The organism is Paenibacillus sp. GQ49, from assembly GCF_059759055.1.
On sequence record NZ_JCAXEL010000001.1, the window covers coordinates 922,744 to 967,751 of the forward strand.

The window sequence follows — 45,008 nt, forward strand, 5'->3', positions numbered from 1 at the left end:
ACCGTTCAATCAACTCCGGCAGGTTCAACCGGACAGGAGCCTGATCAAACCCGTTGGGGAAATAGATATGCCTGGTGGATGCTTTGCGTTCAAGCGCACTAATCTGTTTCTCCAGATAAGGGACCAGATCTTCCTCATTTTCCGGAATGTTACCGCCGTAGTAATATCCGAATGGCATCTGTACAGCAAATACACGACTGCCATCCGATCCTTCCCACGTAAACTCGGTATGTGGATTCGTATTATCCGAGACACCACGCCAGAACAGGAAACGTTCAATGCCGAACTCGCGATAGATCTGCGGCATCTGTGCCGATTGTCCAAACGCATCCGGGACATAACCAACCTTCATCGCATGTCCGTACTTTTGTGCTGTTTTCATACCATAATACAGGTTTCGGACCATGGATTCACTGGAAATCACCAATTGATCCGTCTGTGTATACCAGGGCCCAGTCATCAGTCGTTTGGCTGTAACCAGTTGGCGGATCCGTTCCTCATCCTCGGGACACCAGCGAATGTAATCATCCAGCAGCGAACCCTGTGCATCCAACAGGTAATAATGGAATCCATCGATATTCTCCAGTGCGTTCAATACTTCCTTGACGTGTTTGACAAGATACACTTTGGAACGGGAGGTCGTAAAATACCATTCCCGGTCCCAGTGTGTATGTGGAATCACATGTACTTTGGTACGATTTCTTTCACTCATATCTCTATATCCCTCCAGATGCCTTTTTTAGTCAAAAACGAGTTCGATTTCTTCCCCGTTTTTCTTCACTGAAGCTTCCTGAGTCTTGGCAGGTTGTTTCTCTTCTTCATCACGGAAGTTCACCAGCATGGTGCCCCCCGCTACGATCAGTGCGCCGACAATGCCTCCGGCAAGGTACGCGATTGGGGTACCTACTGACACAGCTCCATATAAGCCGCCAATTGGTGGCATGATGATATGTGCTCCCAGCAGTGCAGTCAAGGCAGCGCCCGTTGCACAGGCAAACATGTTGACCAGAATCATTTTGGCAGGGTTACGCAGTGTGAACGGAATTGCACCTTCCGTGATACCGATCACACCCATAATCACTGCACCTTTTCCCGCTTCCTGATAGGTTTTGGAAAAACGTTTCTTCATCAGCAATGTCGCCAAGCCATAACCAAGCGGTGGAATGCAGATGGCAATATTGATGAAAATATTCGGCAGATAGACACCGGACAGGAACAGGGCATTGCCTGCCATCCATGCCGCTTTGTTGACAGGTCCGCCGAGGTCAAATCCGATCATCGCTCCCAAAATAATCGCAAGTAGAACGGTATTCGTTCCGCTCTGGCTCATGTTTTGAACCCAAGCAATGAGATACTCATTCAGCGCGCCCAGCGGGCCACCCAGAATGACTGCCATCAGAAATCCGGTTAAACCTACGGTAATCAGCGGTAAAATGATTAACGGTACCGAGCCAGCGGCCGGACCTGTAATCTTAACTTTGTTTTTGACCCACAAGGTGATGTATCCGGCAAAGAAGCCTGAGATCAACGCGCCCAGGAAACCGGCGTTGGTCTGCTGTGCCAGCACCCCTCCGATCAGACCTGCGGCCAGCGCAGGTTTGTCAGCAATCGAGTAGGCAATATAACCGGACAGGACAATCGTTAATAGTCCGATGCCGCTCCATCCTACATTTTGCACGAGATATAAAATATGCAAGAATCCGCTTCCATCTTTGTACGGATCAAGATCAGTAATGCCCATTGATAGTGCGATAATTTTGCAAATGGCAACGACCAGGGAACCCGCGATAATGACCGGCAGCAGATAGGAGATACCTGTCATTAGATGTGTTTTTGCTTCACCAAACCATTTTCTCATCGTACTCTCTCCTCATGTGGAAGGTGGGGTTAAGCTTGTGCGTTCACAGCCTCGACGGCTTTGGTTAATACCGCTTCTGCCTGACTTACGGCATGACCGATTTTGACACGTACGACTTTTTTATCGCCAAACCGATCCATGTCCTTCACCGTTTGATCCGCTGCAATCAGTACAAAATTCGCTGCAGCAATATCTTCTTCCGTCAGCTTATTGACTTGTCCCATAGCTCCCTGCTGTTCCACTTTGATCTCATATCCCAGTTGCTGAGCTGCTTTCTCCAATGCTTTGGCGGCCATCGGGGTATGGGCGAGACCTGCGATACATGACGTTACACCTACGATTTTCATTATGACACCAGTCCTTCCGTATATTGATGAAGCAACGTATATACATCTTCCGGCTGCACCGCTTCTGCGATGGCCTCTTTGAATGAATCTTCCAGCAATAAGGTGGCAAGTGAAGAGATGATTTGCAGATGGGATACGTCTACATGACCTTTAGGCACAAGGATGGCAAAAATATATTTCACCGGCTTGCCGTCATGAGATTCCCAATCAATGGGCTCCCGCAACCGAATGACCATCACTGCCGGACGTGTTACAACTTCACTCTGGGTATGGGGAATCGCAAAGTGATCCTGAAGTCCGGTGGAGTAGACACGTTCGCGTTCCCACAGATCAGCCGCAAGTTGTGCACGGTTTGTAGTGATGCTGTAACGCTCTGCCTCCGCAGATATAAAATCAAATACATCCTCTTTGCTATGCAATGTCTGATCGAGATAAATCTGATTGGTTGTAATCATGATCTCTGTCTCTCCTCCTCTCTCTATCCAAAACGATAAGCGCTTACAACATCATTGTAACGGATTATTCCTTGACCTTGGATCTAGAAAATTTCCCCTTCGAAGCGGAAAAACATTAGCCATAGCAAAAAACCTGAGTCGAGTGGACTCAGGGCAGTTGTAAATGAGTTTCAATTGGTATGCTGCAAAGGCAGCGTAAGTAAGTACAGACATGGCCGGATAAAACATCAGGAATGCTGTGTCCAACGCTGCATTCCTGATCGAAGACCGTAATATGCTGCGGCGAGCAAAACAAATCCGGCAACAGCCATGATCATGGATGTTGTATCCCACCGAACAATAGTTCCAAAAGCAACCTTGGATTGCAGTGGGGTACCCGAAGAAGCGGTGTTCATGAGATCAGGTACGTAATTCATGGTCATGATCATGCCTTGAACGACATTCCAAGCTGCAAAACCAATGATGAATAACAGGGTAACCAAAACGGATTCCATCGCTAATCGTTTGTTCATGCTTGTCATTTTGCCCCCTCAATTATAGTTAGGAAGGATGCCTTTATACGAAGTCTCTTTCCATTTAATTGGACAAGATGTGCTGCATCTCCTGTTTCAAACGATCTTTATTTTCGTCCACATACTGATACAGCATGTCGAAGCTTTCTTCATTATCCGATTGCATGCTCAAATTCGCGGCTTCCAGTTCAATCTGCTGTAATACCTCATGAATCTGTTCCCCGTGTGTTTGCAGGCTTGTCGTGATGTCATCTTCGGACAGGCCATTCACATTATCTCGTAATTGCCCGTGCGTTACACCGCTTTCGGACAACATCTGCTCGATCTTCTTCAGGATCACGGCATCTGCATCATTGCCGATCCGCTCCATAGCTGTTATCGTCTCACCCAGATACTGTCCGCTGGCATTTTCAAGGAAACCGGTCATCCCGTTCATGGACAGCTCGGTATCCAGATCAATGATTAGAATGATATCTCGCAATACTTGTGGAAGTTCCGGCCCACTTTCTCGAATCGTCGAAAATTCAGCCCGATAAAGGTCCATGGCAACACTCCCCACCACTTCTTCACCTGACATCTCTTCAAGCTGATCAAGTGGTAACAACTCCTGCAATTCCTCTTGTAACTTGTTCATCTTTCTCTGCCTCCTGTATCTCTATCTATATATACGCCGACACGTTATTACATCATAGCAGAATACGCTATATAAGTTGAACTTATGGAAGTTGGTATAGTATATCCTTTATCAAATTTACAGGGAATATCGTCAAGTTAACGTGCACTTGACCTCTGGAAAATGTTCCGCTGTTATGATCTTGGCATCACGAGTCTTGGGAGGGGTAATGATGCGCCTGGCCTTGTTCACAGACACCTATCTTCCGGAAACCAATGGTGTTGCTGGCACGCTCCACCGCTTGAGTAACCATCTGAACCGCAGAAGAATTGAACATCTGCTGTTTACTCCGAACTCCGTCATTGAAGGAAGCCATGAGACTCAAGTCCGATCGGTTGCCAACATCCCTTTTTTTCTGTATCCCGAATGCCGCATTGCTCTACCCAACAGAGCAAACACACACAAACAGCTACAAGCCTTTCAGCCCGATCTGCTGCATATCGCTACACCTTTTAATATGGGATTGCTTGGTCTGAGGTATGCACTCAAACACCATCTTCCGCATGTTGTCTCCTACCATACCCACTTCGATCGTTATCTCGAATACTATCGGTTAAAAAGTATGATTCCGCTCTACTGGAAATATATCCAATGGTTCCACCGCGCCTGTGATGCAACCCTAACTCCATCGCAGGAAACATTAAACACCCTGCAAGCCCAGGGCATTCAGCGTCTGAAGCTCTGGTCCCGAGGGATTGATTGCAACCTGTACTCCCCTCATAAACGCAGCACGGATATCCGTGAACGATACCACATCACCGCTCCCCTTATTTTACTCTACGTTGGACGCATTGCCCCGGAAAAAGATATCGCTACACTCACGACTACCATGCAGCAGTTGCCCCAGGAAATGCAGTCCCGTGTACACTGGATCATCGTTGGCGACGGCCCATCTCTCCCGAAAATGCGTCTGCAATCCCCACCCAATGTCACCTTTACAGGTTATATGCATGGCGAAGAACTTGCTGTTATGTATGCTTCGGCAGATCTGTTTGTGTTTCCTTCCTCTACGGAGACATTTGGCAATGTGGTACTGGAAGCGATGGCTTCAGGACTCCCTGTGGTGGCGGCCAATGCTGGAGGTGTAAAGGATCTGATATCCCCTCACCGCAATGGTGTGTTATTCGAGCCAGGTCAGGCTGATGCACTGATTCGGGAGATATGTCTCTGGGGAAATCACGTGAACCAATTGAGGATAATGGGACTGGAAGGCAGAAAGCTGGCTGAGCAGCGGTCGTGGGAGCATATTTTTGATACACTAATCAGGGATTATGAGGAGGCTATAGAACATCGGAACAGACAAACAAAAGATCGAATTATTACAGCATAATTTGACGAAATGAGTTTCTTCCAACAACCCATAACAATCGCCTCTGCCCTATGCAAAGTTAAACTGGTTCGCCCGTTCAGGCCGACCGTAGTAGCATGTGCACGCTGCTACAGTCGGCCTGAAACATGTTTCCAATGCACTTCATAACAAAACCTGCATCTTGTAATGGGTTGAGCCATTTACACGGTATGTAGAAACATAGAAGCCGAAGTTATTGAAATTATTTAGAGTATTTTGAAAATTGTATATATAGAAAAAGACATGATCTCATTGAACTGGATCATGCCTATTATTGCATACGCTCTATTGGTTGAATTTACTGTACGGGACTTTGATATCTACAAACCCTTTAGCATAAGGGGCAACCTCATAAGGGTAGAATCGGATGACGATCCCTTTATCATATAAAAAGAATTCAGATGTTTGATCAAGCTGAAAATCATAAATATTTTCTTCAAAAATAGAAACTCCTGCATTGTACATGGCTAATAGACTGTTGGAGATTGATTTCTCTACCTTCTCCATCTGAGTATCGTCTTTAACATACTCGCTTAGCTTCAATTCTTTCCCCGTTCTTATGTCATAGTTATATGATTTTGTCGCATCCATTCCATGTGCTCCGCCAGTGTACACATGATCTTCATATACCACAGATAACTTTTCTTTTGCATTGTATTTTACACTGGCCATGGTAATGTAGAAATAATTTTTGTTTGATTTCTTTTCTTCTTTATCCAGGCGAGCTGCTTTCACTGCGTGGAGTTTAAATGTCTTGTTCAGCTTATCCGTCACAGATTTATTTCCACCTGTTAGATGTATGTATGGCTGTCCTTTGTAATATTGGACCTTCGTTTTCACTGTAATCGTGCTGCCTGCCTCTACATGACTACTCGGAAGAATGATAGCAATCAGTACAGTGATCAACAGGTAATTGATCCATCTCAATTTTTTTCTTTCAGTTCTATATTTCAACATTATCGATTAACCCCCTTTGGCTCAAATGATATCGTTTCTTGCATTCTGTTCCATATTACCTGTGGAGTGCCCTTTAGGTCTGTTCCGCTCTGAACGTTGCCAATCCAGATGTCTTCTGCTCCCGGATGTTGTAAATAGTGCCGAAGCGTTGCTTTGATCAGAATAGACGAATGTAAGTCCAACACCTCATCCAGCGGTATCCAGAATAACTCGCCTTCATCCGAGGGTACAAAATGTCGATGCGTGGTCTCTCCGAAATATACAAACTGCTGCCAAATCTCACCACCGTTAACCTCCAACAGAATATATCGAAGCCGAAAGTGTTTGACATTCTCTTGCTTGAACCCGGTCTCTTCTTCAATCTCCCGATAGCTGGCGCTCATGGGTACGTTCAGTTCCCCTTGTTCCAGATGCCCGCCGATACCACCCCAGAATTCAAAATCAAACAATCTGCTACCCGCCTTCTTCATCATCAGCATGTCTGAGCCATTGCTCAAAAACGCTGTTGCCATCTGTCTAATCTCCATATGTTCCTCGCTTTCCAGACTATGATTATAGTAATCTACTTGTTTATATAAACTGAACTAAAGAATATTTACACTAGTCACTCCGATGACAGAACAACCTTCCGATCGCTGTTATCCCCAGATTTTTTGATTCCTTTCCTAAGGGGAAAAATCCGGGGATAAAGGCGAACGCTTCGCTTCCTTAGGTTATTTCTGTCCTCTCCGTTTTGTGTAAATGTTATATTCAATTTATATAACCGTCTTCTACAGCAATTCCTTTAGCTCACTTAGATGTTTAATCGTATGTAAAGGCCCCGACGTAATGCGATCCTGCCACGGTTGGTTGACCTTCATCCAGATGGTGCTCATGCCTACGCTTGCTGCTCCTTCAATATCGTTCACCGGATGATCGCCAATGTAAATGCATTGCTCTGGTCTTAGACCGAAATGATCGAGCGCAAGCTGAAATATGCGTGGATCGGGCTTTTTGACTCCAGCCTCTTCTGAAACAATAATATGGTCGTAATCCTCCCGGATACCGAGTTGATCGATTTTTCCATACTGAATATCGGTCTGCCCATTGGTAATTAACCCGGTTTGATATTTCCCCCGAAGATGCTGAACGACTTCTCGCGCCTGTTCCATCAGAACTGAACTTCGCACATACTCTCTGCCATAAAACTCCATCAGTTCTGCATGTGGCGGATACTCTGCCCAAGGCAGTTCATTCAACAACTCGTTGAACAGAAGGGGTTTGTCTTTATAACCATCCTGGTCGAGTTCAATAATTCGCTTGCTTATATCTTCGGTTGACTCCAGGTGACCAAAATAGGTCTTGATTAAACGCTGCGTGAAGCCGCCAAAGGTCATCGTTCTGTTCAGAATCGTATTATCCAAATCAAAAATAACCGCTTTAATATGCTCCATCTTCCTTCTCCCCCAATTCCAGTACATGCGTTATCTTCTCCGTACTCGTCACTTCTCTAAATCCCAAGTCGCGATAAAAAGATCCAGCAACCGGTTGATCCGTGTACAGAACCAGTCGAGCGTAATGATTTCCCGCTTTTTGAATAACCGCATCCATCAGCCTGCGCCCAACCCCATGTCTTCGAAATTCCCTCATCACATAAAGCCTGCGAATTCTTCCGGTATCAGTCACTTCAGAATAAGGATCTCTGTTCAAACCGCAGATCCCAACAACCTTATCGTGCATTCTGCATTCAAAAAGCGCTTCATCTTCTTGCTCGAATGTATTGATTCCTGTCTCATATTCATGGATTAATCGCTCGATATGTCTGAACCCCTCACTGGAGCTTTCGACCAGCATCGCCACTAAATCGTCATGATTCCACACCGATATCTCCTGTATCCGCATGGTGTAACCGCCTCCATCATTTTAAATCAATGGTACACATACAAACCCAACCATACATTGAACGTGGCCGGGTTTATCTTGTAAAGCTCATTCTCATTTTTTCTTTTTGTGATAGTGATAACCCGTGCACAGACCCTTTTGTTTGGATTTGGCTGAACAATTATGTCCACCATTCTTATCCAGTCTGCCTGGATGAGCATAAGCGGACGAGGATACACCAACAAGTACGACAAGAGACAGGATTACGATAACAACCTTTTTCATAAGTCACCCTTCAATAAACACCCTATGCTTTAGGGCTTAATACATGCTATATCATTCTACATGAAAATCCACAATTTGGATATCCTTCATCTTTTTAGCCGGTTCATTCTCATAAAATCTTAAATTGCTTCAATGCATGGGTGACTCCATCTTCACTTGCCCGCAGGGTGACATAATCGGCGCTTTGTTTAATCCGTTCTCCGCCATTTCCCATCGCAATTCCGATTCCCGCATACACTAGCAGATCCACGTCATTCTCCCCATCGCCAAAGGCTATCGTATCTTCCCTGGATATCTTCAGGTAGTCGAGAACATTCTCTGCGGCTATAGATTTGCTAACTTCGCTCGCTTCCAGCACATTCACTACATACGGATGGAATCTCACGAATCGTAAGGAAGGAAATCTGGACTGGAATTTCTCCGTCTCCGCTTCATCCGCATATAAACAAATGCAATATACGTCCTGTTCCAACGTACCGATTTTCTGCGGCGCATCCATGAGTCCAAGCGTATCTCTTAAGGCGTCAGTAACACGACCATCTGCTGTACACAACCCGTTCGTATCCAATGACTCTGTAAAATATGAAATACTGTGCCCCTGCAACTCGGCAAACTCACTAAATGTTCTAACCATCTGTGCTGAAAGTACAGACTTATGTATCACTTCATCACCTGCTTTGATCAATGCTCCGTTAGCCGAAATGATCGTATCGATTCCGAGATTTCTGAATTCTTCGCATAAATTATAGGGCCTGCCTGTGACGAGTACGACTTGAACGCCTTTACGAATCAATTCCCTGATTGACTCAGTTGTACTCGGAGATAAACTCCGATCTATTTCGCTCAGCAATGTACCGTCCACATCAAAGAATACAGCTCTAATCAAAATGTTCTTCCTCCTCTGTCTTCAATTTAAAAAGAGCAAGTACAGAATAACCTTGTTTGGTCTTCCTGCACTTGCTCTTGCAATTAACGGGTCTGAACATCTTGGGTACGTTCCATGTACCATAATTGAAATGATGTCGCCGTATCCAGGGAAATGTCATGTGCCCGATGATGCAGTACTGGTTTGGCGCGGTTTACCGTATGAATGGAAGCCACACCGAACCAACGCTGTAACACATTACGGGTGATCTGCACTTCGATGACTTTCTCACGTTTGGAGATGAAGAGTGTTGAAGTGAGCGCACCGGTTCGAAGTTGAATGAAATTCTGATGCAGAATGTATCGGGTATGGAAAAAGTCCATCACTCTGCATGTTGCAATCCACACGAGCAGAGTCGCGGAAATCATCCACCAGGCATGCTTCTGCCCAAACACCAATGGTTTGAAATACCACAATAAACCCGTGATCATGATCCATCCCCAACTTGGTTTGAGCAGGCGCAGCCATAGTGATATTCGTGGAAGTTTTTCCATCTCTTGCGTAACCCGATAGGATGGCAGGATCTCCTCAATCAGGGTATAGGCTTGCTTCACAGGCAAGAAGGGATAGAGCGAGTTCACTTCCTGCTCGGATTCTCCCAGACTACCTGCAGTGGTCAGTTCTACTTCCGCCAGTCCAAGCAGCCTTTTCATCGGTGACTGTGTAATTTTCACGGCCTGGACTCGTTCTTTCAGGATTGAAAATGAGGTTTGCTCCATCATGCCCTTCGAGATATAGATGCGCTTGGCATCCGAGGTGATCTGGAAATTGCCATATTTTACGAAGGTTCTGACTATGCCCAAAGCAATAGAGATGATCAATAAAACTAAAATCATCAAACCGGCAATCCACCAGGAATCAAGCCAGGTTAATAACAAACTTTCCGTTACTTCTTCATCAGGGAAGAAGTCCTTCACCCAGGAATAGAGCGTAGCCAGGACCGGAATCAGTACGAGAAAACTAAGCGAGGTAAAGGATGCTTTGAATATGTCCTTGCGGGTGGAATGATAATGAACAACCCGTTCCTGTTTTTCTTTTGCAGGCAGAGACGTGACTTCATCCGTTATAACAGGTTCGGATTGCACCTCTCCTTCTTCCATAACCTGAACTACATCCAACGTATCATGTTCCTCTGTTGCTCCTGCTGTTTCTGCTTCTTCAGCCATATGACCTGCTACAATTTTCTCCAGCTGTTCCGCTTCGGAAAGTGAAACAACGTGTAACTGAAAGGTAGCATCTTCTCCCTTAATTCCGGTCTCGAATCGAATTGACGTCACCCTGAACAAACGATGAAACAGCGTTGTATGACGATTCACATTCTGGACCTTCGTATAAGGTATCGTTCTTCGGGTACGGTTAAACACACCACTATAGATATGAAAGGCTGTATCGTCTGCTGCATAACGCGAGGTGAACCACTTCAGGATCATGGACAGGATGCTAATGGAGACACCTACATAAAAAGCGATTCTTCCATAGAATATCCATTGGGACTCCGAGCCCTGACGGAAAACAAACAAAAAAAGGACGATAGCAAACCAATTCTTTACCCGTTTCCACAAGCTCCACAGCATGGTTAATGGATGATGTCGCTTCATATCGATCATTCATCCACCTCATTAATCCGCGCATAGGACGCAATCTGATGACGGAGTGCAAGCGCGACTTCCTCTGGCAAGGCCGGGATTTCATGCGATGAACCCATCGTGCCAACCGATACGGAATAGAGTCCATATTTTCGCATCAAAGGTCCCTGATTTGTTGTAACCGACTGCACTTTCGCCATGGGGATGATCTGATGTACCTTGGTTAGCGCACCACGCTTCAGTTGCAGGAACTCCTCATTCACATCATAGTACCAATGCTTGTATAACCATGAAGGCTGGATGAAAATATCCCACACCGCATAGAGCACAGATATGGCCGTAACGCCCCACAAAATCCAACCAATCCACGTCTTCCATCCATAGATGGAGTCGAGTATTAACAGTACGGCAAGGATCAGGAAACCTATTACATTCCATATGATGGCGCTGATTCTCCATAAGTTTACCGCATGAGGGGACAGCCGTTGCTCGGGTGTATTCCACTGTATTGACATATGTTCACTCCTTTTTCCTCGGGTACATAAAAACACACATGGTACACTGTACGAACAATCGTCCACGATCGATGCAAAAAGATAAAGAGATGACCCCTATACAATACAGGTCGTCATCTCTTTTGTTCATTTCATTTTACTATAAAATCCTGTACTTCACACAGCCAAACCATATGATCAGTTCCTTCGCCCCAATAGTTGTTCGCCACCACATAGGGTTCACCGAATTTGCGTTGCCACTTCTTCTGTGCGATCTGGTAACCGCTATCTAGGCAGAATTGCTGAATTCCCAGCCGTTGCAGTTCAGTAACCAGTGCGAGAATGAGCGCCGAACCAACCCCCTGTCCTTGAACCTCGGGCAACACATACAGGCTACCCAGTTCTCCGATATCGTTCAGCCGGCCCTCTGTACATTCTCGAATCTCCTTACCACACGGTCCATACGAGATTGTGCCTACAATAACATCTCCCATTTTGGCGACGAGGAAAAATACACTTGCTTCGATGTTGTCCTTTGCTTGCAATGTCTTGCGAATCATCGCTTTTTTGTGTGTTATTTCACCCTGAATATCATCCAGAAGCGAGCCTATGCCCTCCTGTTCGAATGCTGCTGGAATGGTTTTCTCAAACACCTGATACGCTCCATCTGCATCCAATCGTGTCATAGGTTCAATGGTAATTTTGTCATCCACAGGTTCTTCTCCGTTCCATATATCTTCTTAATCTGTACGTCGCTGAATCAGTCTTCTTAGTTGATTCGCATCCTCAAGGGATATGCTATATCCAGTATGCGTGTCTTCCTGGTTTACTAACAAGCCTTGCATCTTGGGATCCATTCCTAATGAAAAATCATACCTTGTTACCAAGCCGTCTGCATCTGTTATGCTCATGACATACTGTGTACCATAATCAAGAATACCCGGCATACGCACTGCCTTATGTATGGCCTCCATCATAATTTGAATCTCGTCAGGTCGATCAAACTTAACATCTTGGCATGGTTCCAAGCCGAGGTTGGGATTACACGTTAAAGTGATCAGTACAGGAAGCCCTTCTTTCGCGTTCGATTCATTCGGTTTGTTGCACCCTGCAATGAACGTGGCAATGACGACTATTAACAACACTCCTGCATATCTCACCATACTGCGTGCCCCCCTGACTTCGTGTTAAATAGACAAGTAATGAACAGAGAAGTAATAGATACAGTTTCTAATGACTCAACTGCACTAACTATCTATATTCATATCAAGTTACGTAACTCCGGGTCCCATGAAGACAACATAGAGATCAGTCGCTCTACGGTCTCTTCCACAAATACCTGAACTCTCTCACCCGTGATGAACTCAGGAGTAATTCCCGGTTCTTCCCCATTAAGAAAAGAAAACGTGTGGTCCCGCCAGCGTACAATCTCATCGGCAGTTAAACGATCCGTCATGTCATAACCCGGTGAACTGTTGAGCACCGGCCATACCTCTTCGCTCCAACTTGAACCTTGATAGAGATTGAAATCGATCTGGTCCGTCTCCTGGTAATATAAACGCGCTAGTTCATCCTTCAATCTGCTATTGCCTGTATGTTGATCTACCTTGTTGACCCGTTCGACGAATTCAGGATGCACACTCCGGAACCAATAATAGTCTGTTAGCACATGCATAAAGTATCCTCGCACAAACCACTTCCATCCTTCATCGGTAAGTTGTTGCATATAGCTTGAGTAGAGATCCTTCAGTTCACCAACGTAATCTCCATTATCTTTCGGGTTGAAATGGGTGTATTCCTTATCATCTCTGGTTGTACCTTCGCGCATATGTATGGAATCTGGGGCGATATTCCCCAGATAGAATGAACCTCGATCAGTCTGAATTTGCAGCGAGTCTGCAATCCGATTAGCAATATTGAGATGAACCATAGGTAACGGCATAGAGTTAATCTCCTTTTATTGGGAAGTATTCTACTATACTTAGAAAAAGAAACGATATAACCTACTGGTGCAACGCAGATCACTGGAATAGTGAGACTTCGCTAGGTTCCACCTTTTTTTCACCGTAGATGCGTGATTAACCCTGAGTTCTCTCCACTTGCATGCGGTCAAACAGCTGCTCCAGATCCGTATGGTACTCTGGATGCTCCTTCACAAGCAGACTAATATATTCCGACCCACACTCATAGAATACTAGACGATTAAACGGAGCTGTATCTCCAAAATGATTGCTTTCCTGCCCAAATTTTGCCCGAATCAGATTCTCAATATAACGCGCGTAACCCTCGTTCCACTCCAACCAGCTCCAATACTCGGCTTGTTCTTCATTTAATGAACGGAACAGCGCCTTTCTAGCTGTCTGTACTTGTGTCAGGTCTTTACTCTTCAAAGCAGACAATAATGAGTTAATCCGCTCTACAACGATTTCGTCTTCATACGGAAACTCATAATCCAGTTCCCATGTTACACGCTTCAGTTGGTCCATTTTATGCTTAATCTGAAGACGGTTGACGATCCGTTCATCATATTTCTCATATACATAACAATGAACATATTCGTGGAACAGATAAACTTTCTGCTCCAGATCTTTGAACGCTGTATCCGTTACAATAACACACATTCGTCCGTGCATATGGTGCACCGGCATCGCAGCAAGGCATTCATCTGGAATATATAAATCGTCCGGTACCGTCTTCACCCACTCATATTGCTGCGTTTTGGACGAATAATCATAGATATATAATAAAGCTTCATAGGCTACAACCACTGGATAATGTTCTGCAAATAAAGGATGTATACTAACCAAGTCTTTCTGAAGTTCGTTTAACTTGTTAATTTGTTCTAGAAAAGCATCCATGTCATGAACCTCTCTTTACTGGAATGATGCGTTAATCATACTAGATTAGTAAAGATAAAACACTGAGAGAAAAATGATAATTCTGTTCGAGTATGAGATGGTGAACGTTAGAAACGCTCTCCGCGTTTTTCATACAGGTAGATATCCAGTGCCTGAATCCCACGTCGGGCTAGCTTAATAAACAGGATCAGCGCATACACGCCCAGTCCGTACAACAACACATTAATCAACATTAGAAATATCGTAATCATGATTGTTATTCCTCCTATTTGACCCTTTTAAATGTTCACTCCCTATTCTAGCATATTTTTCCTCAGTTAATTTTTGGGGTAGATGTAAGGGGCATTTAAGGTGCTTATCAGTTAAAAATAAAAAAATCTTCCACACCCATTTGTGAAAGGTGGAAGATTTATAATCAGGTATACAGTTTCCTAAGTTCGTTCACCACTGACTACATGCCAATGTTGATGCTTCGAGTCTTGATAACTGCCCAAGTTAGTTATAATCTTCGACGAGCCTGTCTGTTCCACCATGTCAGCAGCAATCTTTTTAATGACACGCATCATTTCCAATAAAAGTTCATCATTATTCTCTGCTTCTTGGGAAATGAATGACTGGATATGAATCTTGGGAATTACCACGATATGGTGTTCGTAGTATGGTCGGGTATGGTGATAGGCTAGTACTTGATCTGTTTCCCAAACAATATTTACTTTTGTTTTACCACTGAGCACTTCATCACAATAAAAATCCTCCGTCATCATGCTCCTCCTTCTTCCAAATACATACGTTTGAACGTATCCTTATGATTTGGTCAAGATTCCCTGATCTACGGATTTCTGAATAAGCTGCTGCGCATACTCCCACAATGTTTCGGAACCGTTCGCAATCTCACGGTTTCTGTTTAATACCTGATCACTTGTAATGTTATATTTCTGCCACGTATCTCCCTCATTCTGATGATTATGGATCAGAGGCTGCAACCGATCGAGAGATGAGGCAAATTGTGCTTCAGGCGTCTGCTTTGCTTCAAACTCTAACCATAAATAGAGTAGTTCTTCCGCCTGTTCCTTAGGCAATATACCAAACAGCCGATGAGCTGCTTTGAGTTCACGATCATATTTATCCGTGTGTCCCACCGTATCGTAAGCGAATGTATCTCCGGTATCAATCTCAACCAGATCATGAACGAGAAGCATCTTAATGACTTTGAGGATATCCACATCCTTGTTGGCATGACTCTGCAAAACCAAGGCCATCATCGCCAGATGCCAGGAATGCTCCGCATCATTTTCAAGTCTCTCACCATGCATAATTCTCGTCTTTCGTTCAATCGTTTTGAGTTTATCAATCTCAATGAGAAATTGAATCTGATCCTGTAATGATTCGCTCACAGCACATCCTCCTTCATTTTTCCGATTCACAATCTATATAGAGAGGTCATACCAGTAGACTTTATAGTTAAAATTCAGTGACATGCCCACACCCTGCGCCAGACGAATTGAGCCCGCATTATCCGGTGAACAATCCCAATACGGATGTATACCTACACGACCGCATTCTTCTACAAAAGCTTTTGCCACCATCGCACCATAATTTCTTCTTCTGTATACTTCAACCGTTTCAATGTCCACCGCATGTGTCTGATCAGCAATAAATGCCGAAAGGCAAACACTCGCGATATCATCGTTATGCACCGCAATATAGCCAAAGCCATGTTGTAAAAAATCATCTATTGTCGTCCAAAAGTGAGAGATTTTATCTTTCAGGAATGGAGAATTGTTATATCTTTTCTCTCCTAATAGTACTTCATCTATCCTGAGAATTCTGACTTCCTCGTCCTGTGAAGCATTTATGTCGAGAGGTACTTGTTGACTTTTCGGATCTGGATTCAATTTGAACACATGCTGATTATCACTGGAGATATCTCTTTTCCCAGAGATATGCTGAAGAACATCTTCCCAAGTTTCATCCACCACACCAATTTCCACAGCATGAATATGTAAGTTCAATAACTCAGGTTCAATACTTTCCCGCATGTACTCTTTCAATTCATTCAGAAAGGGTTCACTTCGAGAGTCTCCGATCAACTGAAAACCAGATTGTCCATGTATCCAAATTAGAGCTGCTGTGATATTCTCTGCATCATCTACATAGATCCGTCCCGGGTTCAAGCCAGACGCCACCGCCTTGACTTCAATATTCTGACACGAGTCCGTGAGATGTTTTACTTTGTGGAAATCATGTTTATTAATCTCGGTAATCATAGGTTCATTCCTCCCGAATTCAAGACAAAGCCCTAAAACGTGTTTAACCTCTATTAAATCTTATATTCATAGATTCTCGTCTCTTCATCATCAAGCAGATATCCTTTACCGATATAGGCCCAGTGATTTTTTTCATAATAATCAGTCAGATCAGTACACAATATCAAAAATTTGCAAAAAGTTAATCTCCCTTCAATTGGATCTGATTCAACATATATTCCGCATACTCCCGAAGTAAGGCTTCACTCAAATTCACATTCTCCAAATCACCATTGTACTTTGCAAGACATTGTGAGATGACTTCCTTGTATTTAGTGGGAAGGTTTGTAAGTGCCCATGCTCCTGCTTCCCGCTTGGAACGAATGACTGAATCTTTCACATACAAAAGAACCCGAGACAGACTCAATACATAGTAGACTGGGTTGGCCACAATGTCTTCTATAGCTGAACTCGCGTCCGATGTGATTGAGGCAATCATATGTTCACGATTTTCCGGTTGGAACAGATTCTTAATGGGTTTGCCATCCAGCACAATACCTCGCTCGTAGATAACCGCCATATGTGCTACCAGATCCGGATCTTCATATCCACCACATAGATATTGCTCATCCGTTCGATATTTCTCCCGGTGATATGCAGAGTAATGAAATTCGAAAGGAGTAGGGTATGCCATGGCAACAATCGTAGATTCCAGTACAATACTGAGTTCAAAGCCTTTCGTAATGTGCATCTCATCTTCAATATGCATTAGCTTTTTTGCAATCCTTCGGTAGGTATCGGCAGATCGCTTTTCCCGGCTAACGACCAATATATCAATATCACTCTGATTCGGATGAAAGCATCCCATGGCCATAGAACCGTGTAAATAGATTCCCACCAAGGCATCCGTTAATTCTTCTTTCAAGACACGAGTAACGCTATCCAAAACAGTCTTTTCATTCAACAAGAGCAACTCCTTCATGTATATGATCAGATGTCCAATTCAACGTTCAGTTCACGCACAAAAACAGCTGTCCCCTTCATTCTGACATCCATATCCTCACCATCCCGAATCACACTCACTTGAACCTTTCCATCTCTTCCAATCTCATGCCCTTGCTCTACCACAAACTGTACCTCATCAATCTCCGGTTTCACATAGGTTAAATAATAAGCACCCATCACCCCGGAGGCTGTGCCAGTCACTGGATCTTCCGTCGTACCTGAGTAAGGTGAAGAGAAATGTCTGGCATGCATCATCGCATCGGAATCATGAGTTTCGAAACAAAAAGGATGTAGGGAAGCTTTGGGATTCTCAATTAAAATTCCGGGGAACAGGGAAGAATCCGGTTTCATTTTCATAAAGGAGTTCAGTTCACGAATCGGGATTAATAACGTCCAGGCTCCTGTACTTCCATAAACGATTGGCGTAGAAAGGTCAACCTCATCTAGAGTTAGATTGATGGCGCTTACCAGCTTCTCGATATCCCCCTGGAACGGTATAAACTGCGGCTGATCCTGTTTCATTTCCATGTAAATGGTGTCGGTATTGCACTCAAATCGTATGGGTAATGTACCTACATTGGTTTCAATCGTGATTAACTCTTTGTCACTCAACATCCCACGCGTCTTCAAACCATACAGTGATGCCATTGTGGCATGACCACACAGATTAATCTCATGGCCCGGTGTAAAATAACGTAATCGGACATCAGCTACTTCAGAGTTCAACACAAATACCGTCTCATTAAAACCAACTTGATAAGCGATCTGCTGCATCTCCGTCTCACTGAAATGATCAGCATCAAAAACCACTCCTGCCGGGTTACCTTGACCGGGAACGGTAGAGAAAGCATCATAATGATAGACCGTAACATCACTCATGACCAGACCCACCCTCTCTGTAACTTAAGAGACGCACATGTCCATATAACTCTACGCTTTCACCATCCATTACAAGCCCGCCACCATCTTGGCACACATAAACCGCAGTACGGTTAACGCGTGTATACTCTCTTAATGAATTCAGAGTGTCTTCCGAACCGTCCCAATGCGGTGCAAATTCTAAATCAACGAGTCCCAGTGCTTGCATATCTTTGAGATCTACATTGTTTTCATCAGCATCTTCCCCATACCCGGCTATCTCTATCGTAGGTGTAGTCAGAATACTGCCTGCACTGACCCCAATAAGAATGCCGCCACTCTTCACATAGGAATGCAACAAACCAAGCACATTTCTCTTCTGTAATAAACTTAGAAAATAAAACGTATTCCCTCCGGATAGATGAATCCCATCACATTCGAAAATAGAGCCAAATGTGCTCTCCTCATACTCCAGATCAAGATCGTAATATTGAATGTTATCGATTCCTATTTGATTATAGTAACGTCTAGTGTGTTCAAAATACTTCCGCTCCGGGTCGGAGCACGAAGGGATATATCCGATGGAAGGCTGTTCACTGTTGAATAAGCTTCGTATTCTCTGATCCAATTTATGGTTAGATTTGAATATCAAATCACTTAGCAGAACCAACGTAGTCATCTGACTTCCTCCCGTACCTATTAGACTGGGATAAACTCTCGATCCAAAATCGAGAAAAAATACTGGTCTGTCCACTGATTGTTCCACCATAGTTCTTCCTGGAAAACGGCCTCCCGTGTCATGCCCACATGCTGCATCAGTGCGGCTGAGCGAACGTTTTGTGAATTGCACATGCCGACGACCTTATGAGCTTGTAACTCTTGAAATGCAAATTGTAGCAAAAGTCGGGTAGCTTCACTCCCGTATCCTCTACTTGAACATTCCGAAAGTACTGCGAATCCAAGTTCCCAGCTTTTGCGGTAATCCACATAACTCCACATTTGAACGATACCGATGGGTGTGTCCTCCGGATCATTCAAGCGACGTATAACGAAATCATAGGCATACGGTTTCTCATCTTTGACAGCAAAATGGTTGCGATATTTCTCACGGACCTTTTCCTCATCCGTTTCAACAGTTTCCTCAAAGCTCCATATGTTTGTGTCACATTCAAGTTGACATATGAAGTCGAGGTCCTGCTCTGTGACTGTTGTTATTTTTACCTTCTCTCCCACGAATTCCATGTGGATTCATCTCCTTTGGATTAAGATCATTGTTCCCATAGACTACTGCATCTGCCCATTAATATATCTTCTGTGACTTGCAGATGCTTCCTGAACCCACAAATCCAACTCCACTCTACTAACAAAAAAATTATCCTGAATCTTAATGAACGGAAACATTCTCCCATCAAAGAAACCTGACACCGTAAAACTCCCTTGTTCAGCCTTAATAATACTCATCACCTGTTCTTCAGTCATACTCAGATACTCCGCAGTTTCTTGAATCGTCATTAATGCTCTATCAATAGGTACTTTTTGCTCTGCTGCCTGAGTCAGTTCACTATTTCTCTCCTGAGTCGTTAGCAATATACAGCCAATAATAAACGAGATACCTAAAATGACACTGGCTATAAGTATAGAGAACGGGATAGATTTCATTGCTTAGGAATCTCCCATTCTGTATTAAGCAATCCTCTACCAATATTCCATTTGGCGAGCAATGCTCTCTGTTTATTTTCCAGATCAAGGTATGGTGCTGCAACACAGGATAGCGTGTCGAACATATGGATAAAATGAGGCCCTTCCTTGAAACGTCGAAGCCCACCATATTCTTCATCATCTGCTGCCCATACAATCTTCTTAATCCCCGACATTAATATGGTGCACGAACACATGGGACAAGGCTCACAGGTAGTATAAAGCGTCAAGTCTTTCTTCTTCGAGAATTTCTTCTTCTCTACATCCAGCAAATGTTTTCCTGCCCGACGAATAGCATCCACCTCTGCATGTGCGGTGGGGTCGCAATCCGAGAAGACTCGGTTTCTGCCTTTACTCACGACATTCCCATCCACATCCACAATTATCGCACCAATCGGATACGTTCCTTCAGTAAGTGATTGTTCTGCTTCTTCCAGAGCCAAAGTTAAATATTCATAATCCGATAACTTCATTGAAAGTCCCCCTTAGTACAGTTATGGACCACTTACAAAACAGACGCCTTGTGTAATGTGTAGTAGTAGAGATTGACGGGATCTCCTTTAAACGTTAAAAGTTCTTGATCTTGTACTGCCCTGCTTCACCAAGAAAATCACTTTTGGTTAACCCTTTTTCTCCAAGTAACATCCTGTAGTTCGATATCGTACCATCATGTGAAATGATAAACGTATTCCCGCTCTGTTGCCTGCACCACTCAAGAAGCTGTTCAGCTAATATCTTGAATCGACGTGAATCCATCTGATTAATACGTTCTTTCCAACAATCCAACCCCAGCTCAACCAATCTTATGTCAGCATAATGATGGCTGAGCTCTTCCTTGGAATAGATCTGATCGCAGACGAAAGGAACAAACTCAGGATTTTGAGGAAACATTCTTGGGCCAACCAGTGGGCTGAAGAACACAAGATTTTTGTTAGGGATTAGGAGTTGTGCTGTTTCAATAGTACGTTTCGTTGGACTAATCAAAATGACGTCTTCAGGCGCAAAAACCACTTGTTTACGCAACGCTATGACCTGACTTTTTCCAAATTCAGTGAGGCCAGGATGCAGACAATTTAATTGGTTTGGGTAATTCATCAAGTGTTCGCCATGACCATGACGAATAAATGTAATATCCATAAGCCCTGTATTCCTCTATTTCTGAATGAAGTGTCTGATGCCTTTTGCATCAAGGAGATTAGTCAGTTCCTTTTTCAAAAACACAGGATAAACTTCCATCCGCTCCAGTTCGTCCAAGGAAAACCTTTGGAAGATTAACTTACCGTTATCTTCTAAACCTTTGAATTCAACTTTGCTATATAGCTTATGGGCTTCCGGCAATGTGATGAGATAATAAAAGCCAACTTCATGATACTTCAGGCCATCATATTCAAAGAAATCTTCACTAACATATGCGAGCCTTTGCGCTTCTACATGAACACCCAGTTCCTCCATCATCTCTCGCACAATAGCCGCTTCTGTTGTCTCGTTTAATTTCACCCGACCTCCGGGCAGATTCCAGAAATCGTCCTGTTCAGTCGTATGCAAAAGAACTCTTCCCGCATCCATCACAATACCTGCCACACGGAAGTTGAATTTGTTGTTATTTTGTTCATACGATATATTATTGTTATCTGCAGTGGTCATCTCGCTGACCATCCGTCCATGAATCCCATGATGAATGATGGAATGATTAGTATAAGCATTAAAACCAAACTGGCCATGCCCCATCTCACCAATGGTTTACGTTTCGTTTTTGTACCAAATACCAACAATATAGCCGTTACAACTATTAATACTACTTCAAAAAAAGCCATGAAAATAAACCTCCGTTATGTATTATGATTAGCAGTTTTCATATGTGCTCTAACCTGTTCCGCAAACTGAACTTCTTCCGTCTCCGTTTCAAAAGATCGTTTCGGAATCACATGGGCACTTGCCTTATTAATGAAAATAAAGAAATAGTGTTTTGTCTCACTGAAGCTCTCCAAACCTTTCCATTGTGTTGCACCTGAAGTCATATCATTGCTCCAGCGAATCTCCTGCTCTGAGATTTCTAGCTGATGATCACCCAGTATCCCTTTGCTCTCACGTGCTAATTTCTTAATTTTCCTTCTGGTTCGTATGTAGGTCATTACATTTGCAAATGTACTGCAGAGCAGCGCAGCAATAATGGCTTGTACCCATGAAAAATCTAATTGTCTAAATATGATGGCAATGGCCACAGGCAGCACACATACAGCGATCAGCATCCCCTTCCCATACAGTTTAAACATCGCAAATTTGTTCATTTCCCAATAATCTTCTTCTGTCAGATGAATATGCATCATGTTTTCTTTTTTCCTCCACTCGTTATAATCTACCAAGCTGCTTCCAAAAATGACGCTATCAAATTATTCTGCTATCCATCTTCGACTTCATTTACAAGATCAAATAACGTTTTGTTCACCTGCTCTCGATGTTCATAACTTCGTAAGGTTACTCCAGAATTTTTTCCAGTTTGCGTTTACAAACCTCCAGGTCATAATCCGAATTATCCAGCCATACCTTATCCATTTGAAGTAACCCATAGATTTCGGACTCCAGCTTCTTTCTTTCCTGCAAAACCCTTACCGTACCTTTAACACCCTGATAACCTTGTGCCTGCCCCAAACCCTGGTTCGTATAATAATTAATGAATCCTTCTGACCATTCTTTTGGTCTTTCACTAACCGCCTTATCAAAGGTATAGAGTATATCTTTCTGGTCGATATAGATGAGAAGCGGATTCAGAGCATGGATGTTACGCCCCAGTTCCAATACATACTGCACGTTCTGCTCTTTGGATTGATTGCATTTTACGAGACCCATGGTTAGTGGATTCTGGATAAAACAACACTCAAATATCGTGATGCAGTCATCATTCGTACTTAACACGTTTTGGGTGAAATCTTGCCACTTCCCGGTGATCAGCTTAACATTTTGCTCAAAAGGAATTTCGTAAATATCTCGTCTGAAAATATCCTGTACAATGTGATCGGGAAGCTCTATTCCCCATTGCTCTTTCATCTTACGGTATGGAATCAGGAAACCATCGCCATGGGCAGTCGCGTAGCTTTCCAAAATCTCTCTGTATTCTTCATGTTTTTTCAATAAAGCCTCGAAGTCTCCAGCATCATAGTAAGCAACACCTTCGTAATCAGCAGGGTGATCAAGGTTCCCTTCTTGAAATAGTTGCACCTCCTTGCCTTGCCCCTTTAAAATTTCGGATACCATTTGGGCAACCGTTGACTTGCCTGAACCCGGTAATCCTTCAATCAGTATTAATCGCCTGGTCATCATTACATCACCCTTTATGTTGTGTGAAGATATGGATCTTCCATGTGTCAGACACTATGTTATTAATCAATATCTGCAATAACCCATTGCGCAGAATCGCCATCTTCTTTATTTTTCCAAAACACCATCGTATTGTTATACTCTTCGTTATTCTCTTTTAACTCGTTAACTATCACCACTGCCTGAAAGAGCTTCCTTTGCTCCTGTATAGTTATATCGCTCATGGAAGTAACCTTGAGAACTTTGTATCTTCCCAAGCCCGATATAGGAGATTTCGGATCAAAAAGATTCATATACCGCTTTTCATCCTCTTCGTATAAATAACGCATACGGGCGTTCATAAGTTTGACGATTTCCAATTTGTCCCCTGTATAGTTTGTTTCATCGAGATACTCTGGTGGGATGTCTTCCTTCTCTTGGGATGTCGATGATTGTTGTGCATCTTCAGTGTTTTCCTGGTTCTGACAGGCCACTAGAAGTAGAAATAATAATGAAACTACGGTTAACTTTTTCATAGTCAGCCCTTCATTCAATCATGGATAATACTCCCCTGGTAAAGACCTTAAATGCCTTTTATTTAAAATAGAGACTTCCTATGTATGTAAAATTTTCTCTCAAGGTACATCATAACCCATAATGTGGAATTTGCGAATAAACGAAGTAAACCATCTCTGTTTCTATCGCATTTCTCGCCAAAAACACGCTGCTCTGCACGAGTTACATCATGCAAAGCGCGTGGATATCAGCAGATCTTTCATCGAACTTTTGTAACCGTCCACAATCAATCTAACTATCTATCAAATAACATATTCATTATGCCGACCGCTTCAATCTGAATCCCTTTTTCTTCATTATCCGAGAAAAGGTAACTATATGTTGAAAAGATCCCCATATGCCGTATATGTCCACCTTTAACATGAAGATTCCTTCCCTCACCATCGATTTTCTGCACAAACGTCCTGCCTTCAATCACATTATACGAAGAATAGATGTTATGTTCACTTGCGAGCCATGCGACAAAATCTTCTTCGTTTGGATTGGTCATTACTAGAATAACGAGCAGAACAACAAGAACAACAATGCCCGTTCTTAGTCCTGCGCCCTTCTTCCACCATGCTGTGTGTTTTCACCCTTCATCCCGTTCACCCGTTTCTTGAACAGTAATCCCTACGTTCTTCGCCAAAACCCAACCACTCAATCCATACGAGGATGAGATCACCATGTACTTGTATTTCTCCTCGATCAGGTGGATTTGAAATTCATCATAGGAATTGTAACTGACAGGCCAACTGTAGCCCTTTCCCGACTCTAACAAGTCTCGATTATGAGGGATAAAATGCTCTATATCCCACTCATCCAGATCCAAAATAATGCTGCCATGCAGCGGTGTATCAAACGCATGGGCCATTACACCAGAGAATATAACATCCATATTTTTCGGTACATCATGATTCGAACGAGTGCGCATCCTGATTCTTTTGTTCTCTAAATCAACTTCGTAACTTAAGATGATGTTGTCATGCAAACTTGGCATAGTCCCCCTCCTTCCAGTATGTCTGTTAGCTCGTTTATTCCCTGCCTATGAATCATCTCATCCCATATAATAGTCGGGTTCCAATCCGTACAGCTCCAACAGCTCTCCCTTGTTCATACGTGTACTCCTTGCCTACTTGAGAATGTTGTTTAACTCTTCCGCTTTTTTCCTGCTATCCATTCTAGCATAAAAATAAAAAGCGATAATGTGTAACACAATGGATAGCAGCCACATTCCGGGGAACCAGGGAGCGATGAACTGGAACATGTCTACCGAGAACAACCATACCATCGCCATACCTCCTACAATATTGAATGTGGAAGAAATAACGATATTCCATACCGGTTTTAACGTAAAGTAGTTCCACAGCATGTTATACATCATTCCAAACAACACAGCTGCAATGAAAGCAATACCCGCTATGTTCCATAAATAGGACATCTGAATGGGCAGATCACCAAAGAATATTGTAGCCAAGAGTGTGATCCATAGCGTCATTATAGTGAATACTTGAAAAAAAGAATTTCTAAGTTGAGTAATCATGATAATTTCCCCCTAAAGTTTCTAATATAAAATCGACTGACAAAGTAACTGGAGCTATCACTCAGATCTACCTTAATCCGAGCATGGTCTGTTGCAGAGAATGCGGTGATGTACCGCGTATTGATGATCGTTTGATTATTGATTTTTACAAAATAAAGGTCATCCAGATCCTCTTCTACAAATTTCAGACGTTTATGAAGCAAGTACCTCTCACCTGAGATCACCCGGACACAGCACATCCGATCCTCTGATTCAAAGGCAACCACCGAGCTTAATTGGATCTGTACATTGCGATTGTTCTTGGCGTGGATGACCGTTAGTTGGGTTTCCGACTGGCCAATCGCTTTTTCAATACGATCCCACTTCGACTTCTCCGCAGGATGAGTTATGACCTTGGCTACCCTTTTATCAATTGCTGTGTCCTCTTCAAAAATGACTTTCATGTGTTGCCCCTCCTCTCACAACTCATATTACAAGCATAGTTACGGCAATCCCACTGTATTGCGTTTTGTTGCATGATTTTGCAAGTTTGTTGCATCGGTACTGCATAGATACTAAAAAGAACCACTCCATGGGAGCAGTTCTTTTATTAGAAGGAGGTGCTACGTTAACCTTACTCGAACTCCAGATACATATCCCGATTTTGCAGGATCATCTCATTCATATGTGTAATAGCTGCTTGCGCCACGGTCTGATAGGTGTCATATAACACCTCTGTTCTCTGAAGCAAGATTGGGTCCTTATCCAGATCTGTTGCCAGCACCTCAAGCCACTCTTCACCCACTTTATTTTTGTCCGTAATGAGACTTTCAATCTGTTCAAGTACATTAACCATCTCATCTAAATGAAAAAAGTGCATCCCATTTTTTATTCCATTCCAGCTTTTGATCTCAATGATGTTATATGCCGAAAACCAATAAAATTCTGCCAGACTTTTCGTGTGATTGTGATAGGAATAGAACAGAAATAAGGCTTGTTGCCCTTCGTGTAACTTTCGGTATATCTCTGATTTGGCTACCATATCTCTGCCCCGTACTGATACAAGCATTGGTTCAATACACAGCCAGCTCAGTTGCTTTGAATATATATCTTCTGGTCGAAGTTTAGCCTTCATAACATGCTCCTCTCTATTCACCACTCTAAGGATTCTCTGGTACTTCCACGGCCGGGTCATTCTCTCCGCCCATTCTGCGTCTGGATGTCTCCATTTTCCCTGTCGAAGGCACATGGTCAGAAGCTTTAGCTAATCCGAATTTGGGCATGTTAGCGTATATGGTCTCGAAGGAACCTGACTGAGCTTTGTATGTCTCATGATAGATCCCCACAGTTCCGTCAGTACCAATGGATCGGTTGAATTTTTTCCAAGCTTCCAAGTGTAGTCCACCTCGTGCGTATTTCTCCAATTCATCGTAAGAGCGCCAGTATTGTAGTAGCGTCACCCCACGCCAACTTATAAAATACTCTGTACTCAGAAATCCAGTCTCCGGATTCATATACAGTTCTTTAATCATCGGGCCCATGGACTTAAAGACAGGCAGCCATTTGTGTATAGCCCACAGACGATTGATCCTCATTCCGATGATAAAAACAACAAATTCTCCCTCAATCTGAGCGGAGTATCTTCCCTTATGTATGTTCACCATGTCACCCCTCCTTCTCGTCAAACACACTCGATTTCATCGGATCTGGACGACCCTGCCTATCCGCTCATAGGCATTCAGGGGAAACTCAAAACTCCACCGTTTGTGATATTCCTCCGGTCCCATTTCCTTCAATTTGCTTAATTCTCTGTAAAATAGCTTAGTCAACTTGACCAAGGATAACTCCTCAGACATAAGCAATCGCCCCTCTGTAACAGCTTCCGTACTAAAGTTATCACTCATCTCATACACCATGAATTGAATCATGGTCTTGGAACATTTTTTGATCCGGAATCGATACTCTCCAGGTTCGGTCTGCATAGTTATGGTTACCTCAGCGGCTCCTTTGTGCAATGCAACGAATTGACGTGTTATCTCATCCACCGCATCCGACAAAAAAGAAACCGGAATCTCAATCTGTTCTCCCTGATCAGGTTGAACTAGGATATCCAGCCATCCGTGCGGTTCAAGCGTCATAACGATGTCCATGTCCTTCCTCCTTTAATGCGATTCTATGATGCAAGATTAACTGGAAACCCACTTTCAGATATAACCGCTGTGCCGCAATATTTCCTTCATTTACAGCTAAAATAATCTCATTAATCTCCGAATGCAGCTTGCGAACGAATTTGTGCAGTGCCTTCATTGCTGCGTAAATCTTCATACACATTCCATTTTGTATACAATTCTTTTAGCGCTAACGCCGTTTTATGTATGAACATGTCCATAGCTTCCATAGTTAAAATATTTAAGTCGCCCAAGGGTTGGTTGTCAGGATTAGCTAAAAACTCAAGTTTCTCTCCCTTATACTGATACACCTCAGATTCCTTTAATCCGCCTAGATCAAATGCTCTCCCCACATTCAGCTCATTTAACCATTCATTGGCCCCGTTCCAATTCCGTAAAATCATAAATTCCAGCTTCGTGACATCCTGTGTATACACGCTTCTTCCGTTCGGATGGACTTCATATGCAGGATAGATATCGAATGTCCACACACGGTCCGTATAGATATGGGCGATGTATCCGCACAGATATTGCAGGAATTTGGGATCACTATAGGCTAACTTCTTTTGGGTTTCAAAAAAGTCTTTAAGTTCTTCGTCTGTTGCAAATCTTCCTGCCTCTGGCATGAGGTGGGTTTTCGCCTTTTCTGTACGAAGATTGCTTCTTACATGGATGGAATCTGGAGCGAAGCTTCCCAATAACAATTCAGGGGATGGATCTGATATCACTTCCGATGCAATTGCAAAATGAACCATAGGCCAAGGCAATATAAAAACTCCCTTCTTTATTAAAAGGCTCCACTATGATGCTCTATGAACTACAAAGCTAAGTGCTCACTCTCTTGTACATGTATCAATTCAATATCCTCACAATAAAATCCTAATATTCCGTCCTCGTAGTCCTCAACGAAATATTTCATCGGATGATATCCGTGATCTTTTAAATCTTTAATATTAAACCCAATTATCTTAACTAAAACACCATCAGGATTATAATGAAAACTTTCAATATTGGTGAATCTAAAAAGTAATTCATATGTAACATTTGAGTATTTCATTAAAAATGTAATATCTGCTATCGAAATATTGTCATAATATTTGTCTTGTTTTATATACAGATTCAACCCAGCAACCCACTCCAAATTTTGAACAGAAAATGCTGGAATAAAAGGATGAATTATTGCCATGTTTTTCACCATAATCTAACCTCTATTCATTTTGGGCTATTATATTTACGCAATCACTGGCGTAGCAATTTAGACTCTCCTTGCTTCAAGTCTACAAATATAGGCTTCTGCACATTGTTAATTGTGGAAATATCAATCTCATCCAGACTTTTAAAAACAAGCTGTAATGACTCCTTCTGTTCATCTTCAAATAAAAGAGTTAATTGATCATCACAGAGTTTTCCTTCCAACTCCGCAATAACGTCAAATAAAAACATTACAAATACTACTTCATTTCCATCCGGATACGTATAGTGCATCCTCTCGCCCGTATAGATGGAGGCCAATTCATAAGAACTCACCTCAAGCCCTGTTTCCTCTTTCACTTCTCTAATCATGGTTTCTTCGATTCGTTCACCTGGTTCCATACCTCCACCGGGTAACCCCCAATCTCCATAATCCGATCTCTTTTGTAGCAGAACCCTCCCCATATGATCTCGAATAATAGCTCCACCCGTAACTACAATATGACTAGTCATTACTCTTGCTCCTCTCTGTTGGGTTGCTTCTCAACAGCTTACGATCTTAATCAGGAACCTTTTCTATTGATTTATATCCCAAAATGCACAATGCATTTCCCATTTACCTCAGCAAACTTTGCCATGTTCGCAAGCTTGTTTAATTCGTTGATTAATTCGACTTTGTTGTACACGAGTTTCTCGTAGTAGCCCTTCTGTTCGCCTCCAGCAATGCTGTAATTTCCTGTAAGAACGATCGGATCCTCCGCATGGCTGAATAGATCAATCCAAGCCCGAATCAGTTGATGAAATTTCAACAAAACATTCTGCTCTTCAATAACGGTTATTCCATAGTTATTCAGTCCACTACATCTCATACAGGTAGATGGATTCCATGTATCCAACCAGCAAAGGGAATCATAGATGTAAGCAATGAATTCGTCTTCCAAGGTCGCATGATTCTCTGTGGTTAATCCACTTCCATGTATTCTCCCTTTTGAATCCCATGAGTAGGAAGTATGAATATTCCCGTTTACTCGCTCTTTGTTTTCGATAACAAAATGATGCTTTGGCATTCCTGTGTACTTCCCCCTTACACGTCACTCCCATAGACCCTCTTAATTCATCATAACCCATGTATTGGTAAATGGAAATTGGAAAAGATCCTATCTACCTCCCAAATCAGGAGAAGTAAAATAGGACCGTGATAAAAACTTCCTTACAATCATAAAATCCTTCGTCTACTCAGAAACGCTGTTCCTTCTTCTCGGTACATCTCTATAGATTCATTGGTCACATGATCATGCCTCAGTATTCCCATATAATCTGTTCCAGGATTCTTTGGTCTATAATCTGAATCCACCGTGTAGATATTGAAGTGCACCTCATCTTCGTCCTCTGATACATCCGTATGATCGAAAAGTGAAATCACTTCATCTTTACCGAGAAACCTAAATGGAGATTCCTGACGCTCACCTTCTAATTTAAATATTATTTCTCTCTTCCACGCACAAAAGTCTGGGACAAAATCCGGTGGCTGCCAGCGATGTTGTCAATCTCAATGTTATATTCAGACTCAGTATATTCAATCTGATGTTGCTCATAATATTTTTTCCAGAATGAAACTGCTGCTGCATTATTAGCAAGCTGTTCTACTTTGAATGTACCCTCAAATTGAGCAAAGACCAAGTCAACCGCTTGTGCTGCCAGCCCCTGTCCGCGATATTTTTTCACCAAGAACAGCTCTTGCACCGTATAATCCACACCTTCCGGCACATATGGAGGTGAGCACACCAGTACGAATCCAATAACCTTCCCTTCATACTGAATCAAAAACGGATGTAATTCATCGCGTTCCAGATATAGATAGGTGTTCGTTGGATCATATTTCCCCTCTTTAAGTAGATCCTCGCCAGAAAATTCAGACAGATCATATAAGTACAAGTTGAACAGGTTGAGAAACAATTCCTTTTGTTCTGCCAAAATACTCGTAATTTGTACATTCATCTTCATTCCACATCTCCCTTAGTTAATGAGTTGGTTAGTGATCCATACAGGACCTTACCAATGTCTATAGCGCACTTGCTGTACTCTGATCTCAATATATCGTTTCAACCCCAGCAGATATAGGCAAAGTTTGGTTTAAACCATGGAGTAACCTTAACTGTCGTAGTGGAAGTGTACATTTGTGCATAAAAATAGACCCTTTACAGGGTCCGGTCGGTGCTCTTGTCTTTATTTTTCACCAAATATCCACTGGCAAGCGCTGCGGGAGCGATAAAAGGTAAGAACGTCAACCAATCCATGAAAAGAAGTATAGGAACGAAAATAAATATTACACTGATATACATCATGACTGGAGATTTTTTCTTCAACCCCTGAAAACCGAAAACAACTCCTGCCAATGAGATCACAAGGACAAAAGCAATGTGAAACACGTTCATCATCATCACCTCCATTTTGGATATAACCGACACTTAATGGATTAGATAATTAACCACAGGATATGAGATCACATTGCGATCTCTATACGTTGAAATCACCGCTTCGGGATGTGTGCTAAGAATTCCGTTTTGCAACATCACCGGCCGGAAACCTCGCTCCATCGCACCGTTGTATGTAAATAGAACACATTCCTCTGCGGCAAACCCGGCAATAATCACTAATTCAATGCCGTGACTCTTCAACACCTGCTCCAGATTAGTCTGCCAGAAGGCATTGGAAGCTTCCTTGGTAACGGTGAGATCCTTCTCATTCACATCCACCTCGGGAATGATGCGATACTCATCTGACACTGCCTCCTCCATGCCCTCCACATCCTGCACGTGAACGACCGTATGATCATTCGAGCGCAGCACGTTAGCCACATGGTTAATGTACTCGCAGGCATGGTCTATCGAAGTCTTGTCCATCTTTTTACGCACAATACTCTCCTGCATATCAACAATCAGCAAAGCTACTTTCATCCAATCTCTCCTCATAAATAAATTTCAAGCCCATGGTTGAGTAATTTCCCTTGTCAAACTGAGAACTTAATCTTTAAATAATTCATTCAGCATCCGGTCGCGGTTCTCCAGAAAGCTGCGGGTAATCTGATAGTGATCTGTATCCTCATAGACTACCTCTTGAATATGGTTATCGTCAAAACTTAAAATCTCTGCCCCCGGATATCCCAGCAAAATGGGTGAGTGCGTCGCAATAATGAATTGTGAAGTGCCCGAAAGATCATGAAGGATACGCAATAAGGAGAGCTGCCTTGCGGGAGATAAAGCGGCTTCGGGCTCGTCGAGCAGATAGATGCCTTTGGAACTGAAGCGGTTGACGAACAGACTGAGAAAAGACTCCCCGTGTGATTGTTCATGTAATGAACGCCCGCCATAGTATTGAAGCGACGCCGGCATCTCATCGACATGTGATGCGAATTGATAGAACGATTCAGAGCGCATGAAGAAACCATTTGTTATTTTGGGCAACCAGGCCAGCCTGAGATAATTCCCGAGCGAGGATTCCGAAGCATGTGTCTCATAGGTATTATTTCTGCCGCCCCCTGCGGTATTGAATCCACATTGATGTGCGATGCCTTCCAGCAGCGTAGATTTCCCTGAACCATTTTCACCTACAAAAAAAGTAACGTTATTCGTGAGCTCCAACCGTTCCAAGGATCGGATCGCGGGGATGTCAAAAGGATATTGGTCCCGATTCTCGATCTTGGCCGACATGAGTTCCACACTTCGAAGATACATAGGCTTACTCCTATTCATATTAGATTTGGCTCCATCTACGGCAGGTACCTTTTCGTTTACACATTCCCTATATTAAACGACGAACAGTGGGATGACAAAATTATAGTTGACGGTGGCAGATCAGCTTATATATTATGTAGGAAGAACGTTCTGATAAAAACATAAAATGAATTGGCGTGTTACCACCCCAGAGGGCATGAGCCAAGAAGCGAACATGAGACTATACTCGCTTCTTGGCTCTTTTTGCGTTCCGGAGGCATGAAAGCGTTAACTTTAGAAACGAGGAGGCGGTGAACCGTGAGTAAAGGAATGATTCTGCAGGTGGAGCGGGTCGTCGGCAGCAATATTGTTCTGGCCCGGTCGCACCAGAATACCAAGGAGTACGTACTGATTGGCAAAGGGTTGGGATTTGCGTTCAAGGTGGAAAGCACCGTTCAGTCCGATGATCCGCGGATTGAGAAAAGGTTCCGGCTGGAAGACCGGGAGGAATGGGGGCAGGCTCAGGAGCTGATGAAAGACTTGGATCCCAATGTCATCGACATCTCTGACCAAATTATCCGTCTCATCGCTGATCAGTTTCCCGGCAAGCTGAATGACAAGATCTACCTTGCTCTTCCTAGTCATATTCAGTTCACCTTATATCGTATCCGCAACGGGATGGAGATTCTGAATCCTTTCCTTGCGGAGACAAAGCTCAGTTTTCCGAAAGAATTCGAAATCGCCTCGGAAGCGGCGGCCATGATCGGAGAGGCTTTTGGCGTAGAGATACCGGAGGATGAGGCGGGGTTCCTGACATACCATGTGTACTCCTCCGTAAATCACGTCCCAGTCGGACAGTTGGTTAAGGTATCCAATGTGATCAGCAAGCTTCAGTCGATTATTGAAGAGGAGGGTGGCATTCGCTTTGATCAGGGCAGCCTTAGCCAGGCAAGACTCATGATACACCTGCGCTTCTCCATGGAACGCCTGTATCAGCAGCCGATGACGGCCCCCACCTTCGCACAATATGTGAAAAATGAATATACGTCCGAATACCAGCTAGCCAGAAAACTGAGCGCTGTAATGGCCGAGGATTTGGGTACAGAAGTACCCGAGGAAGAAACGGCTTTTCTCGCGATGCATTTATACCGGCTTTTTCAAACCCATGCCAAAACCAACAACAGAAAGGACAACACACAATGATCTGGAAATGGAAAAACAACAAATCTGCCAAAACATCTGAAACAATATCCGTCACCTCCCCGTTCACCGGAACCTGCGTCAGTTTGGAAGAAGTGCCTGACGAAGCGTTCGCGCAAGGACTTATGGGACCGGGAGTTGCAATGATTCCCCAGGAGGGCAGGCTGGTCGCCCCTATCGACGGCACTGTGGTACACCTGATCAAATCGCACCATGCCGTAATGATTGAACATGCTTCCGGGCTGCAGCTGCTGCTGCATATCGGTATGAATACTGTCAGCCTGAAAGGACAGGGCTTCACACCCCAAGTGCAGACCGGGGATCAGGTCACTATCGGTCAGACCCTGATTGAATTTGACCTTAATGCGATCGCTTCGGCCGGTTATCCGGTCATCACCCCTGTCATCGTTGCAAATGCGGCAGAACAGCCGTGGGAGTCGCACCCGGAGTATGGCAGCGTAGAAGCAGGCAAGGGAACTATCATGAAAGTCAGCTTGTCCAAATAACCTAATTCAAAAAAAGAAAGGAAGAACAATATGCTGAAATCACTGCAAAAGCTGGGAAAATCCCTGATGCTTCCTGTAGCAACCCTGCCTGCGGCAGGTATTCTTCAAGGCCTCGGTCTTCTTAATTATGAAAAGGACATTCCGCTCGGTCCCGTGATCGGGGGATTCCTTAATCAGTATGTAGTTCCATTCCTGAATGAAGGAGCGGGGGCGATCTTCGGCAACCTTGCGCTCATCTTTGCCATTGGGGTAGCAATCGGACTGGCGGGGGATGCGGTCGCCGCGCTTTCCGCCCTGATCGCTTATATGGTGCTGACGCGGATTCTGGGAGCCGTTCCAGGTGTATTCGGTTACATTCCTGACGATGTCAAGCTGGATATGGGCGTATTGGGCGGGATATTTGCCGGACTGCTTGCAGCCTATATGTATAAAAAATACCATAATATCAAGCTTCCTGACTGGCTCGGCTTCTTCTCCGGCAAACGCTTTGTGCCGATGGTCACCGCCGGCTCCATGCTGGTGTTGGCCATCCTGTTCGGCATGGTCTGGAGCCCGATTCAGGATGCCATCGGCGCTTTTGGCGCCTGGATTGTAGGCTTTGGCGGCGTTGGCTCTATGGTGTTTATGATCGCCAACCGCCTGCTCATCCCGCTCGGTCTGCATCATGTCCTCAACTCCATCGCCTGGTTCCAGATCGGAGATTATACCAATGCAGCCGGGGAAGTCGTGCACGGCGACCTGACCCGCTTCTTCAACGGAGATCCTACAGCAGGCATGTTCATGTCTGGCTTCTTCCCGATTATGATGTTCGCTCTTCCGGCTGCGGCGCTAGCCTTGATTCATACAGCCCGGCCTGAAAAGCGCAAAATGGTCGCTTCGATCTTTATCGGCGCAGCAGTGGCTTCGTTCTTAACGGGTATTACCGAGCCGCTCGAATTCTCCTTCATGTTCGCGGCGCCTCTGCTGTATGTGGTGCACGCTATTCTTACCGGTGCGGCGGCCCTGATCATGTACCTGCTGAATGTTAAGCTGGGCTTCGCCTTCTCTGCAGGTCTGATCGATTACCTCGTGAACATGAAGCTGTCGACCAATCCGCTGCTCATGATTCCGGTCGGACTCGCATTTGCGGTCGTCTATTATTTCCTGTTCCGGTTCATGATTATCAAGTTCAACCTGAAAACGCCGGGGCGCGAGGATGACGCTTATGATGCCGATACCCCCACTAATACTTCAGCCGTGGCAGCGTCTGCCGACACCAAGGCTGGCAAAGTGCTCGCCGAGATCGGGGGAACAGATAATATCGAGAGCATTGACGCCTGCATCACTCGCCTCCGGCTAGTTGTCAGGGACGACAAAGCCGTCAACGATCGGGCGCTCAAACAGCTTGGCGCTTCCGGTGTCATGAGGCTCGGTGGTGGAGCTGTGCAGGTCATCTTCGGCACCCAGTCCGAAATCCTCAAGGATGAGATTAAGAAGCTGATGTAACGCTCGTCTCCTGTGAGTTTAGAAGGCCGAGAGCAAGGGTATGCTTACCCCTGTTCTCGACCTTTTTTGTTAACCAAGAAGCGCAGGATATTCTTTTGAAACGCTTTGGATTGAAAGTAAGAGAGCAAGCCATAGGCTTACTCTCTCTTCAGGGTTAATAGACAAATCTGCGCTGCGCCCAATAGCTGAACAGGAAGATGGATACCTCGGTCAACAGCTTGGCTGCGAGCAGCGGAATAATCAATTTTTCATTATAAAAATACAATAAACCATAGTTTAATAACAGCACCAGTAGGACAAGTGAAAAGTATTTGGGCAAAGACTGCCTAACCTTCGAGGTTCGTCCAGCGGAAAATACGTACTTCCGATTAATCGTATAGTTGAAGATGGAGCTGCACAGTCTCGCTGCAACAACCGACAGAAACAGATTATGCGTGAAATACTGGATCACGAACAGTAATCCAAAATCAATTAGTGCCGATAGCACCGAAGATGTGCTGAACATCAGGATTGGCATATAGATCCGGAATGAATCAACCAGCGGGCGGAAATGGGAGGACTCATTGTGATCCAGATACACCGTATCGATAAACTCCTCCGTAATCTCATACCCTTCCTTGTGTGCCGTTAACAGCATGTTCATCTCGTATTCAAACCGATCTCCCGGAATCTGGTTCAGCCAGTCCAGCATAGAGTATGGAAAACCGCGTAGACCCGTCTGTGTGTCATATACTTGGGTACCTGTTGTGAGGGAAAAGACAGCCCGTGTGATTGTATTGCCCAAACGGCTGCGTGCTGGGATTTTCCCGCTGAAGCGACGGCTGCCAAGTACAATTCCTGGTGTCGTTTGTGCGAGCAGCACTTCGAAGATACGCTTAATATCATGTGGCAGATGCTGCCCGTCACTATCTGCGCACACTACACCGCCCTGAGGTCCGTACTCCTTAATATATTGAAAACCCGTCTTCAACGCACTACCCTTACCCAGATTGACGGGATGTGTCAGGACCTTACAGCCATAGGCTTCTGCCGTTTCAAAAATCCCACGGTACCCTGGGCCACTGCCATCATCCACAATCACAATGGGTCCAAGTTTAAATGTTTGCAGTTGCAGAACGAGATTCAGTAAACGTACATCGGGTTCGTATGATGGAATTAATATCGTCATGATCCTTGTCCCTCCGTCAGATATAAAATGTCACTTACACCCCGTTCCTGGTTACGCCCCAGCGGGTTATTGACAACTCTGCCCATAAAATACATCGTGGATGAACCGCCTCCGTCCAAGTTGTAGGCTTCGGTTGCTCCAAGACCTTTCATGACATCGGCCAGTTCCGCCAAGGTCATGCCACGGCTGTCATCCTGCCGTCCGTCCACCACCACGAAGACGTAATGATTCGGAGCAATCATGCCGATCGCTGTTCTTGGATTTGCATCCTGAATGGAGCGATTACCGAAGTTGTTATCGATTTTCACACTGCTAAAATCACTTATAATCTCGCCATCCTGAATCAGAATGGGCCCAAAGGATAACGTATTGGTTGCACCTTCAGCCAGAAGTTCCGAGGAAGAAATCTCATTCTCGTTATATGTTTGCATCGTACCGTCGTTGAACAGGGCAAGCGCATCCCGCGTTGGGCTGTCCCGGTACAACGTTCCATTTCGGATAATGACACCATCATCACGGAATCCGTAGTAGTCACCATTAATGGCAAAGATCGCATTGTTGGCTGAGGCAATCTCTGACGTATTCTCGGTAATGTTCGTTCCAAAGCTGTTGTCCGCCAGCGCAGTTCGCAGGCTGCTTGCATCCGTCAGCTGAACATCGGCGACATAATACGTAATCTGATCCGAGCCAGAACCGGTCTGTACCTTTTCAATACTGACCTTCATATCATCACTCGAGTAATTCCAATCATCCGATGTTGCATTCACTTCCGTCGGGATCGTCGAAGTACTGCTGGAATCATTGGTGTTGTCCGTTGCTGCGGTTGCCGTGTTCTCATCCGCCACAACCACCTGCACATGCCGGATCAGGTAACGGTCAGCCAGGCTGTACAGGATTCCACCTACCGCAAGCACGATGACAAGTGTGATGATGAGCCATCTGCGCTTTCTTGGAGAGATCGGTCGTTTATGTGGTTCTTTCCGGGTTGGTTTCTCATAGATCTTCATCATGTAAAGCTCACCTCTTCATCTAAGTTCTTAAGGCCATATTAGGCTGAGTAGCTTAAATGAATCTGAAACCACATCAAAAAAGGTGATCCGTTTTCCCATTGAGGAAATCAGATCACCTTGATTTATAATCTATACAATCCTAAGGCCACTAATATCGTGTACATATCTCTTTCAACATTCATATCACATATCTTCATCAGGTCTTCCTGTTATGCGTCTGCAAAAAGAGCATCGTACGCGGGACAAGGCCGCTTTTCCAAAAATTCCGTTAACGCCAGCGGTTGCTGAGCATAGATATCTTTCAACGATGTTCCAGTATAGATGTTACCAATCACGACAGGGTGGCATAACTCACAGATGAGAATATCCCCGTTGCCGTGCAGGTGCAGCTGTTTCGTGCCATCCACACAATTCGAGAAATACACACCAGGTTGTTCGCGCAAATTCAACTGTTCAGCGAACCGATCCATACAGGTGAAATAGAGCGCTGTATCTGGCTTTTTATGTTCAATTAGCTCCGTTACAGATCGAATAAGGGACTCTCTGGAGACAACCTGACTCCAATCGGTATGTGGCATCTTAATGCTGTTCTGGATCTCATGAATGCGCACACCTAGGTCATACACCTTATCGCTAATGGCTTGCATGTTCGCTTGGTTACCTTCAAACAGTAACGTTTCCAGTACCGTCTCCAGACCGGCTTCCGTACACAAACGGATATTCTGCTCCAGTCTCTCATACATGCGAGGATGCACGCGGTAGTACGCAGCATACGACTCCGCATCCGTATAATTGAACGAGATATGAATGTTGGACAAGCCTGCATCACGCAACGTGATGATTCGTTCTTCAGTCAGCAGACTGGCATTACTGTTCAATTGTGTATCGATGCCATGTGCCGCACAGTACGTCACAATCTCCAGGCAATCCTGATATTTCAGAGTAACTTCTCCCCCTGACAATCGCACTCTCTTGAGGCGAGGAAGCTCACGAATAATACGGATGACTTCCTGACTATTGATGCACGCTCCATCATCCCGATTGTAGGCGCAACAATAGTCGCATTTATAATTGCAGTTCGATGTCACTCCCACCTCAAGCCCTTCCAGCTCATATACGCCGGGGGTTTCCAGTTCGAGTGATTTATATTTGTTTTTGGCTATCAATTCGTTGTACCTCCTGGTTCCTTCATTCAATCCACATTTGGATAACTTGAAGATTATAGCGGAAGGCATCCAGTTCACGATATGACATTATGTACGTTGGTTGTTAAAAACAAAAATTAAACCCATTTCCTCAACGATCAGGAATGGGCAAAGCTTGGCATATAATTATTGAATTATGAATTAGACAATATAAAATACGACACCTTGACCTTTTGATGCAGCAATTCAAGCTCTTTCTTACTTCTGCTTTTATTGTGTATCACTGATAAATTCAGGATTATAGGAAAATCCATGGCTCGCCAGCATGATAAATGACACCCGACTTTTCAATAACACGTTCTTTATTTAACACGAGTATAGAAGTCTTCTTTTACGATAGCATACATCTTCAGATCTTGAAGCTCGTTTTTTACCTTCATGTATTTCCTTAGCATACCTTCAAATTGCATGCCTGCCTTCTCCATGACCTTGGCGGAACCTGTGTTTTTCAACAAACATCTGGCCTGGATTCGCTCGAGCCCCACTTCGTCAAATCCAAATTGGATGATTCGTTTCACTACCTCGGTCATGTAGCCTTGATTCCAAAATTGATCAGATAACACGTATCCCAGTTCAACTCTCCTGTTATCGCTGTCACACCCTAGATAGTTACAACTACCAATCAGCCTCTTGGTGTGTTTATCTTCAATCCCCCATGGGCCTATTAGATCCGTCTCATAGCGACTCATGACAAAATCTAAAAAAGCTTTGGTGTCTTCTTTGCTCTGATGCGCATCCCAGGTGGTGAACTCCGATACAGCAGGTACAACGCAGTAACTGTACATATCCTCCAGATCATCATAGGTAAGTGGTCGGAGTAACGTGCGTCCGGTTTCCAACACGGGAAATGGTTCGAAGAAGCTTTCAATCGTTTTCATAGATTTATCCTCCCTCAGATTGTTAGGAAAAAGAAACTCACAGCCATTCGGTCCATATTACCTAACTCATCTATTATAAAATCAAGGCCACAATCTGCGTGTCTTCCACTGCCCATTATGCTTTGCATATTGGACTCGTACATGCTTGCGCTCTGGATCTCCCTGCCAAAACTCCACCTCTTGTGCATTCACGGCATATAAACGCCAATGAGGTGTAACAACACTGGGGTCACGTCTTATCTTTTCCTTCTGAGCTTTAATGGAACTATCCAGCACTTCCTCGCTATCCAAAACCTCACTCTGATGCCCTGTCATGGCAACTGCTCTTGCTCCAGCTGAACGTTTGCGGAAATCATCAGCACCCGCTTCATCTCCCCGATCCTCGGCAATTCCCCTTATCCGAATCTGTCTTCCAAGGGAAGGCCAGTAGAATGTCAGAGCGACATGAGGATTCTCCTTCAACTGCTGCCCTTTTCGACTCTCCGAACTGGAGGCAAAGTAAAACGTTTCGTCGATTACGTTCTTCAAAATCAGTACCCGCGCATCAGGATAACCATCGTGATCCACGGTAGAGATCGTCATGGCATGAGGTTCTTTCACTTCGTTCTCAACCGCCACTCTTAACCACTCCAAAAATAGCTTCCCAGGCCGCTCCGGCAACTGCCCCATATCCCACGTTGGAAAAGGGCCGGATAAAGACTTCAACCTTTGTAGCAGTTCAATGGGTTGATCACTCATGTCATCGCCTCCGTCTTCTATTTAACATGGAAAAACAACTAATCTATATAAATTGAACTAAAGAATATTTACACTGTACACTCCGATAACAGAACAACCTTCCGATCGCTGTTATCCCCAGATTTTTTGATTCCTTTTATAAAGGGGAAATCCGGGAATAAAGGCGAACGCGCTGCTTCTTCAGGTCCTTTCTGTCCTCTCCGTTTTGTGTAAATGTTTAGTTCAATTTATATAGATGACTTAACACATTTACGCTGCTAAGTTTCCAACCATGCCTTCCCTTTTCAACGGTATGTACACTGGTGTTGTCCATTGGATAAAAGCTGGACTTATTGCTCCATTCCCTCTTCTCAAGCAGATAATACAGAATATTAATCACTCCGCCGTGAGTAATTAATAGAACATTGGACTCTACTGTTTTCTCCTCCATAACTCTGAATAGACTCTCGAATGCTGTGCTTATCCGGCTATAAAAATCCCTTGGGCTTTCTCCTCCCGGAAACGGGGAGTCCATCTCAAGAGTATTGAAATAAATTCCTGGGTAATGCTCTTCAGCATCCTCATGGAGCATGCCTGCCAAATCTCCGTTATTCATCTCCCGCCAATCTTTCATTAGGCTAGCCTGCATGTTTAATCTCTTCTCAATTTCCCGTGTAGTCTGTACTGCACGAGGCAGATCACTGCTAATAATTGTATGTATGTTGTACTCCTCAGCATGATGATGCAAATGCTCTCCCAGTTTCCTGGATTGATTGATTCCCTGTTCCGTAAGTCCACGACCGCTCCATCCGCCTCGATACCCTTCCTCATCCATCCCATGCCTTACCAGGTAAATTTTCAAGATCTCTCCTCCTTTTCACTTCTATAATGAACAATATCCTTTACACTGTATGACAGCCCGGCATATATAATAAACCCGACCTCAGATAGCTTCTATCCAAGATCGGGTATTTCCTGCTTACCATTTATCTTACAAATGTGTTATGAACTCGCTCTGATTTGATAAAGTAAGGAATCCAGATGGCGCAAGTAAGTACCGACTTGCCAATATCTCTTAACGAGCTTCCATCCTCAAGATCTCTCGCCATCGGAATCTGGAGCAACAATAGATAATCAATGATGCTAACGGCTAGACTGACACTATAAAACATGATCATAAGACGAGGAAAGATCGATTTTTTACTATACAAAGCAATGATAGTATATATGCTAAACACTAAAAACAGTGCGTTATATACCGTTTCAAAAATAACGACCGGTCCCCATAGCGGGTGATAATATTCAGATTGCTCCGAAGTTAGCAACTCCCAGGTCTCTGTTGTAAGCATGGGCAAACAATACAGAACCAATTGGAGAGCCAGGAAAATCAACGTAAGAAATAATCCAATCTGGACGAGAATCAGCCATCCACCCAATCCCGATACGCCAAGGGGACGGTAGTCTGTCTTTTGCTCTTGAATATGTGGTTCCACTTCGTAACACTTCCTTAGCCAGTTTTGTTTTTCTGAGATGAGCCTTCATCTTAATATTGCACATTGAACCTACGGGTGATTCTCACCCCTTACTTCACTTGCGTTGTATGTATTTTCACACTCTTCTTATAGCGATCTCTCCGCCCTCCTATTATATGGAATTTTATACAACTTCCTTATTGTACTACACGTGTCAAGGACGAAGCAGCCATTTCAAAACATCGTACTCACACACTGTGAAAGCAAAGAAGGCCTTCGCTATACTTCCGCCATGTTCAGTTTAGTACGTGAACGTCATAATCCTCTTATACAGATGCAGGTGGTGACTCTGCATTCGACTACGAAGGAGGATATGGATATGCCCAATCCCAAAGTAAAACTTTTGCCTTTTGCCAACATTTCAAACTATGTCGAAGGCTTCGATATCGTTTCCACCCAGTGGGGCGGTGACGGCCTTGTCTATGTGCTGCTGATGAATCAGATCCCCGAAAGAGAACGAGGTATGTTCGTCCAGAGTAAATTGAACCAAAGCTATACGTACAAAGTGCTCATTGTGACAGATCAATATATCGAGGAAATTGTCATTTGGGGACAGACGTTCAATTATCATTACGTACAACCATTGCATGATCACCTACTGCTCGTCGGAGCACGCTGTACGAATTACGGGAACGAACAGTATGATCTGAACGCCAAAGTGTGTGATCTGAAAGGAAATACGATCCGCGAGTTTTTGTTGGGAGACGGAATCCAAAATGTGCAGGTTACAGAGAAGGGAACAATCTGGACCAGCTACTTCGATGAAGGGGTTTTTGGTAACTACGGATGGAACGATCCGATTGGATCAAGCGGTCTGCTGGCCTGGGATGAACATGGCAATAAACTGTATGAAAATCGTGAAGCTGATATTGCGGATTGTTACGCACTCAATGTGGTGAATGAGAAGCAGATCTGGTTCTACTTCTATACCGATTTTAAACTCGGTTGTATCTCAGGGGGCACCAGTGAACCCAACGTTACATTTATGAACCCGAACATCTCCGATTCCTCCGGCTTCAGTACGGATGGTTATCATTTCTTGTTCGATGCCGGGTACGGTAAACATGGGACGTTTGTGCTTAAGAAAATGGAGAAGCCCGGAAGAATGAGCAAAGGACAGAAGATTGATTTGCTAAGTGAAGATGGTCAACCCTTCAAGCAGGCACGGCAGGATTTTCGCCAACATCGTCTGCTACTCAGTGAAGGTAACTTGTTGTATCGGGTAACGATGGGGGAGATTACTTCAGCTACTGGTTTGGATTAGTGGAACAGCGCGAAGAGGGTTATTTCTTAAAAGACAATCCCTCTTCTTCCAATGCGTTTCGAAGTTTAGGCATAGCAGATGGTCCGATTCCATGCAGTTTCAAGATCTCTTTCTCCGTGTACTCCGCAAGTTGCAGTAGTGTTGTAATGCCTTCATTCTCCAAGGCACGTCTGGCGGGAGCTGACAACAAGGCTAGAAATCCTTCTGTCGGTTTACGTTCAGCTTCGCACGTCGGACAGGTGGGGCAATCACTTTTTTTATAATACAAATGTCCTTGTTCGCATGTTCTGAGTGTTCCTTTATCGTTGGCCATATGGCATCCCCTCCTGAATCAAAGATTACATTCCGTATTCGGCAAAAACGGCTGCATATTTCTTTTCTAATATCGTCCAGCGCTTTTCGGCTCCGTATTTGGCATGCAGCTGCTGTAAATAATGCTTGGCTTCTTCCGTATCGCCGGCTTTTAGCAGGAAGCGGAAGGTTACTTCGCTTAAATGTAACGCTGTCTTGTCCATATAATAATGGACTATATCTCTGGCCCCTGTTAGCGAGTGCAGGAATGACATGCCCTCTTCCAAATGTGACACCAGTTCTTTCGATAAAGCGTCTGGATCGATATCAGGCGTTAAGGTATAGTGGGCCGGAGCGGAAGGGGCTATTTCTCTGATTCGGCAGGTAAAATGAGATGTGAACTCCAATATGTCTCCATTCAATCCAGCGGAATGCAACTCCGCAAGTTCGGTGGAATGAACACCACAATTAACATAAAACTGGACCTGACTACTGGTGTTATACTTTGCTCTTTGAATGTTGAACTTATATGCGAGGTTTCCATCCGCTTTGTAGAAATTCAGATTTTTCTTGGAATAACCGTGTTTGGCAAATACGGGTTTGACTTCTGTTTTGATGATCTTCTTAAAAAGTTCCTGCATAAAGATATCACTCCCAAGGCAAAGTTTATTTAATACGTTGTTATCCTTTTTTGTTCAAAATCATGCTTGTTCTAGTTTATAAAAATACTATTTAGCTTCATCTCGCAGTACATAAGCCAGTTTGTACATCTCCGCAATGTCATATCTGTTCTGTTCCTGGAATCTTTGGATCGCTTCATCAATCTCTACCACTTCCACCGCAACCACCTGCTCGCCATCTTCCGGATTCAGTGGATCACCGACAAGTTCAACATCTCCATATCCGATGATTCGTACGAAATTGGGATGCGGAATATGCGGTCGATACGGTTCCAACGCACTGGATGTACAGTGAAATTGACCAAAAATCTGATAGGACCGCATTTCTGCCCCAAGTTCCTCCATCAGTTCGCGCTTCAGTCCATCCATGTAATGCTCACCCGCTTCAAGCGTGCCTCCAGGAAGCTCCCAATCTCCATTATCCAGTTGAAAGACGACACATTGACCCCCGACAAATGGAATGATGCTAATATTGCTCACCAACGTTTCATCCACAATGTCGTTCAATCTGAACTCTGCCTCAATAATTCCCCAATGAATTGACGTACTCAGCGCCGGAAATAATTCCGCACTCAAGCTGCTCATCCGCATCCGTTCCTCTCTATCTAATTCCACTATTCTTCCAATTATAGTCGAAAACACAGAAAGAAGGCCACCTTCCCAC

Annotated in this window: 63 protein-coding genes (1 of these 63 running past the window's edge); 5 read left to right on the top strand and 58 right to left on the bottom strand. The window is 44.0% G+C overall.

Annotation, left to right across the window (positions count from 1 at the left end):
- The 6 genes from mngB to AC6CIF_RS04275 form a co-directional block, all read right to left on the bottom strand.
- Positions 1 to 712 carry the 5' end (the start) of a mannosylglycerate hydrolase gene (mngB, locus tag AC6CIF_RS04250; protein WP_498198069.1) on the bottom strand. Its footprint begins 1,967 nt before the window's first position, so 712 of the gene's 2,679 nt are visible here — the first part of the coding sequence; it begins with the start codon at positions 710 to 712; the stop codon falls past the left edge of the window.
- Between the two features lie 27 nt (positions 713 to 739).
- Positions 740 to 1,858: a PTS fructose transporter subunit IIC gene (locus tag AC6CIF_RS04255; RefSeq protein ID WP_101314956.1), complete on the bottom strand. Its 1,119-nt coding sequence runs from the start codon at positions 1,856 to 1,858 to the stop codon at positions 740 to 742.
- A 29-nt stretch (positions 1,859 to 1,887) separates the two neighbouring features.
- Complete coding sequence (locus AC6CIF_RS04260) at positions 1,888 to 2,205, bottom strand: PTS fructose transporter subunit IIB (protein ID WP_017689749.1); 318 nt, start codon at positions 2,203 to 2,205, stop codon at positions 1,888 to 1,890.
- Positions 2,205 to 2,660 carry a PTS sugar transporter subunit IIA gene (locus tag AC6CIF_RS04265; RefSeq protein WP_076209284.1) on the bottom strand — a complete coding sequence of 152 codons (456 nt, stop codon included), beginning with the start codon at positions 2,658 to 2,660 and terminating at the stop codon, positions 2,205 to 2,207. Before AC6CIF_RS04265 ends, AC6CIF_RS04260 begins: the two co-directional genes overlap by 1 nt.
- Positions 2,661 to 2,887: 227 nt before the next feature.
- Positions 2,888 to 3,172, bottom strand: a complete 285-nt coding sequence (locus AC6CIF_RS04270) for a hypothetical protein (protein ID WP_498198072.1) — start codon at positions 3,170 to 3,172, stop codon at positions 2,888 to 2,890.
- A gap of 64 nt (positions 3,173 to 3,236) precedes the next feature.
- On the bottom strand, positions 3,237 to 3,806 hold the full coding sequence (locus AC6CIF_RS04275; protein ID WP_498198074.1) for a DMP19 family protein: 570 nt from the start codon (positions 3,804 to 3,806) through the stop codon (positions 3,237 to 3,239).
- 208 nt (positions 3,807 to 4,014) lie between these two features.
- On the opposite strand from AC6CIF_RS04275, the gene AC6CIF_RS04280 reads away from it, so the two are divergent.
- Positions 4,015 to 5,175 carry a glycosyltransferase family 4 protein gene (locus AC6CIF_RS04280; protein ID WP_256704124.1) on the top strand — a complete coding sequence of 387 codons (1,161 nt, stop codon included), beginning with the start codon at positions 4,015 to 4,017 and terminating at the stop codon, positions 5,173 to 5,175.
- 303 nt (positions 5,176 to 5,478) lie between these two features.
- Here AC6CIF_RS04280 and AC6CIF_RS04285 read toward each other — a convergent pair whose 3' ends face one another.
- The 42 genes from AC6CIF_RS04285 to AC6CIF_RS04490 all read right to left on the bottom strand — a co-directional run bounded on the left by AC6CIF_RS04285 (position 5,479) and on the right by AC6CIF_RS04490 (position 32,429).
- Complete coding sequence (locus AC6CIF_RS04285) at positions 5,479 to 6,150, bottom strand: DUF3298 and DUF4163 domain-containing protein (protein ID WP_076209288.1); 672 nt, start codon at positions 6,148 to 6,150, stop codon at positions 5,479 to 5,481.
- A complete protein-coding gene (locus tag AC6CIF_RS04290) occupies positions 6,150 to 6,662 on the bottom strand; it encodes an NUDIX domain-containing protein (RefSeq protein WP_083656932.1) in 513 nt (170 codons plus the stop codon). The genes AC6CIF_RS04285 and AC6CIF_RS04290 overlap by 1 nt, the downstream gene beginning before the upstream one ends.
- Positions 6,663 to 6,920: 258 nt before the next feature.
- Positions 6,921 to 7,583, bottom strand: a complete 663-nt coding sequence (locus AC6CIF_RS04295) for an HAD family hydrolase (RefSeq protein WP_076209290.1) — start codon at positions 7,581 to 7,583, stop codon at positions 6,921 to 6,923.
- Positions 7,570 to 8,031 (bottom strand): GNAT family N-acetyltransferase, encoded by a 462-nt coding sequence (locus tag AC6CIF_RS04300; protein ID WP_076209291.1) that lies wholly within the window; start codon positions 8,029 to 8,031, stop codon positions 7,570 to 7,572. Before AC6CIF_RS04300 ends, AC6CIF_RS04295 begins: the two co-directional genes overlap by 14 nt.
- Positions 8,032 to 8,124: 93 nt before the next feature.
- A complete protein-coding gene (locus AC6CIF_RS04305; RefSeq protein WP_094030640.1) occupies positions 8,125 to 8,295 on the bottom strand; it encodes a YHYH domain-containing protein in 171 nt (56 codons plus the stop codon).
- A 109-nt stretch (positions 8,296 to 8,404) separates the two neighbouring features.
- Positions 8,405 to 9,181 carry a Cof-type HAD-IIB family hydrolase gene (locus tag AC6CIF_RS04310; RefSeq protein ID WP_076209292.1) on the bottom strand — a complete coding sequence of 259 codons (777 nt, stop codon included), beginning with the start codon at positions 9,179 to 9,181 and terminating at the stop codon, positions 8,405 to 8,407.
- Between the two features lie 83 nt (positions 9,182 to 9,264).
- Positions 9,265 to 10,827, bottom strand: coding sequence for a PH domain-containing protein (locus AC6CIF_RS04315; protein ID WP_498198079.1), 1,563 nt, complete (start codon positions 10,825 to 10,827; stop codon positions 9,265 to 9,267).
- Positions 10,824 to 11,321 carry a PH domain-containing protein gene (locus AC6CIF_RS04320; protein WP_047842183.1) on the bottom strand — a complete coding sequence of 166 codons (498 nt, stop codon included), beginning with the start codon at positions 11,319 to 11,321 and terminating at the stop codon, positions 10,824 to 10,826. Before AC6CIF_RS04320 ends, AC6CIF_RS04315 begins: the two co-directional genes overlap by 4 nt.
- Positions 11,322 to 11,452: 131 nt before the next feature.
- Positions 11,453 to 12,013: a GNAT family N-acetyltransferase gene (locus tag AC6CIF_RS04325; protein WP_498198081.1), complete on the bottom strand. Its 561-nt coding sequence runs from the start codon at positions 12,011 to 12,013 to the stop codon at positions 11,453 to 11,455.
- Positions 12,014 to 12,040: 27 nt separating this feature from the next.
- Positions 12,041 to 12,463 carry a YhfM domain-containing protein gene (locus tag AC6CIF_RS04330; RefSeq protein ID WP_498198083.1) on the bottom strand — a complete coding sequence of 141 codons (423 nt, stop codon included), beginning with the start codon at positions 12,461 to 12,463 and terminating at the stop codon, positions 12,041 to 12,043.
- 98 nt (positions 12,464 to 12,561) lie between these two features.
- Positions 12,562 to 13,242, bottom strand: a complete 681-nt coding sequence (locus AC6CIF_RS04335; protein WP_498198084.1) for a zinc dependent phospholipase C family protein — start codon at positions 13,240 to 13,242, stop codon at positions 12,562 to 12,564.
- A 136-nt stretch (positions 13,243 to 13,378) separates the two neighbouring features.
- Complete coding sequence (locus tag AC6CIF_RS04340) at positions 13,379 to 14,158, bottom strand: hypothetical protein (RefSeq protein ID WP_498198085.1); 780 nt, start codon at positions 14,156 to 14,158, stop codon at positions 13,379 to 13,381.
- A 107-nt stretch (positions 14,159 to 14,265) separates the two neighbouring features.
- Positions 14,266 to 14,409 carry a hypothetical protein gene (locus AC6CIF_RS04345; protein WP_165790066.1) on the bottom strand — a complete coding sequence of 48 codons (144 nt, stop codon included), beginning with the start codon at positions 14,407 to 14,409 and terminating at the stop codon, positions 14,266 to 14,268.
- Between the two features lie 180 nt (positions 14,410 to 14,589).
- Complete coding sequence (locus tag AC6CIF_RS04350; RefSeq protein ID WP_498198087.1) at positions 14,590 to 14,922, bottom strand: HIT family protein; 333 nt, start codon at positions 14,920 to 14,922, stop codon at positions 14,590 to 14,592.
- A 39-nt stretch (positions 14,923 to 14,961) separates the two neighbouring features.
- Entirely contained in the window at positions 14,962 to 15,552 is a 591-nt protein-coding gene (locus AC6CIF_RS04355; RefSeq protein WP_498198089.1) for an HD domain-containing protein, read from the bottom strand.
- Positions 15,553 to 15,585: 33 nt separating this feature from the next.
- Complete coding sequence (locus AC6CIF_RS04360; protein WP_498198090.1) at positions 15,586 to 16,425, bottom strand: GNAT family N-acetyltransferase; 840 nt, start codon at positions 16,423 to 16,425, stop codon at positions 15,586 to 15,588.
- 181 nt (positions 16,426 to 16,606) lie between these two features.
- A complete protein-coding gene (locus AC6CIF_RS04365; RefSeq protein WP_498198092.1) occupies positions 16,607 to 17,368 on the bottom strand; it encodes an aminoglycoside adenylyltransferase domain-containing protein in 762 nt (253 codons plus the stop codon).
- 26 nt (positions 17,369 to 17,394) lie between these two features.
- Positions 17,395 to 18,288 carry a PhzF family phenazine biosynthesis protein gene (locus AC6CIF_RS04370; RefSeq protein WP_498198094.1) on the bottom strand — a complete coding sequence of 298 codons (894 nt, stop codon included), beginning with the start codon at positions 18,286 to 18,288 and terminating at the stop codon, positions 17,395 to 17,397.
- Positions 18,281 to 18,946 (bottom strand): Type 1 glutamine amidotransferase-like domain-containing protein, encoded by a 666-nt coding sequence (locus tag AC6CIF_RS04375; protein WP_498198096.1) that lies wholly within the window; start codon positions 18,944 to 18,946, stop codon positions 18,281 to 18,283. Before AC6CIF_RS04375 ends, AC6CIF_RS04370 begins: the two co-directional genes overlap by 8 nt.
- A 20-nt stretch (positions 18,947 to 18,966) precedes the next feature.
- Complete coding sequence (locus AC6CIF_RS04380) at positions 18,967 to 19,509, bottom strand: GNAT family N-acetyltransferase (RefSeq protein ID WP_498198097.1); 543 nt, start codon at positions 19,507 to 19,509, stop codon at positions 18,967 to 18,969.
- A 42-nt stretch (positions 19,510 to 19,551) separates the two neighbouring features.
- Positions 19,552 to 19,926 (bottom strand): hypothetical protein, encoded by a 375-nt coding sequence (locus AC6CIF_RS04385; protein WP_498198099.1) that lies wholly within the window; start codon positions 19,924 to 19,926, stop codon positions 19,552 to 19,554.
- On the bottom strand, positions 19,923 to 20,438 hold the full coding sequence (locus AC6CIF_RS04390; protein WP_498198100.1) for a nucleoside deaminase: 516 nt from the start codon (positions 20,436 to 20,438) through the stop codon (positions 19,923 to 19,925). Before AC6CIF_RS04390 ends, AC6CIF_RS04385 begins: the two co-directional genes overlap by 4 nt.
- A gap of 94 nt (positions 20,439 to 20,532) precedes the next feature.
- Complete coding sequence (locus tag AC6CIF_RS04395; RefSeq protein ID WP_498198102.1) at positions 20,533 to 21,102, bottom strand: phosphoglycerate mutase family protein; 570 nt, start codon at positions 21,100 to 21,102, stop codon at positions 20,533 to 20,535.
- A 15-nt stretch (positions 21,103 to 21,117) separates the two neighbouring features.
- Positions 21,118 to 21,609: an NUDIX hydrolase gene (locus tag AC6CIF_RS04400; protein ID WP_498198103.1), complete on the bottom strand. Its 492-nt coding sequence runs from the start codon at positions 21,607 to 21,609 to the stop codon at positions 21,118 to 21,120.
- On the bottom strand, positions 21,606 to 21,779 hold the full coding sequence (locus AC6CIF_RS04405) for a hypothetical protein (protein ID WP_498198105.1): 174 nt from the start codon (positions 21,777 to 21,779) through the stop codon (positions 21,606 to 21,608). The genes AC6CIF_RS04400 and AC6CIF_RS04405 overlap by 4 nt, the downstream gene beginning before the upstream one ends.
- 15 nt (positions 21,780 to 21,794) lie before the next feature.
- Positions 21,795 to 22,292, bottom strand: a complete 498-nt coding sequence (locus AC6CIF_RS04410; protein ID WP_498198107.1) for a YcxB family protein — start codon at positions 22,290 to 22,292, stop codon at positions 21,795 to 21,797.
- Between the two features lie 148 nt (positions 22,293 to 22,440).
- Positions 22,441 to 23,283, bottom strand: a complete 843-nt coding sequence (locus tag AC6CIF_RS04415; protein ID WP_498198109.1) for a P-loop NTPase family protein — start codon at positions 23,281 to 23,283, stop codon at positions 22,441 to 22,443.
- Between the two features lie 59 nt (positions 23,284 to 23,342).
- A complete protein-coding gene (locus AC6CIF_RS04420) occupies positions 23,343 to 23,813 on the bottom strand; it encodes a hypothetical protein (protein WP_498198111.1) in 471 nt (156 codons plus the stop codon).
- A gap of 593 nt (positions 23,814 to 24,406) precedes the next feature.
- On the bottom strand, positions 24,407 to 24,814 hold the full coding sequence (locus AC6CIF_RS04425) for a hypothetical protein (protein ID WP_498198112.1): 408 nt from the start codon (positions 24,812 to 24,814) through the stop codon (positions 24,407 to 24,409).
- Positions 24,815 to 24,946: 132 nt separating this feature from the next.
- Positions 24,947 to 25,357 carry a hypothetical protein gene (locus AC6CIF_RS04430; protein ID WP_498198114.1) on the bottom strand — a complete coding sequence of 137 codons (411 nt, stop codon included), beginning with the start codon at positions 25,355 to 25,357 and terminating at the stop codon, positions 24,947 to 24,949.
- Positions 25,354 to 25,800 (bottom strand): LytTR family DNA-binding domain-containing protein, encoded by a 447-nt coding sequence (locus AC6CIF_RS04435; protein ID WP_498198116.1) that lies wholly within the window; start codon positions 25,798 to 25,800, stop codon positions 25,354 to 25,356. The genes AC6CIF_RS04430 and AC6CIF_RS04435 overlap by 4 nt, the downstream gene beginning before the upstream one ends.
- A gap of 170 nt (positions 25,801 to 25,970) precedes the next feature.
- Positions 25,971 to 26,471 (bottom strand): hypothetical protein, encoded by a 501-nt coding sequence (locus AC6CIF_RS04440; protein ID WP_498198118.1) that lies wholly within the window; start codon positions 26,469 to 26,471, stop codon positions 25,971 to 25,973.
- Between the two features lie 25 nt (positions 26,472 to 26,496).
- Complete coding sequence (locus AC6CIF_RS04445; RefSeq protein ID WP_076252614.1) at positions 26,497 to 27,000, bottom strand: DUF4188 domain-containing protein; 504 nt, start codon at positions 26,998 to 27,000, stop codon at positions 26,497 to 26,499.
- Positions 27,001 to 27,033: 33 nt separating this feature from the next.
- A complete protein-coding gene (locus tag AC6CIF_RS04450; RefSeq protein WP_498198120.1) occupies positions 27,034 to 27,486 on the bottom strand; it encodes a hypothetical protein in 453 nt (150 codons plus the stop codon).
- A gap of 110 nt (positions 27,487 to 27,596) precedes the next feature.
- Positions 27,597 to 28,271: a hypothetical protein gene (locus tag AC6CIF_RS04455; protein WP_498198122.1), complete on the bottom strand. Its 675-nt coding sequence runs from the start codon at positions 28,269 to 28,271 to the stop codon at positions 27,597 to 27,599.
- 50 nt (positions 28,272 to 28,321) lie between these two features.
- Positions 28,322 to 28,702, bottom strand: coding sequence for a hypothetical protein (locus AC6CIF_RS04460; protein WP_498198124.1), 381 nt, complete (start codon positions 28,700 to 28,702; stop codon positions 28,322 to 28,324).
- A gap of 41 nt (positions 28,703 to 28,743) precedes the next feature.
- Positions 28,744 to 29,208 (bottom strand): NUDIX domain-containing protein, encoded by a 465-nt coding sequence (locus tag AC6CIF_RS04465; protein ID WP_498198126.1) that lies wholly within the window; start codon positions 29,206 to 29,208, stop codon positions 28,744 to 28,746.
- A gap of 71 nt (positions 29,209 to 29,279) precedes the next feature.
- Positions 29,280 to 29,762 (bottom strand): hypothetical protein, encoded by a 483-nt coding sequence (locus tag AC6CIF_RS04470; RefSeq protein WP_498198128.1) that lies wholly within the window; start codon positions 29,760 to 29,762, stop codon positions 29,280 to 29,282.
- Between the two features lie 415 nt (positions 29,763 to 30,177).
- Complete coding sequence (locus tag AC6CIF_RS04475; protein ID WP_498198130.1) at positions 30,178 to 30,699, bottom strand: GNAT family N-acetyltransferase; 522 nt, start codon at positions 30,697 to 30,699, stop codon at positions 30,178 to 30,180.
- A 194-nt stretch (positions 30,700 to 30,893) separates the two neighbouring features.
- Complete coding sequence (locus AC6CIF_RS04480) at positions 30,894 to 31,145, bottom strand: hypothetical protein (RefSeq protein WP_498198132.1); 252 nt, start codon at positions 31,143 to 31,145, stop codon at positions 30,894 to 30,896.
- A gap of 18 nt (positions 31,146 to 31,163) precedes the next feature.
- Positions 31,164 to 31,652, bottom strand: a complete 489-nt coding sequence (locus AC6CIF_RS04485) for a cysteine hydrolase family protein (RefSeq protein ID WP_498198134.1) — start codon at positions 31,650 to 31,652, stop codon at positions 31,164 to 31,166.
- A 66-nt stretch (positions 31,653 to 31,718) separates the two neighbouring features.
- Positions 31,719 to 32,429, bottom strand: coding sequence for an AAA family ATPase (locus AC6CIF_RS04490; RefSeq protein WP_307414416.1), 711 nt, complete (start codon positions 32,427 to 32,429; stop codon positions 31,719 to 31,721).
- Between the two features lie 297 nt (positions 32,430 to 32,726).
- On the opposite strand from AC6CIF_RS04490, the gene AC6CIF_RS04495 reads away from it, so the two are divergent.
- The 3 genes from AC6CIF_RS04495 to AC6CIF_RS04505 are packed head-to-tail and all read left to right on the top strand — an operon-like array spanning position 32,727 to position 35,599.
- Positions 32,727 to 33,611 (top strand): PRD domain-containing protein, encoded by an 885-nt coding sequence (locus AC6CIF_RS04495; RefSeq protein ID WP_498198136.1) that lies wholly within the window; start codon positions 32,727 to 32,729, stop codon positions 33,609 to 33,611.
- The gene (locus AC6CIF_RS04500) at positions 33,608 to 34,114 is read left to right on the top strand and encodes a PTS sugar transporter subunit IIA (protein ID WP_498198138.1); all 507 of its coding nucleotides are present in this window, start codon (positions 33,608 to 33,610) and stop codon (positions 34,112 to 34,114) included. The genes AC6CIF_RS04495 and AC6CIF_RS04500 overlap by 4 nt, the downstream gene beginning before the upstream one ends.
- Positions 34,115 to 34,144: 30 nt before the next feature.
- Positions 34,145 to 35,599, top strand: a complete 1,455-nt coding sequence (locus AC6CIF_RS04505; RefSeq protein ID WP_307414419.1) for a PTS transporter subunit EIIC — start codon at positions 34,145 to 34,147, stop codon at positions 35,597 to 35,599.
- A 154-nt stretch (positions 35,600 to 35,753) separates the two neighbouring features.
- On the opposite strand, the gene AC6CIF_RS04510 is transcribed toward AC6CIF_RS04505, so the two are convergent.
- From AC6CIF_RS04510 to AC6CIF_RS04540, 7 genes are all read right to left on the bottom strand, one after another.
- Positions 35,754 to 36,767, bottom strand: a complete 1,014-nt coding sequence (locus tag AC6CIF_RS04510) for a GtrA family protein (RefSeq protein WP_498198141.1) — start codon at positions 36,765 to 36,767, stop codon at positions 35,754 to 35,756.
- Positions 36,764 to 37,777: a phosphodiester glycosidase family protein gene (locus AC6CIF_RS04515; RefSeq protein WP_498198142.1), complete on the bottom strand. Its 1,014-nt coding sequence runs from the start codon at positions 37,775 to 37,777 to the stop codon at positions 36,764 to 36,766. Before AC6CIF_RS04515 ends, AC6CIF_RS04510 begins: the two co-directional genes overlap by 4 nt.
- A 209-nt stretch (positions 37,778 to 37,986) precedes the next feature.
- Positions 37,987 to 38,943, bottom strand: coding sequence for a radical SAM protein (locus tag AC6CIF_RS04520; RefSeq protein ID WP_498198144.1), 957 nt, complete (start codon positions 38,941 to 38,943; stop codon positions 37,987 to 37,989).
- 341 nt (positions 38,944 to 39,284) lie between these two features.
- Positions 39,285 to 39,860 (bottom strand): GNAT family N-acetyltransferase, encoded by a 576-nt coding sequence (locus AC6CIF_RS04525; RefSeq protein WP_498198146.1) that lies wholly within the window; start codon positions 39,858 to 39,860, stop codon positions 39,285 to 39,287.
- An 81-nt stretch (positions 39,861 to 39,941) separates the two neighbouring features.
- Positions 39,942 to 40,598 (bottom strand): pyridoxine/pyridoxamine 5'-phosphate oxidase, encoded by a 657-nt coding sequence (locus AC6CIF_RS04530; protein ID WP_498198148.1) that lies wholly within the window; start codon positions 40,596 to 40,598, stop codon positions 39,942 to 39,944.
- A 217-nt stretch (positions 40,599 to 40,815) separates the two neighbouring features.
- On the bottom strand, positions 40,816 to 41,439 hold the full coding sequence (locus AC6CIF_RS04535; RefSeq protein WP_498198150.1) for a histidine phosphatase family protein: 624 nt from the start codon (positions 41,437 to 41,439) through the stop codon (positions 40,816 to 40,818).
- A gap of 124 nt (positions 41,440 to 41,563) precedes the next feature.
- On the bottom strand, positions 41,564 to 42,070 hold the full coding sequence (locus tag AC6CIF_RS04540; protein ID WP_498198152.1) for a DUF2569 domain-containing protein: 507 nt from the start codon (positions 42,068 to 42,070) through the stop codon (positions 41,564 to 41,566).
- Between the two features lie 358 nt (positions 42,071 to 42,428).
- Between AC6CIF_RS04540 and AC6CIF_RS04545 the strand changes: the two genes are divergently transcribed.
- On the top strand, positions 42,429 to 43,373 hold the full coding sequence (locus AC6CIF_RS04545; RefSeq protein WP_498198154.1) for a hypothetical protein: 945 nt from the start codon (positions 42,429 to 42,431) through the stop codon (positions 43,371 to 43,373).
- 19 nt (positions 43,374 to 43,392) lie between these two features.
- Here AC6CIF_RS04545 and AC6CIF_RS04550 read toward each other — a convergent pair whose 3' ends face one another.
- From AC6CIF_RS04550 to AC6CIF_RS04560, 3 genes are all read right to left on the bottom strand, one after another.
- A complete protein-coding gene (locus AC6CIF_RS04550; RefSeq protein ID WP_340983080.1) occupies positions 43,393 to 43,686 on the bottom strand; it encodes an RNA polymerase alpha subunit C-terminal domain-containing protein in 294 nt (97 codons plus the stop codon).
- A 25-nt stretch (positions 43,687 to 43,711) separates the two neighbouring features.
- On the bottom strand, positions 43,712 to 44,305 hold the full coding sequence (locus AC6CIF_RS04555; protein WP_498198156.1) for a DUF4304 domain-containing protein: 594 nt from the start codon (positions 44,303 to 44,305) through the stop codon (positions 43,712 to 43,714).
- An 87-nt stretch (positions 44,306 to 44,392) separates the two neighbouring features.
- A complete protein-coding gene (locus AC6CIF_RS04560; protein ID WP_498198158.1) occupies positions 44,393 to 44,959 on the bottom strand; it encodes an NUDIX hydrolase in 567 nt (188 codons plus the stop codon).
- Between the last annotated feature and the right edge of the window lie 49 nt (positions 44,960 to 45,008).

Coding starts and splice junctions, on each gene's coding strand:
- AC6CIF_RS04380 (WP_498198097.1), bottom strand. CDS start 19,509: ATGGAATTCGTGGGAGAGAAGGTAAAAATAACAACAGTCACAGAGCAG.
- AC6CIF_RS04425 (WP_498198112.1), bottom strand. CDS start 24,814: ATGCCAAGTTTGCATGACAACATCATCTTAAGTTACGAAGTTGATTTA.
- AC6CIF_RS04445 (WP_076252614.1), bottom strand. CDS start 27,000: ATGGTGAACATACATAAGGGAAGATACTCCGCTCAGATTGAGGGAGAA.
- AC6CIF_RS04265 (WP_076209284.1), bottom strand. CDS start 2,660: ATGATTACAACCAATCAGATTTATCTCGATCAGACATTGCATAGCAAA.
- AC6CIF_RS04275 (WP_498198074.1), bottom strand. CDS start 3,806: ATGAACAAGTTACAAGAGGAATTGCAGGAGTTGTTACCACTTGATCAG.
- AC6CIF_RS04330 (WP_498198083.1), bottom strand. CDS start 12,463: ATGGTGAGATATGCAGGAGTGTTGTTAATAGTCGTCATTGCCACGTTC.
- AC6CIF_RS04255 (WP_101314956.1), bottom strand. CDS start 1,858: ATGAGAAAATGGTTTGGTGAAGCAAAAACACATCTAATGACAGGTATC.
- AC6CIF_RS04345 (WP_165790066.1), bottom strand. CDS start 14,409: ATGATTACGATATTTCTAATGTTGATTAATGTGTTGTTGTACGGACTG.
- AC6CIF_RS04475 (WP_498198130.1), bottom strand. CDS start 30,699: ATGAAGATGAATGTACAAATTACGAGTATTTTGGCAGAACAAAAGGAA.
- AC6CIF_RS04315 (WP_498198079.1), bottom strand. CDS start 10,827: ATGATCGATATGAAGCGACATCATCCATTAACCATGCTGTGGAGCTTG.
- AC6CIF_RS04545 (WP_498198154.1), top strand. CDS start 42,429: ATGCCCAATCCCAAAGTAAAACTTTTGCCTTTTGCCAACATTTCAAAC.
- AC6CIF_RS04480 (WP_498198132.1), bottom strand. CDS start 31,145: ATGGAGGTGATGATGATGAACGTGTTTCACATTGCTTTTGTCCTTGTG.
- AC6CIF_RS04500 (WP_498198138.1), top strand. CDS start 33,608: ATGATCTGGAAATGGAAAAACAACAAATCTGCCAAAACATCTGAAACA.
- AC6CIF_RS04280 (WP_256704124.1), top strand. CDS start 4,015: ATGATGCGCCTGGCCTTGTTCACAGACACCTATCTTCCGGAAACCAAT.
- AC6CIF_RS04395 (WP_498198102.1), bottom strand. CDS start 21,102: ATGGATATTACATTTATTCGTCATGGTCATGGCGAACACTTGATGAAT.
- AC6CIF_RS04300 (WP_076209291.1), bottom strand. CDS start 8,031: ATGCGGATACAGGAGATATCGGTGTGGAATCATGACGATTTAGTGGCG.
- AC6CIF_RS04370 (WP_498198094.1), bottom strand. CDS start 18,288: ATGAGTGATGTTACGGTCTATCATTATGATGCTTTCTCTACCGTTCCC.
- AC6CIF_RS04285 (WP_076209288.1), bottom strand. CDS start 6,150: ATGTTGAAATATAGAACTGAAAGAAAAAAATTGAGATGGATCAATTAC.
- AC6CIF_RS04375 (WP_498198096.1), bottom strand. CDS start 18,946: ATGACTACGTTGGTTCTGCTAAGTGATTTGATATTCAAATCTAACCAT.
- AC6CIF_RS04460 (WP_498198124.1), bottom strand. CDS start 28,702: ATGGTGAAAAACATGGCAATAATTCATCCTTTTATTCCAGCATTTTCT.
- AC6CIF_RS04350 (WP_498198087.1), bottom strand. CDS start 14,922: ATGATGACGGAGGATTTTTATTGTGATGAAGTGCTCAGTGGTAAAACA.
- AC6CIF_RS04295 (WP_076209290.1), bottom strand. CDS start 7,583: ATGGAGCATATTAAAGCGGTTATTTTTGATTTGGATAATACGATTCTG.
- AC6CIF_RS04485 (WP_498198134.1), bottom strand. CDS start 31,652: ATGAAAGTAGCTTTGCTGATTGTTGATATGCAGGAGAGTATTGTGCGT.
- AC6CIF_RS04340 (WP_498198085.1), bottom strand. CDS start 14,158: ATGGATGCTTTTCTAGAACAAATTAACAAGTTAAACGAACTTCAGAAA.
- AC6CIF_RS04450 (WP_498198120.1), bottom strand. CDS start 27,486: ATGGACATCGTTATGACGCTTGAACCGCACGGATGGCTGGATATCCTA.
- AC6CIF_RS04260 (WP_017689749.1), bottom strand. CDS start 2,205: ATGAAAATCGTAGGTGTAACGTCATGTATCGCAGGTCTCGCCCATACC.
- AC6CIF_RS04525 (WP_498198146.1), bottom strand. CDS start 39,860: ATGAAAACGATTGAAAGCTTCTTCGAACCATTTCCCGTGTTGGAAACC.
- AC6CIF_RS04390 (WP_498198100.1), bottom strand. CDS start 20,438: ATGAAGTTATCGGATTATGAATATTTAACTTTGGCTCTGGAAGAAGCA.
- AC6CIF_RS04410 (WP_498198107.1), bottom strand. CDS start 22,292: ATGATGCATATTCATCTGACAGAAGAAGATTATTGGGAAATGAACAAA.
- AC6CIF_RS04415 (WP_498198109.1), bottom strand. CDS start 23,283: ATGATGACCAGGCGATTAATACTGATTGAAGGATTACCGGGTTCAGGC.
- AC6CIF_RS04305 (WP_094030640.1), bottom strand. CDS start 8,295: ATGAAAAAGGTTGTTATCGTAATCCTGTCTCTTGTCGTACTTGTTGGT.
- AC6CIF_RS04335 (WP_498198084.1), bottom strand. CDS start 13,242: ATGCCGTTACCTATGGTTCATCTCAATATTGCTAATCGGATTGCAGAC.
- AC6CIF_RS04550 (WP_340983080.1), bottom strand. CDS start 43,686: ATGGCCAACGATAAAGGAACACTCAGAACATGCGAACAAGGACATTTG.
- AC6CIF_RS04385 (WP_498198099.1), bottom strand. CDS start 19,926: ATGAAATCTATCCCGTTCTCTATACTTATAGCCAGTGTCATTTTAGGT.
- AC6CIF_RS04515 (WP_498198142.1), bottom strand. CDS start 37,777: ATGATGAAGATCTATGAGAAACCAACCCGGAAAGAACCACATAAACGA.
- AC6CIF_RS04360 (WP_498198090.1), bottom strand. CDS start 16,425: ATGATTACCGAGATTAATAAACATGATTTCCACAAAGTAAAACATCTC.
- AC6CIF_RS04470 (WP_498198128.1), bottom strand. CDS start 29,762: ATGCCAAAGCATCATTTTGTTATCGAAAACAAAGAGCGAGTAAACGGG.
- AC6CIF_RS04510 (WP_498198141.1), bottom strand. CDS start 36,767: ATGACGATATTAATTCCATCATACGAACCCGATGTACGTTTACTGAAT.
- AC6CIF_RS04530 (WP_498198148.1), bottom strand. CDS start 40,598: ATGAGTGATCAACCCATTGAACTGCTACAAAGGTTGAAGTCTTTATCC.
- AC6CIF_RS04465 (WP_498198126.1), bottom strand. CDS start 29,208: ATGACTAGTCATATTGTAGTTACGGGTGGAGCTATTATTCGAGATCAT.
- AC6CIF_RS04490 (WP_307414416.1), bottom strand. CDS start 32,429: ATGTATCTTCGAAGTGTGGAACTCATGTCGGCCAAGATCGAGAATCGG.
- AC6CIF_RS04400 (WP_498198103.1), bottom strand. CDS start 21,609: ATGACCACTGCAGATAACAATAATATATCGTATGAACAAAATAACAAC.
- AC6CIF_RS04320 (WP_047842183.1), bottom strand. CDS start 11,321: ATGTCAATACAGTGGAATACACCCGAGCAACGGCTGTCCCCTCATGCG.
- AC6CIF_RS04435 (WP_498198116.1), bottom strand. CDS start 25,800: ATGAAAGTCATTTTTGAAGAGGACACAGCAATTGATAAAAGGGTAGCC.
- AC6CIF_RS04505 (WP_307414419.1), top strand. CDS start 34,145: ATGCTGAAATCACTGCAAAAGCTGGGAAAATCCCTGATGCTTCCTGTA.
- AC6CIF_RS04555 (WP_498198156.1), bottom strand. CDS start 44,305: ATGCAGGAACTTTTTAAGAAGATCATCAAAACAGAAGTCAAACCCGTA.
- AC6CIF_RS04290 (WP_083656932.1), bottom strand. CDS start 6,662: ATGGCAACAGCGTTTTTGAGCAATGGCTCAGACATGCTGATGATGAAG.
- AC6CIF_RS04430 (WP_498198114.1), bottom strand. CDS start 25,357: ATGATTACTCAACTTAGAAATTCTTTTTTTCAAGTATTCACTATAATG.
- AC6CIF_RS04405 (WP_498198105.1), bottom strand. CDS start 21,779: ATGGCTTTTTTTGAAGTAGTATTAATAGTTGTAACGGCTATATTGTTG.
- AC6CIF_RS04270 (WP_498198072.1), bottom strand. CDS start 3,172: ATGAACAAACGATTAGCGATGGAATCCGTTTTGGTTACCCTGTTATTC.
- AC6CIF_RS04440 (WP_498198118.1), bottom strand. CDS start 26,471: ATGAAGGCTAAACTTCGACCAGAAGATATATATTCAAAGCAACTGAGC.